General features: G+C 41.8%; 52 protein-coding genes and 5 pseudogenes (1 of these 57 running past the window's edge). 6 read left to right on the forward strand and 51 right to left on the reverse strand.

Annotated elements, in window-relative coordinates:
- Positions 1-19 precede the first annotated feature (19 nt).
- From ACIFQN_RS22120 to ACIFQN_RS22160, 9 genes and pseudogenes are all read right to left on the reverse strand, one after another.
- Positions 20-268: pseudogene (locus ACIFQN_RS22120) on the reverse strand (Rrf2 family transcriptional regulator); the annotation flags it as partial.
- Between the two features lie 118 nt (positions 269-386).
- Positions 387-524, reverse strand: a pseudogene (locus tag ACIFQN_RS22125) (ATP-dependent Clp protease proteolytic subunit); the annotation flags it as partial.
- Positions 525-790: 266 nt separating this feature from the next.
- A complete protein-coding gene (locus ACIFQN_RS22130; protein WP_429835211.1) occupies positions 791-2,047 on the reverse strand; it encodes an SDR family NAD(P)-dependent oxidoreductase in 1,257 nt (418 codons plus the stop codon).
- A gap of 49 nt (positions 2,048-2,096) precedes the next feature.
- On the reverse strand, positions 2,097-2,609 hold the full coding sequence (locus ACIFQN_RS22135; RefSeq protein ID WP_429835212.1) for a nuclear transport factor 2 family protein: 513 nt from the start codon (positions 2,607-2,609) through the stop codon (positions 2,097-2,099).
- Positions 2,610-2,633: 24 nt separating this feature from the next.
- A complete protein-coding gene (locus ACIFQN_RS22140; RefSeq protein WP_429835213.1) occupies positions 2,634-3,914 on the reverse strand; it encodes a sugar ABC transporter permease in 1,281 nt (426 codons plus the stop codon).
- Positions 3,911-4,732: an ATP-binding cassette domain-containing protein gene (locus tag ACIFQN_RS22145; protein WP_429835214.1), complete on the reverse strand. Its 822-nt coding sequence runs from the start codon at positions 4,730-4,732 to the stop codon at positions 3,911-3,913. Before ACIFQN_RS22145 ends, ACIFQN_RS22140 begins: the two co-directional genes overlap by 4 nt.
- 24 nt (positions 4,733-4,756) lie before the next feature.
- Positions 4,757-5,887 carry a substrate-binding domain-containing protein gene (locus tag ACIFQN_RS22150; protein ID WP_429835215.1) on the reverse strand — a complete coding sequence of 377 codons (1,131 nt, stop codon included), beginning with the start codon at positions 5,885-5,887 and terminating at the stop codon, positions 4,757-4,759.
- Positions 5,888-6,239: 352 nt separating this feature from the next.
- Positions 6,240-7,520 (reverse strand): amidohydrolase family protein, encoded by a 1,281-nt coding sequence (locus ACIFQN_RS22155; protein WP_429835216.1) that lies wholly within the window; start codon positions 7,518-7,520, stop codon positions 6,240-6,242.
- 42 nt (positions 7,521-7,562) lie between these two features.
- Positions 7,563-8,591 (reverse strand): proline racemase family protein, encoded by a 1,029-nt coding sequence (locus ACIFQN_RS22160; RefSeq protein ID WP_429835217.1) that lies wholly within the window; start codon positions 8,589-8,591, stop codon positions 7,563-7,565.
- A 248-nt stretch (positions 8,592-8,839) separates the two neighbouring features.
- On the opposite strand from ACIFQN_RS22160, the gene ACIFQN_RS22165 reads away from it, so the two are divergent.
- Positions 8,840-9,751, forward strand: a complete 912-nt coding sequence (locus ACIFQN_RS22165; protein ID WP_429835218.1) for a LysR family transcriptional regulator — start codon at positions 8,840-8,842, stop codon at positions 9,749-9,751.
- Positions 9,752-10,037: 286 nt separating this feature from the next.
- On the opposite strand, the gene ACIFQN_RS22170 is transcribed toward ACIFQN_RS22165, so the two are convergent.
- From ACIFQN_RS22170 to ACIFQN_RS22210, 9 genes are all read right to left on the reverse strand, one after another.
- A complete protein-coding gene (locus tag ACIFQN_RS22170) occupies positions 10,038-11,051 on the reverse strand; it encodes a sugar ABC transporter substrate-binding protein (protein WP_429835219.1) in 1,014 nt (337 codons plus the stop codon).
- Positions 11,052-11,114: 63 nt separating this feature from the next.
- Positions 11,115-12,248: a sugar ABC transporter permease gene (locus ACIFQN_RS22175; protein WP_429835220.1), complete on the reverse strand. Its 1,134-nt coding sequence runs from the start codon at positions 12,246-12,248 to the stop codon at positions 11,115-11,117.
- Entirely contained in the window at positions 12,238-13,773 is a 1,536-nt protein-coding gene (locus tag ACIFQN_RS22180; protein WP_429835221.1) for a sugar ABC transporter ATP-binding protein, read from the reverse strand. Before ACIFQN_RS22180 ends, ACIFQN_RS22175 begins: the two co-directional genes overlap by 11 nt.
- Positions 13,774-14,059: 286 nt before the next feature.
- On the reverse strand, positions 14,060-15,553 hold the full coding sequence (locus ACIFQN_RS22185; protein ID WP_429835222.1) for an aldehyde dehydrogenase family protein: 1,494 nt from the start codon (positions 15,551-15,553) through the stop codon (positions 14,060-14,062).
- Between the two features lie 46 nt (positions 15,554-15,599).
- Positions 15,600-16,748: an iron-containing alcohol dehydrogenase gene (locus ACIFQN_RS22190; RefSeq protein ID WP_429835223.1), complete on the reverse strand. Its 1,149-nt coding sequence runs from the start codon at positions 16,746-16,748 to the stop codon at positions 15,600-15,602.
- A gap of 46 nt (positions 16,749-16,794) precedes the next feature.
- Positions 16,795-17,862, reverse strand: a complete 1,068-nt coding sequence (locus ACIFQN_RS22195; RefSeq protein WP_429835224.1) for a proline racemase family protein — start codon at positions 17,860-17,862, stop codon at positions 16,795-16,797.
- A 293-nt stretch (positions 17,863-18,155) separates the two neighbouring features.
- Positions 18,156-19,160 carry a LacI family DNA-binding transcriptional regulator gene (locus tag ACIFQN_RS22200; protein WP_429835225.1) on the reverse strand — a complete coding sequence of 335 codons (1,005 nt, stop codon included), beginning with the start codon at positions 19,158-19,160 and terminating at the stop codon, positions 18,156-18,158.
- A 592-nt stretch (positions 19,161-19,752) separates the two neighbouring features.
- On the reverse strand, positions 19,753-21,108 hold the full coding sequence (locus ACIFQN_RS22205) for an IS4 family transposase (RefSeq protein WP_429835226.1): 1,356 nt from the start codon (positions 21,106-21,108) through the stop codon (positions 19,753-19,755).
- 88 nt (positions 21,109-21,196) lie between these two features.
- Entirely contained in the window at positions 21,197-21,796 is a 600-nt protein-coding gene (locus ACIFQN_RS22210; protein WP_429835227.1) for a TetR/AcrR family transcriptional regulator, read from the reverse strand.
- Positions 21,797-21,952: 156 nt separating this feature from the next.
- On the opposite strand from ACIFQN_RS22210, the pseudogene ACIFQN_RS22215 reads away from it, so the two are divergent.
- A pseudogene (locus ACIFQN_RS22215) lies at positions 21,953-23,378 on the forward strand (MDR family MFS transporter).
- 208 nt (positions 23,379-23,586) lie between these two features.
- Here ACIFQN_RS22215 and ACIFQN_RS22220 read toward each other — a convergent pair.
- The 7 genes and pseudogenes from ACIFQN_RS22220 to ACIFQN_RS22250 all read right to left on the reverse strand — a co-directional run bounded on the left by ACIFQN_RS22220 (position 23,587) and on the right by ACIFQN_RS22250 (position 29,577).
- Entirely contained in the window at positions 23,587-24,123 is a 537-nt protein-coding gene (locus ACIFQN_RS22220) for a dihydrofolate reductase family protein (protein ID WP_429835228.1), read from the reverse strand.
- A gap of 298 nt (positions 24,124-24,421) precedes the next feature.
- Positions 24,422-25,048 (reverse strand): FMN-dependent NADH-azoreductase, encoded by a 627-nt coding sequence (locus ACIFQN_RS22225; RefSeq protein WP_429835229.1) that lies wholly within the window; start codon positions 25,046-25,048, stop codon positions 24,422-24,424.
- 399 nt (positions 25,049-25,447) lie between these two features.
- Positions 25,448-26,403: pseudogene (locus tag ACIFQN_RS22230) on the reverse strand (nucleotide disphospho-sugar-binding domain-containing protein).
- A 2-nt stretch (positions 26,404-26,405) separates the two neighbouring features.
- Positions 26,406-26,975: a spore coat protein gene (locus tag ACIFQN_RS22235; RefSeq protein WP_429835231.1), complete on the reverse strand. Its 570-nt coding sequence runs from the start codon at positions 26,973-26,975 to the stop codon at positions 26,406-26,408.
- Positions 26,976-27,086: 111 nt separating this feature from the next.
- Positions 27,087-28,712 carry an MFS transporter gene (locus tag ACIFQN_RS22240; protein WP_429835233.1) on the reverse strand — a complete coding sequence of 542 codons (1,626 nt, stop codon included), beginning with the start codon at positions 28,710-28,712 and terminating at the stop codon, positions 27,087-27,089.
- A 51-nt stretch (positions 28,713-28,763) separates the two neighbouring features.
- Positions 28,764-29,339 carry a helix-turn-helix transcriptional regulator gene (locus ACIFQN_RS22245; RefSeq protein WP_429835234.1) on the reverse strand — a complete coding sequence of 192 codons (576 nt, stop codon included), beginning with the start codon at positions 29,337-29,339 and terminating at the stop codon, positions 28,764-28,766.
- Positions 29,323-29,577, reverse strand: coding sequence for a hypothetical protein (locus ACIFQN_RS22250; protein WP_429835235.1), 255 nt, complete (start codon positions 29,575-29,577; stop codon positions 29,323-29,325). The genes ACIFQN_RS22245 and ACIFQN_RS22250 overlap by 17 nt, the downstream gene beginning before the upstream one ends.
- 713 nt (positions 29,578-30,290) lie before the next feature.
- Here ACIFQN_RS22250 and ACIFQN_RS22255 point away from each other — a divergent pair.
- The 3 genes from ACIFQN_RS22255 (at position 30,291) to ACIFQN_RS22265 (ending at position 32,292) form a co-directional block, all read left to right on the forward strand.
- The gene (locus tag ACIFQN_RS22255) at positions 30,291-30,740 is read left to right on the forward strand and encodes a hypothetical protein (protein WP_429835236.1); all 450 of its coding nucleotides are present in this window, start codon (positions 30,291-30,293) and stop codon (positions 30,738-30,740) included.
- A gap of 63 nt (positions 30,741-30,803) precedes the next feature.
- Complete coding sequence (locus ACIFQN_RS22260) at positions 30,804-30,989, forward strand: hypothetical protein (protein ID WP_429835237.1); 186 nt, start codon at positions 30,804-30,806, stop codon at positions 30,987-30,989.
- A gap of 415 nt (positions 30,990-31,404) precedes the next feature.
- Entirely contained in the window at positions 31,405-32,292 is an 888-nt protein-coding gene (locus ACIFQN_RS22265; RefSeq protein ID WP_429835238.1) for a YitT family protein, read from the forward strand.
- Positions 32,293-32,627: 335 nt separating this feature from the next.
- On the opposite strand, the gene ACIFQN_RS22270 is transcribed toward ACIFQN_RS22265, so the two are convergent.
- The 11 genes and pseudogenes from ACIFQN_RS22270 to ACIFQN_RS22320 form a co-directional block, all read right to left on the reverse strand.
- A complete protein-coding gene (locus ACIFQN_RS22270; protein ID WP_429835239.1) occupies positions 32,628-33,590 on the reverse strand; it encodes a proline dehydrogenase family protein in 963 nt (320 codons plus the stop codon).
- A 338-nt stretch (positions 33,591-33,928) separates the two neighbouring features.
- Positions 33,929-34,324: a hypothetical protein gene (locus ACIFQN_RS22275; protein WP_429835348.1), complete on the reverse strand. Its 396-nt coding sequence runs from the start codon at positions 34,322-34,324 to the stop codon at positions 33,929-33,931.
- Positions 34,325-34,416: 92 nt separating this feature from the next.
- Entirely contained in the window at positions 34,417-34,794 is a 378-nt protein-coding gene (locus ACIFQN_RS22280) for a cytidine deaminase family protein (RefSeq protein ID WP_429835240.1), read from the reverse strand.
- 170 nt (positions 34,795-34,964) lie between these two features.
- Positions 34,965-35,855 carry a GNAT family N-acetyltransferase gene (locus ACIFQN_RS22285; protein ID WP_429835241.1) on the reverse strand — a complete coding sequence of 297 codons (891 nt, stop codon included), beginning with the start codon at positions 35,853-35,855 and terminating at the stop codon, positions 34,965-34,967.
- A 496-nt stretch (positions 35,856-36,351) separates the two neighbouring features.
- The gene (locus ACIFQN_RS22290; RefSeq protein ID WP_429835242.1) at positions 36,352-37,260 is read right to left on the reverse strand and encodes an aminoglycoside phosphotransferase family protein; all 909 of its coding nucleotides are present in this window, start codon (positions 37,258-37,260) and stop codon (positions 36,352-36,354) included.
- Between the two features lie 111 nt (positions 37,261-37,371).
- The gene (locus ACIFQN_RS22295) at positions 37,372-38,406 is read right to left on the reverse strand and encodes a threonine aldolase family protein (protein WP_429835243.1); all 1,035 of its coding nucleotides are present in this window, start codon (positions 38,404-38,406) and stop codon (positions 37,372-37,374) included.
- Positions 38,393-38,822 (reverse strand): annotated as a pseudogene (locus tag ACIFQN_RS22300) (MarR family winged helix-turn-helix transcriptional regulator). The gene ACIFQN_RS22295 and the pseudogene ACIFQN_RS22300 overlap by 14 nt, the downstream one beginning before the upstream one ends.
- Before the next feature lie 186 nt (positions 38,823-39,008).
- On the reverse strand, positions 39,009-39,251 hold the full coding sequence (locus tag ACIFQN_RS22305; protein ID WP_429835244.1) for a hypothetical protein: 243 nt from the start codon (positions 39,249-39,251) through the stop codon (positions 39,009-39,011).
- A 79-nt stretch (positions 39,252-39,330) separates the two neighbouring features.
- Positions 39,331-40,650, reverse strand: a complete 1,320-nt coding sequence (locus ACIFQN_RS22310) for a bifunctional 3-(3-hydroxy-phenyl)propionate/3-hydroxycinnamic acid hydroxylase (protein WP_429835245.1) — start codon at positions 40,648-40,650, stop codon at positions 39,331-39,333.
- A 30-nt stretch (positions 40,651-40,680) separates the two neighbouring features.
- Positions 40,681-41,376 (reverse strand): class II aldolase/adducin family protein, encoded by a 696-nt coding sequence (locus tag ACIFQN_RS22315; RefSeq protein WP_429835246.1) that lies wholly within the window; start codon positions 41,374-41,376, stop codon positions 40,681-40,683.
- Between the two features lie 24 nt (positions 41,377-41,400).
- Positions 41,401-42,132 carry an MBL fold metallo-hydrolase gene (locus tag ACIFQN_RS22320; RefSeq protein ID WP_429835247.1) on the reverse strand — a complete coding sequence of 244 codons (732 nt, stop codon included), beginning with the start codon at positions 42,130-42,132 and terminating at the stop codon, positions 41,401-41,403.
- 187 nt (positions 42,133-42,319) lie between these two features.
- Between ACIFQN_RS22320 and ACIFQN_RS22325 the strand changes: the two genes are divergently transcribed.
- Complete coding sequence (locus tag ACIFQN_RS22325; protein WP_429835248.1) at positions 42,320-42,973, forward strand: Crp/Fnr family transcriptional regulator; 654 nt, start codon at positions 42,320-42,322, stop codon at positions 42,971-42,973.
- Between the two features lie 5 nt (positions 42,974-42,978).
- Here the strand turns inward: ACIFQN_RS22325 and ACIFQN_RS22330 are convergent, their stop codons facing one another.
- From ACIFQN_RS22330 to ACIFQN_RS22400, 15 genes are all read right to left on the reverse strand, one after another.
- Positions 42,979-43,962, reverse strand: a complete 984-nt coding sequence (locus tag ACIFQN_RS22330) for a Rieske 2Fe-2S domain-containing protein (RefSeq protein ID WP_429835249.1) — start codon at positions 43,960-43,962, stop codon at positions 42,979-42,981.
- A gap of 41 nt (positions 43,963-44,003) precedes the next feature.
- The gene (locus ACIFQN_RS22335) at positions 44,004-44,948 is read right to left on the reverse strand and encodes a hypothetical protein (protein ID WP_429835250.1); all 945 of its coding nucleotides are present in this window, start codon (positions 44,946-44,948) and stop codon (positions 44,004-44,006) included.
- Positions 44,949-45,344: 396 nt separating this feature from the next.
- Positions 45,345-46,025: a DUF4166 domain-containing protein gene (locus tag ACIFQN_RS22340; RefSeq protein WP_429835349.1), complete on the reverse strand. Its 681-nt coding sequence runs from the start codon at positions 46,023-46,025 to the stop codon at positions 45,345-45,347.
- 42 nt (positions 46,026-46,067) lie between these two features.
- Positions 46,068-46,985: a DoxX-like family protein gene (locus tag ACIFQN_RS22345; protein ID WP_429835251.1), complete on the reverse strand. Its 918-nt coding sequence runs from the start codon at positions 46,983-46,985 to the stop codon at positions 46,068-46,070.
- Positions 46,986-47,300: 315 nt separating this feature from the next.
- Positions 47,301-47,510 (reverse strand): hypothetical protein, encoded by a 210-nt coding sequence (locus tag ACIFQN_RS22350; RefSeq protein ID WP_429835252.1) that lies wholly within the window; start codon positions 47,508-47,510, stop codon positions 47,301-47,303.
- The gene (locus tag ACIFQN_RS22355) at positions 47,437-47,913 is read right to left on the reverse strand and encodes a GntR family transcriptional regulator (RefSeq protein ID WP_429835350.1); all 477 of its coding nucleotides are present in this window, start codon (positions 47,911-47,913) and stop codon (positions 47,437-47,439) included. The genes ACIFQN_RS22350 and ACIFQN_RS22355 overlap by 74 nt, the downstream gene beginning before the upstream one ends.
- 174 nt (positions 47,914-48,087) lie before the next feature.
- Positions 48,088-49,428, reverse strand: coding sequence for an MFS transporter (locus ACIFQN_RS22360; RefSeq protein ID WP_429835253.1), 1,341 nt, complete (start codon positions 49,426-49,428; stop codon positions 48,088-48,090).
- Between the two features lie 266 nt (positions 49,429-49,694).
- A complete protein-coding gene (locus ACIFQN_RS22365; protein ID WP_429835254.1) occupies positions 49,695-50,729 on the reverse strand; it encodes an ornithine cyclodeaminase family protein in 1,035 nt (344 codons plus the stop codon).
- A 232-nt stretch (positions 50,730-50,961) separates the two neighbouring features.
- On the reverse strand, positions 50,962-51,594 hold the full coding sequence (locus ACIFQN_RS22370; RefSeq protein ID WP_429835255.1) for a response regulator: 633 nt from the start codon (positions 51,592-51,594) through the stop codon (positions 50,962-50,964).
- Between the two features lie 20 nt (positions 51,595-51,614).
- On the reverse strand, positions 51,615-53,264 hold the full coding sequence (locus tag ACIFQN_RS22375; protein ID WP_429835256.1) for a histidine kinase: 1,650 nt from the start codon (positions 53,262-53,264) through the stop codon (positions 51,615-51,617).
- Between the two features lie 221 nt (positions 53,265-53,485).
- Positions 53,486-54,565, reverse strand: a complete 1,080-nt coding sequence (locus ACIFQN_RS22380) for a M20/M25/M40 family metallo-hydrolase (protein ID WP_429835351.1) — start codon at positions 54,563-54,565, stop codon at positions 53,486-53,488.
- A gap of 491 nt (positions 54,566-55,056) precedes the next feature.
- Complete coding sequence (locus ACIFQN_RS22385; RefSeq protein WP_429835257.1) at positions 55,057-55,953, reverse strand: hypothetical protein; 897 nt, start codon at positions 55,951-55,953, stop codon at positions 55,057-55,059.
- 375 nt (positions 55,954-56,328) lie between these two features.
- Positions 56,329-56,601 carry a hypothetical protein gene (locus tag ACIFQN_RS22390; RefSeq protein WP_429835258.1) on the reverse strand — a complete coding sequence of 91 codons (273 nt, stop codon included), beginning with the start codon at positions 56,599-56,601 and terminating at the stop codon, positions 56,329-56,331.
- A gap of 46 nt (positions 56,602-56,647) precedes the next feature.
- Positions 56,648-57,052, reverse strand: coding sequence for a riboflavin kinase (locus tag ACIFQN_RS22395; protein WP_429835259.1), 405 nt, complete (start codon positions 57,050-57,052; stop codon positions 56,648-56,650).
- A protein-coding gene (locus tag ACIFQN_RS22400; protein ID WP_429835260.1) for an LLM class flavin-dependent oxidoreductase crosses the window boundary here: on the reverse strand, positions 57,033-57,671 show its 3' portion. The gene runs 507 nt beyond the window's last position; 639 of the gene's 1,146 nt are visible here — the last part of the coding sequence; its start codon lies beyond the right edge, outside the window — the gene reads right to left on this strand; it ends in the stop codon at positions 57,033-57,035. Before ACIFQN_RS22400 ends, ACIFQN_RS22395 begins: the two co-directional genes overlap by 20 nt.

Genomic DNA, 57,671 nt, shown 5'->3' on the forward strand with positions numbered 1-57,671 from the left:
GGGGCCTATTTGACGTTCACATAGTATGTATAATGTCCAAAAAAGAAATGTCTTCCCAATTCGGACTTAGCGAGTATCCTCCATTGACGCCTGGGGAGGAATGAATCATTCCTTCCTTCACCAACTTGGTCAATATTTTAGATAAGTACGTAGGAGATACATTTTGTTTTTCTGCTAACTCTTGTACACTAACAAGTTTATTTTGTTCAGCCTTTGTAAGAAAAAGCATAGTGTGAAGGGCATAATTTGTAGCTTTTGAATACTTCAATTTGTGAATTCACCTCCAATAAAGGACTTTACGTATCTATAATAACCTTAATATTTTTACAATGTCAAATCATTTCTTTTCATAAGGATACCCTTCTTAAACGAACTATTCACCTTATTTATGCCTTTGCTTTGTGGGCATCCATAAAGTTATCTCTTTCGGTATCTCTTTCCATTTTCTCAAGTTCTTGACTTGTTTCTTGAGATAATAACTTATTTATTTAATCTCGTAATCGAATAATGCGTTCGGAGCTAATTATTACGTAATAGTGGTCACCTCAAGAAACAGAAAAAATCGTACGTTAAGCAATTCGTTGCATGAAAAAAACCGGACCCTTATTATCTACAAAGGAATCCGGTATACGGAAAACAACTGGAATGTAGTTCAATTATAACCTCGTTAGTCTTCCTCCGAACAAACTCTGGACTTGCCATACCTATGGTCAGTAACCTTTTCCCAATCGCATGATCCGCCTCTATAGCTGCTTTCATCTCGAAAACAGTGAAATATCCTTTACATTCATTAAGTTAACGTATATCCGCCAGTTGGAGCAAGTACGACTCCCGTTGAATCAAGTTGAGCAAGGAAACGTAGGGCTTCACCCATTTCCTCAGGACGTGCAAAGCGTCCGACAGGTACTTCTTTAGCCCGACTGTTATAAATAGTGTTAAAGTCCACGCCCTGGAGGGTTGCCAAACGTTCGAAGTACGCTCGTAGGAATGTTGTGTCCGTATCACCCGGGCATAAGCAATTAAAACTGATCCCCTTCTTTCCGAGGTATGATGCAAGGCCCTGAATCAGGCCCAATAAAGCAAATTTCGGACCGGAATACGCTGCACAATTTTCAAAAGCCTTGATTCCAGCTTGTGAAGAGACAACAGATACTGCACTCCCCTCAGTAAGTAAAGGGGTCAGCTCTTCAATCATCCCCAAAACGGATGTAGCATTTATCGCTATACTGCGATCGATCTTCTCTTCTTCAAGATTGACTAGTTCACCGGCACCTTGATAGCCATGAACTAAAATCACCGCTGATAACGTATTGCCGAGAACGCCTTCCTTTACTTTTTCACGCAACCTTTTACGATCGGTAACATCAAGAACTAGGATTTCTGCACCGCCTAATTCTGCGGATCTTTGTTTAAGAATCTCCTCGTTCATGTCACTTAAAATCGGTTGATAACCGGCACGGGCAAAAGCTTGCGCAGTTGCAAAACCGATGTTTCCTCCCGCCCCTGTGATCAAAACCCGACCTTTGAATCGTTGCTGCTCAGGTTTGTCACTAACCGTTTGAGAATGAAAAATGGTGGTTAGCCGGAGAGTGGCCCCTGTGATGTACCCATTATATCGTTTGTCAAGGAGATGATTTACTGTCAGATGAACATCATGATCACAAGTTTGATCATTGATAATAACCAAATTGGATAGTACACCTTCTCTGGCACGCTCTAAAGCAACAGACCCTGACACACCACGAATCGACTCTACTGCCGCTAACTCCAAGCCCCGGCGAAAATCATCCGCATTACTAGAGATTTTCAAGATCGTGACGATCGGACCACTCCATCCAGCAATGGCATCTTCTTTCATACTTAAGATCATTTGTTTAGTAGCATTGACGACCCACGTATCCCATGCCTCAGTCTGTTCATCCCCAGAGCAATCTAAAACATAAACGCGACCTTCATTGTGCGATATCATCTTAGAGATCTTACTTTTAAGTTCAAGGGAACGTGGGGAAAGTGATACTACTATTAATGTTTCAACTGATTTATTCATGTGAGCTCATCCTCCATTTACTTGTCATATCTAACTGACTATCACTAAACTACAATGAAGACTCTTTTGTGCCAAATACACTCGCTTCCGCTTGCTTATAATCATCTGTTGTTGAATCAACAACTAGAGGGTTGCCGTCGCACCATTGAATTCGATGGCGAAGAGAGGAAATGACCCACCCTTTTTCTGAGTTTTTAAGTGTAGTCTCATACCATCCGTACTGAGTGTATTGATCACCACCTGTGGTATTGGGTCTACGGTGACGAGAGGTGTGATAATTACGAACAAACGCCACATCACCATTTAATTCGACCGAGAAATTTGTATACACATGAAACGTTTGGATGGGATCACAACAAGCACGCGCAAACGAAGTCCATACATCAGCGTTTACCTTTGTTGATGGCAGCCCGAGTGCATCGCTATAGTCAACTTCGACAGTGTCAGAAAAACAGGAGCGGTATAATTCCCAATTGTTCGTATCTAGAGCTGTGGCAAAACGAATGATAGTGTCTATAACAGCCTGATGGATGTGAGACGTTACTTCCGATTTCTGAATCATTACGATCTTCCTTTCATCATTTGATTAATGTCGAGCTTTCGAGTCCTTTGCAATCAAAGCGTCCACTGTGATCGCAATTACGAGAATCGCTCCCTGAATTTGTAGACGTACCGGCGTCGACGCTTCCATTAGGTACAAACCGTTGGAAATACTACCAATAACCAAAGCACCAAGGAGTGCAGCCCATACTGAACCGCGTCCACCGAAAAGGCTAGCTCCACCGATGACGGCAGCGGCGATTGCCTCCAACATGATTGTCGGATCAGCGGACTCTGGGGTAACCCCCAAGACACGGGCCGATGCTACGATTCCACCGACAGCAGACAGAGCTCCGGCAAGGGTAAAGGTAATTAACCTTATCCGATTAACAGGAATTCCGGCACGGCGAGTCGCTTCAGGATTACCACCAATACCGTACAAATACGTCCCAAAGGAGGTCTGAGTGGTAACGAAGTGGAACAACAATAACAGGCCTGTTAAGAGTGCTAGAGCGGTAGGGAACCCACGGTAACTGTTTAATACGAGCAAGATGATAATACCAAACGTAGATATGAATGCTGTCGGCAACACCACATGGCTCCCGAACACGCTTTTTAACCCCTCCCGCTTTGCGAGAACATGAGACTGCCAACGCATAAATCCCACAATTAAAATAATCACTGATAGGATCGTATAGCTGAAAATATCCGTCAGATATGTGTTGGCCACAAAAGACACAGGATGTCCTACGAGTGAAATTAAAGCATCTTGAGGCAGGATTTGGAGTAGGACCCCTTGGAGAGCCAACGATACCCCGAGAGTGACGATAAAAGAAGGAGCACCGAATTTTGTCACTACCCATCCTTGTACGAGACCGATACCTACACCTAGTCCAATCCCCGTAATTACAGCCAGTGGCAAATTGAGGTTATACATGACCGATAACTTTGCAACGACCGCACCACAGACTGCACTCGTTGCAGCAACAGAAAGGTCGATCTCCTTGATGATCAGGAGCAGGACTAGACCAAGTGCAATAATACTTGTGACCACTATTTGTATGGCGAGATTTGATAGATTACGGGCCCCAAGAAACGCAGGGTTCTGGGAAGCGAAGAATCCCCAGATAATGAGGAGTGCAACGAAAACAGGCAGCAGTCGCCATTTTCCCGCCAAAGCCTCTAAAATGCGAACTCTATAATGAACATTGACGTTAGAAGGCAACTCATTTTGAAAGTTTTCGGGTGGAGTTCGTACAACATCTTTCGCAATATGAGCGGCATTTTCTATTTTACTGCCACTGTCTTCTACGACAATCCTACTCATGCTTCCCCCTCCTCTCTATTTGTCTTTGTCTGGGAACTATCAGCCCCGGTTATGACCGCAACCATACGTTCATGTGTAATCTCATCTCGAGTCATCTCTGTCACCTTCCGACCAAGCCGAAACACGACCACTCGATCAGAGGTATCTTTGACTTCGACAAGATCGTGGGATACAACCACCACACACAAGCCTTGATCACGGAGCCGCTTGATGAGCTCCGAAACTCCTCGACGTTGCTCCACTCCTAATGCGGCCATCGGTTCATCGAGAAGCACGACACGAGGATCCCAAAGTACGGAGCGAGAAATGGCAACTGCCTGACGCTGTCCCCCAGACAAGGAGCCGACTGGTACAGATAGATCCCTAATCTTAGCACCCAGATCCCCGATCACTTGGCGGGCTCGGGATTCCATCTTCGCTCGAACGAGACGGCGTCCAAAGTACCAAGGCATCTTCATCTCTCGTCCTAGGAACAGATTCTGTACGGTGTCCAGATTTTCGCAGAGAGCCAGATCCTGATAAACCGTCTGGATCCCTATGTCGGCCGCATCCCGGGGACTACGGACCACCACCGGACGCCCGTCCAAGTAGATGGCCCCCTCATCTGGGATATTAATTCCGGAGATCACTTTGAGGAACGATGACTTTCCAGCACCATTGTCCCCTACGAGGGATACCACTTCCCCGGGAAAAAGTTTTAGTGAGACACGATCTAATGCCCGGATACCACCGAAATTCTTCGTAATGTCCCGTAGTTCTAAGAGAGGAACGGGACTGATAGCAGTCCCATGAACGACATCCAAAATAGATCCTGACATAGCAACAATACCTCCTCTCCTATCTTATTTGCAGTATGCGGTCCCAACTCCCAAACCTGTACAAAGCTCATCTTTTGTATACATCCCCGACTTTACCACCGTATCGTCCACATTATCCGCCGTAATGAATATGTTCGGAATATAGGCTGTAGGAATACCACCCTTGACGAATTTGTTGTCGAAGGTACCGTTCACAAGATTGGCAGGGGGATCTGTCTTATTCATAGTGGACATCAAGAGTTGTACGGCTGCATCAGCCATACCCTGGTATGGCGGAGTCAAGTCCAATTCCTGCCATCCTTTGAGTACACGCTGCACAGCATCAATCCTAGCATCATAACCACCGTACATCTTTATCTTCCCTTCAAGTCCCTGTGCAGCGAGTGCTGCCGCAACACCGCTTCCATTGTTATCATCCATGACTAGAACACCATCGACATCGTTTTGGGTCTTCGTGAGGCATTGTTCCATCACCTTCTGGGCATTGGCCGGAGCCCAGCCCATGGTATCAGCTTCGTAGACAATTTTGACCTTCCCCTCCGCGATCAGGGGGTCCAAATACTTGTCAAACCCTTTTTTAAGATCTCTATAAAATGCGAAATTTGGATCGCCGTAAATTAAGGCAAGCTTAAAAGGTGAGGGGGATTCTGGTAAATTGTTGGTCAAGTACTCACCATGTGCTTCGCCGATCTGAACAAACGGAACCGAAACATGGTAAGCGACCGGACCGCCATAGGCCTCTTGGGCATAAGTAACCACAGGAACTCCTGCTTGCTCGGCTTTGGCTAGCATGCCGCCAGCCTGCTGCGAGTCAGCAGTGATCAAGATGATCCCATCGGCATCATCAGCAAGTGCTGTCTCCATTTGTGCCAGTTGTTTGGATGCACTATTCTCTGCGTTCAGCACCTTGACTTGAACGTCAGGAGAGTGCTTGTTAAAGGCTGAAATGATGTTTGGTTGATCAAACTTCACATACCGTGCATTGTTTGAGTTGGGAACAAGTAAGTAGACTGTTTTACTATCTCCTGTTTCTTTCACTTGGGTAACCGATTGTTCTTGTACTCCAGAAGTAGTACAACCAGAGCCAACCAACACCATGGTAGCGAGGACAATAGAACGGAACATATGATATAAACCACGACCTGAACGTTTCATAAAAGGGATGCCTCCCCACAACAATTTAATTTCACAGGAACCTCCTAATTTCATCATCTTTGATTGGATCGAATCCAAATAAATCAAATCGTTTTGCCTTAATCTGCGGCACTCGTTTCTAACGACAAGAACTTGGGCCTATAAATAATAATGGAAGACTTTACTTGGTCCATGTTCTTGTCGCATCCTCCAGTTATGAAAGTTTTTTTAAATCTATGTCTAATTTTAAATATTGGTAATTATTAAAATATTTTCGATGCCTTTTTAATAACTCCGTGAACTGCTAACATACTGGATACACGGATTAGAGTATGGGTAGCACTTGCAACCTCAACTCCTCCAAAATCTCGATTTAGTCCAACTTTTCTTGTTCATTCATCCGGCATTCTGTAGGATAGACCTTTCCTTCTTTCATCACAAAAGCACAATCGCGTAATGCGTCTGGATCTTTTAAAAGGTCGCGTTTCCAGCCAGCGATGTCAGCCAGTTTACCCGGTTGGATGGTACCAACAATATCATCAATCTCGCAGATTTCTGCATTTACCCTGGTTGCGGCTTCCAGAGCACGGAACGGATCCATTCCATGAACCAGCCAAGTTCTGTATTCCAAACCGCATTCATAGTTTTGATACACAGAAACCACATCAGTACCGTAACCCAATTTAATATTACTATTAATAATAATCTCACGGCCTTCCCGAAGACGTTTCTGGTATTTATACATTTTCTTTACAAACTCAGGACTCTTCTTGGCAAGACTCACTTCATCTAGGACAATGATATCTTCCAGAGGTGTAAATGTCGGTACCAAATATGTACCCGTGTCCTCGAACATCTTTGCTGTCTCCTTATCCATCATGGATCCGTGCTCAATGCCAGTGATACCGTAACCTATCAGCTTTTGCATTAACGATGGACCATATGCATGAGCGGTAATAGAAATATCCAATTCCTTGGCTGTATCAATGATGGCTTTTAACTCAGCATCATTAAATTGAATATCCTCTGGTGTGTCGTAGGGAGTAGCAAAACCTCCTGTAGCCATTATTTTTATAAAATCGTAACCCATCTTTTTCTCTCGCCGTACCGCCCCAGAAAAAAAGTCTGGTCCATTGCCACAGGTTGGATATTGGCTCAATAAATAGTCGGAAAGATAAGGATTGCTGCGTACGACTTGGGTCATATCTCCGTGACTACCAGGGGTACATAGAAAATGGGAGGATACGATAAGACGGGAGCCCTCAACATACCCTTTGTCGATGGCATGTTTTACATCTAATTCATAAGCTTCTCGCCACCAGCCTAGAGAACGAATGGTGGTAAAGCCACCTTGCAGCGTCTTCTTAGCGCAGGTTGCTGTGGCCAAAGCACGGTAACCGTCCGAGTGGAATAATACATCGTCATAGATCTCTTTCCAATGGAAAAATTGGGGATGAACATGTGCATCAATCATACCCGGAGTAATGGTGGTGTCGGATAAATCAATGAGCTCCGTATCATCTGGGCAGGGAAGATTATGCCCAACAGCATTGATTTTCTTCCCTTCTATAAGCACTTCCATATTTTCCTGTAATACTGGGTTTATGCCATCATATAGTTTGCCACATTTAATCTTAATGAACTTTTTGTGCATATTTACTCACCTTTTTTATAATTAATAAAATAGTGCCGATTATCAAACTCCACCTGCACCCCAGGCATCGGATAGCGTAAAGCCTGCTTTAAATGAATCTGTCGGATCAATTCCTAATTGATGGAAACCTGTAATCCATGCTCGACCTGAAATACTAGGGACGATGGCTTTATACGGACCCACTGTAGTGGTTTCGAGAATGCGCCCAATAAAGTTTGTGTCTAAAATACTCTCGTGAACATAGTCTTTACCTGGTGCCAGCTGACCCCGCTCAGCCAGGATGGCCAATCGCGCGGAAGTAGCGGTTCCACATGCTGACCTGTCCACACGACCTGGGCTTACGATGGTCGTATTTCGTCCATCTCCACCCACACGTGGTGGTGCCACAAAGGTTGTAAAACTGATCGTATGAATATCCTTGTTCTCCGGATGAACCACAGGCAGTTGTTCGGCAGCTGCCCTCTTGATCAACTCGCCCAGACGAGATAGTTCTGCCGCTTCTTCGGGCACAATCTTGAACCCAAGCGCTTGCGCATCAACGAATACAAAGAAGGCACCACCATAGGCGACATCAACGATCATTTCGCCAATTTCCGGAACATGAATCTTCGCATCGAGGTGTGTCACAAAGGATGGAGTATTCGTAAAAGTGACTCGCTCACATTTTCCGTTTCGACAGTGAGCCTCTACCGGAAGTAACCCTGCAGGTGACTCCAACACAAGACTTGTCACAGGTTCTTGCATGGGAATCATGCCAGTCTCAAGAAGTACAGTCACCGTGCACATCGTATTGCTTCCCGACATCGCCGGATAATCCGTTGCCTCCATGATGATAAATCCTGCATCCGCCCTTGGGTCCGTAGGAGAAAGTACGAGGTCTGCATGCAGAACGACACTCCCACGCGGCTCATAAAGGAGGAAGCGACGGAATTCATCGTACTCTTTTTCCAAGTACATTTTTTTCTCAAACATCGTTCGCCCGGGGATATTAATCACACCACCCACCACTATGCGGGATGGTTCCCCTTCCGCATGCGCATCTACAGTATGAATCACATTCGTTAAACGCATCTACTTTCTATCCCCTTTCTTTCTACCTGATTAAGCCGCAAACATTCCAAACACTTTCTGTTCTACAGCCCCCTTTCACCAATCACTCATGAAGTTCTGTTTCATCAGCTTCAACTATGGAGTTTACTATGTTGTGAAATTTCAGAACCTTATGATAATATTGATGGTACACTGCCTTTATTGTTACGTCTAATACTAATAATCTTATCGATTGATACGTAAAAAATATCAATTAAGGAGATATCCTGATGGAACTTCGACAGTTGAAATATTTTATTACCGTAGCAAAGGAACTTCATTTCGGCAGAGCAGCCAAGCTTTTGCAAATATCACAACCGCCATTAAGCCAACAAATTAAACAGCTGGAAGAGGAAATGGGAGTACGACTTTTCCATCGAACACAGCGCCATGTCGAATTAACAGAAGCCGGAAAATTCTTTTTTGCGAGGGTAAATGATTTTCTAGAAAATCTAAACCTTGCCTGTGAACAAGCTCAAAAAATTCATAGAGGAAAGCTTGGAGAAATCATATTAGGTTTTACAGGAACAGCAACCTATAGTATCCTCCCAAAAATCCTTCATGCCTGTAAAATAAAGTATCCGGAGATAAAAATCGTTTTGAGGGAACTAACTACAGTAGAGCAAGTAAAAGCTCTGCAGGAGGGACAAATTCATGTAGGTCTATTGGTTCCTCCAATCGAAAGTGATTCGATTAAAGTAGAGGTTTTGCGAGAAGAGTCATTTATGGTTACGCTACCCAAAAATCATCCCTTGGCAAAACATATGTCACCGGTTGACTTAGCCAGTTTGGCCAATGAATCGTTTCTTATGCCCCGCAGAGACGATGGACCAGGTTATTATGACGCCATGGTTAGCCTTTGCTATCAGGCAGGCTTCAGTCCTAAGATCATATTGGAAGCAAAACAGTATCACACTTTCATTTCGCTTGTTTCTTCCGGAATCGGGATAGCACTTTTGCCCTCATCCATACAATTTATTGACAACGAAGAGATCGTTTTTTTACCTATAAAAGACATACGACCGACTTGGAACACCTCAGTCGCCTGGAACAAAGACAACAAATCTACGATATTACAGGTATTTATTTCATTGATCAAGGAATCAACAACTGAGCCATCATACTCAATAACTAGCCAATAACCGAGACAATGCTAAGGATGGATCTGTCCCCCAACCTCATCTCTTCACGGGTAGAAAGGTGGCAAGGGACAGGTCCTGACTTTTCTATATAATAGTTGATTGAGTTTGCGAAAGCATACCTGAAACCTACATTTCAAAGTATTTTTAGCCGTTCAAAAATGAAAGTGGGAAGCATGATTCTCCCCACATGGTGTTAAACTTAGCCGCATTTTCTACTCATTATTGAACTGAATTTTTGTCGCTACCTGCACGTTAAACTAGTACATTTGTGACGTAATAACAAGTGTTATTTAAATAATGCAGGATATTTTGTTTTCATTGGCTCTAAAGAATCTTTGTCAATCAATTGTATTGGAGTCCACCATATAGGGATTTCATTCTCTCCTGCCTTGAATGTTCCATCAGTAGTAACAGCTTCTCCCCTCGCAAGCTTTACGGCTGCTTCTACAATCCGTGTACCCTGAAGGTAAGGGTTCTTTTCAAACACTTTCAAGTTAGACATCCCCGTTTTCAACAGCTCAATCGAATCTTGATCGGCATCAGCACCGTAAAATAGAATCTTGTCCTTTACTCCAGCATTTTCAGCTGCCTTTATGGCACCGTGAGCCATTGTGTCATTGTTAGCGAATACCACTGTGATATCATTCTTGAATTTGGTCAAAGCATTTTCCATTGTATTCATTGCTAGCTGTCTATCCCAGTTCATATGAGCTTGTTGGACAATAATCTTGTATTGGGGAAACTTTTTCAGAGTATCTAAGACACCGTGAGTGGAAGAGTCTGCAAGCTCGTCCCCTTTCGTTCCTGATAGAATGACAACATTTGCTTGTTTATCACCCCAAACCTTGGCGAAGTCTTCCACTTGAGCTGCACCAACCTTATACATATCCTCAGTAATACGCAGCTCTGTTTTTTCCCCTCTTATCTGTGCTCCAAAATTTATGACCGGAATATCAGCGTCATGAGCTAATCTGACATGCGGCTGTGCTGCATCAGAGCGGGCCGGCTCAATCGCAATAACATCAGCACCTTGGGCCACAAAATCTTGTACTTGATTGAGCTGAATAGAAGGATCATTTTCCGAACTCTGCCAAATAAGGTCTACCCCTAACTCCTTCGCCTTGTCTTCAGCCCCTTTTTTCATAAAATAGTATACCGATTCCTTCATCGTCATATTTGTCACACCGATACGAATTTTGTTCTGATTTCCCGTGGAAGTCTGTTGCTCACTACATCCTACAGTAATTAGTAATACCAGGATCAACATAAACAATAACTTTCCCGACTTTGCCATTCTCATCAGCGTGCACCTCCATAATATTTGTATACTTGCGGTATTATGGACAATTCGTATATGGTTAGATTATTTTTTACTAAATTTACCATCCAATATGACTGCGCCTAAAATGATGGCCCCTTTAAATACCATCTGCATATCTGATGTAATATTCAATAACGAAAGTAGATTATTGAGAACTCCAATCAGGATCACACCGATCAACGTACCGCCTAATCTTCCTACTCCGCCCATCAAACTACTCCCGCCAATGACGACTGCTGCAATTGCATCTAATTCTGATAGGACACCCACTTGCGGTGTTCCCGAACCAAGTCTGGCTGCCACTAACGTTCCAGCTACGGCAGATAAGAAGCCTGCAATCGCATACACAAGCATTATTCCTCTGTTTACTCTTACCCCCGCCAAACGCGCCGCCTCAAAATTACCACCCATGGCATACACTTCTCGGCCAAAAACCGTCTTATTGAGGATAAACCAACCAATAATGAAAATCCCTATGAAGAAAAGCACCTGAATGGGGATTCCCTTCACTTTATAGATTAGATAACCAAAAATCGTTAATCCAAAGATTGAAAATAAAGCTGTCATTACTTTTTTGATTTTTTCCGTGTTTTCCATGCTCTTGGATGTCATGATCGTATTCACCAAAACGAAAACGGCAATGATAATGACTAGCGAGAGAGAGATTGTGGTATTTATTTTTCCTGAACCCAAGTAAGAAAAAGAATCCGAAGAAATGGGAATCGCAGCCGAATTGGTTGAAACAAGCGATATACCTCTAAAGGCTGTTAGACTTGCTAGCGTTACGATAAAAGGAGCGAGTTTTACTTTTGTGATTAGGTATCCATGGAAACAGCCAATCAAGATTCCGATTCCTATTGCTAGTAAAACGGCTAGAGGCCATCCGATAGTAGGAGCTGTAATAGCAATAAAAACTCCTGTTAACGCAAGTAGGCTACCGACAGATAAATCGATCCCAGCAGTTAAAATGACGTAGGTCATGCCAACCGCCAAAATACCCGGTGCTGCAATTTGTGTCGCGATATTCATGATATTGGCCGGCAACAAAAAGGTGGGACTCAAGAGTGCTGAGATAATGACTAATAATACTAAACCAGCAGAAGATGTGTAATTTTTCCAGTTAATAGATATCCCTTTATTCTCCGGAATGTTCTGAATATAGGCTTTACTTTGCATGAACCTCACCCCCCATTGCATAGCGTATTAATGTTTCTTCATTGGCTGCTTCCCTTTGAATCTCTCCGGTAATTTCTCCATTTTTCATGACAAGCACTCGGTCGCTGACACCTAGTATTTCTGGAAGTTCAGACGAAATCATGATGATAGCAATACCTCCATCGGCTAATTCTCGCATCATTTTATAAATTTCTGCTTTGGCCCCTACATCGATACCCCTGGTAGGTTCATCAAGAATCAGGATTTTGGGTTTCGTTAAAAGCCACTTTCCTAACACAACTTTTTGCTGGTTGCCGCCTGATAGCAGTTTTACCTGGCACTCTACGTTTGGTACTTTCACGCGTAGACGATTAACAATGGACTCAACTCTGTCATCATTTTTTTGTTTTTCAATTAATCCCCATTTATTGGATACCTTTTTTAATGAAGCAAGTGCAATATTGTGTTTTACACTTAATCCTAGGACTAATCCAGTCCTTTTTCTGTCTTCCGTAATGAGAGCAATCCCGTGTTCGATAGCATGTGCTGGATTTTTTATCACGATCTCTTTGCCAGCTATAAACATCTTTCCTGTAGAAAAAGCGTCTTCTCGTCCTTCAAATATTGACGTAACAAGCTCTGTTCTACCCGCTCCAACCAGTCCATATATTCCGAGTATCTCTCCACCTTTTACATCGAAAGAGAGATTATTGATTATCTTTTTTCCTGAACCCTTGGAATCCAACACATTCCAATTTTGAATTTGAAGTAATGACTTGCCTGACTGTTTATTTTCTGATCGGGAAGGAAACAAATCCCCCAATTCTCGTCCAACCATCCACCTGACAATATCATCCTTACTAATGTCCTTTACGCTCGCTGATCTAACATAAACACCGTCTTTGAGAACAGTGACGGAATCGCAAATTTCTAATATTTCAGTTAATTTGTGCGAAACATAAATCATAGTCGTTCCTTGCTCTTTTAAGGCTCTAATAATCGTAAATAGTTTATCTACCTCATAATCAGTCAAAGAGCTGGTTGCTTCATCAAAGACTAATACTTTTGGTTTTTTGGCAATAGCTTTAGCGATTTCTATCATTTGTCGTCTGCTAACAGTTAAATCCTTGACTTTGGTCCTGGGGTCAATCTGCAAATCAATCTGTTGCAAAAAATGTTCCGTTTGTTCATTCAGTACATCAAAATCAATAATTCCCCTTCTGTTTGGCATATTGTTAAGAAAAATGTTTTCTGCCACAGTCATTTCGTGAAACTGATTTAATTCCTGGTGTACAATGGCAATTCCCAACTTTTCAGCATTCAGAGTAGAGGATAATTTTAACTCTGTGCCTTCGTATAAGATTTTCCCTTCATAGAATCCGTAGGGATAAACACCGGCTATAAGTTTCCCCAAAGTAGATTTTCCTGCACCATTTTCTCCACAAAGAGCCAGCACTTTCCCTTTCTCGATTTCAAATGTGACCTGGTTCAATGCTTTCACACCAGGGAATTGAACAGATACCTCCTGAATCTTAATGATAGTCATATTATTCACCTTCTCCCTAAACCAAAAGTTACAAGCATTCAGCTCATTAGACGAAATCAAAAGAACAACAAGATATGATTCTAGCAATCTAATCGTTTAACTGAAGAAACTACTGGATCACCTTTGACAGTGGGGGATCAGCTTGGTAAACACTCTTGTTGGAAAGCGGGTTCCCCCATGGACTCCCCCACCTGTCAACGTAAAGTGATACAATATAACCTGAGAATTAATTCTAAAACAAGGTCCCGCAATGATCATTCAATAGATAAATTTGAACACAATGGTCTTACACATTGTAATATGGAGTTCGTTTTCCTGTATGAATGTTGATCGTTTTGACTTCCATAAACTCGTCTATCGAAAATGTACCCAATTCACGGCCAAAGCCACTTGCCTTGTAGCCACCAGCTGGCAGCTCTGGCACAATGTCGATTAATGTATTCACCCAGACTGAGCCACTTCGCAATGCGCGGGAGACAGTCATTGCTTTATCAATATCCTTGGTCCATACGGAGTTACCAAGTCCATAATCTACACTGTTGGCCAAGGAAATGGCTTCCTCCAGGTTTTGGAATCTTGTAACACTTAACACAGGACCAAAAATTTCTTCTTGAAAAACTTTCATATTTTGATCTACTTGGTCGAAAATCGTAGGTTCAACAAAGCAGCCATTTTGATGTTCTCCACCGATAAGACGGTTTCCTCCGGTCAGTAATCGTGCGCCTGCTTGTTTTGCTGATTCAATGTACGCTAACACTTTGTTTACATGATCCTCGTGAATCAAAGCTCCCATGTCCGTATCTTCGCTTAACGGGTTGCCAACCTTGATTTTTTTCACTTTTTCTACAAGCTTTTCCAAGAAATCATCAGCAATTTTCTCATGGATGAGTAGACGGCTGTTCGAGACACATTCTTCTCCTTGATTAAGCATGAAGCCCAACATCGCACCATCCAAGGCATCCTCTAGATCAGCATCCTCAAACACGATCATTGCGCTTTTTCCGCCCAGCTCCATCGTTACTTTTCGAATATATTGCGCGGAGCGAGCAAGCACTTTTTTTCCAGTTGCGGTGGAGCCAGTAAACGAAATACGATCAATCTCTGGACTGTCGATCATGCTCTGTCCGACAACATCCCCATATCCTGTCACAACATTGATCACACCATCTGGAACACCAGCCTCTTGTGCCAAGCGACTGATTTCCAAAGTAGTACCAGAAGTGAACTCAGAAGGTTTTACCACGGTAGTGCAACCTGTTGCCAACGCGAAAGGTAACTTCTGGCAAAGGACGACGGCTGGAAAATTCCAAGCAGTAATGATCCCTACTACCCCGACAGGTTCTTTAACTACCATTGCGGTGCGTTTTGCTCCTAAATTGGAGTAACTTTGGCCATAGATTTGTTGTGACATGCTGGCAGCATATTCGATCAAAGATATGCACATTTCCATTTCGCCTCGAGCTTCTTTGATCGGTTTTCCTACTTCTTGTGCTTCGATTAGGGCTAACCTCTCCAAATTTTCCCTGACCAACTGAGCGAGTCGATGTAAGATACGTCCTCTTTCAGCACCTGACATGCGAGGCCATGGACCATTTCCAAAAGCAGTTCTGGCCGCAGCGATTGCTTGTTGTGTATCTTCTATCGTCCCCAGGAAAAACTTTGCTACCACCTCTCCCGTGGCTGGGCTTCGACGTTCAATGGTTTCCCCCGATGATGAAGCTGTCCACTCACCGTTAATAAGTTGTTTATATTCTCGTACTGCTACTTCATGAGTCTTCATAAGTACACTCCTTCCCTTTTACGAAAATGAATGATATCAATGAATCTTAAGGTTGGTAATCAAAAGCTACGCGGTAAAGCGCTTCCAAATCCGCTAACGAATTGACACGTGGATTGGGTGGACGGTCTATCGCAGACAGCGAATCTTTCGCCATTTGCGGAATCATATCATCCGTAATTCCAACTTCCCTAAGATTGTTGGGAATCCCCACATCGAGAGACAACTTTTGCACGGCTTTTACAGCAAGCTCGGCAGCTTCTCTCTCAGATAAACCATCTACTTTTTCACCTAACGCTACTGCAATATCGGTAAATTTTTTCGGGTTCGCAATCAAATTGAATTTCATCACATGCGGAAGGAGAATGGCGTTAGCTACACCGTGATGAACAGGGAAATAACCTCCCATGGTGTTTGCCAATGCGTGTACTAATCCCAGTCCGGCAGCAACATCAACGATCCCCGCCATGCACGAAGCAACAAGCATTTGAAAGCGTGCTTCGCGGTCCCCTGCTACTGCAGGTCGTAAGTAACGCCCGATCATGCCAATGACATGGATGGCCATCGAATCGGTTATCGGGTTCGCCCCTCGTGAGATGTAGCTTTCCAAAGCATGGGTTAATGCATCCATTCCCGTTGCGCCGCAGAGTGGGGCCGGTAGATTTTCTACCATTCTCGGGTCTAAATAGGCCTGAGTTGGATACATCTTGTCCGAAAAGACAACAAATTTAAAGTTTCGAGTTGGGTCAGAAATCACAGTTGCGCATGTAACCTCGGCTCCCGTACCCACTGTGGAAGGAACAGTTAAAACCGGTAGTACAGGATTCTGAACGAGATTGGAACCTTCGTAATCAGCGATACTACCACCATTGGTTGCAACAACGGCTACTGATTTCGCAGTGTCTAGAGGACTTCCGCCGCCAACTCCAATGATAAAATCACATTGATGCTGCTGAAAAAACCGATATGATTCCTGAACATTCTGAATAGTTGGATTACTAACAACCTCATCAAAGATGAAATATTCGATCCCCGCATCTTGTAGAGATCGTTCAATTGGTTCTAACAACCCATGTTGCCGTACACCTTTATCGGTTACGATCAATGCCCGCTTCCCATACTGAAGAGCGTTCTTACCAATATTGTCTAACACATGATCTCCCGCAATGATTTCCGTGCCGAAGCTGAACTTGAACATATTTTTCCTGCCTCCTCTGGTATAGTATCAATAGCACCAATACGAATTATTTAATTTCCAAATCATGGTATTTCTGTAGTCCACTCGAAACTCCACCTGCTCCCCAGGCATCGGATAACGTAAAGCCTGATCTGAAGGGATCTGTAGGATCAAGCCCCAATTGATGGACACCCGTGATCCAGGCGCGACCAGAAATGCTTGGAACGATCGCTTGATACGGACCTACTGTGGTTGTTTCAACAATGCGTCCGACAAAATTCGTGTCGAGGATACTCTCATGAACATAGTCTTTTCCTGGCTTTAGAAGACCGCGCTTAGCAAGTACTGCCAATCGGGCGGAAGTAGCTGTTCCGCAGGCGGACCGATCGACGCGACCGGGACTCACGATGGTCGTATTACGTCCGTGCCCACCAACACGTGGCGGCGCCACAAATGTAGTAAAGCTGATCGTATGAATATCCTTGTTCTCAGGGTGAACCACTGGCAATTGCTTAGCTGCTGCCCGTTTGATTAATTCACCAAGGCGAGAAAGCTCGGCCGCTTCTTCAGCCACAATCTTGAACCCAAGCGCTTCCGCATCAACGAATACAAAGAATGCGCCACCGTAAGCCACGTCGACCGTAATCTCACCGATTTCGGGAACAGACACCTTTGCATCGAGATGTGTTGCAAAGGCGGGCGCGTTTGTAAAGGTAACACGCTCACACTTGCCACCCTTGCATTGTGCCTCGACAGGAATTAACCCGGCAGGTGACTCAAGCATGAGATGTGTCACAGGTTCCTGCAGGGGAAGCATGCCTGTCTCAAGAAGAACAGTCACGGTGCACATTGTATTGCTTCCCGACATCGGTGGATAATCGGTTGCCTCCATAATGATAAAACCAGCGTCAGCTCTTGGATCAGTCGGTGGGAGTACGAGGTCCGCATGTAGCGCAACACTTCCGCGCGGTTCAAATAACAGGAAACGCCGGAGCTCGTCGTAGTTCTGCTCTAAGTACATTTTTTTCTCGAACATTGTGCGCCCTGGAATTCCGATGACACCACCCACTACGATACGTGATGGTTCGCCTTCGGCATGGGCATCCACTGTATGAATCATATTAGTCAAACGCATCTTTTTTTCTCCCCCATTCCGTCTAAGGTCCCTCAAATCCTACTTGCAAAAAAGTGCTACCTATCCAGTTAGATTACGGAAACGGAAACCTTACACAAATCCAATTCATATGGTGTCACCCCCTTTCATTTAATCGATTAGATTATGAAAAAAACTACTACTTTCATTCTGATATACCCATAAGGCTACTACTATTTAATCGATTAAATCAGTAATGATCATGAAACATATCGTGCAATTCTAAAAAATTGCGCCCCATTATTTTTTGTCAAAACATGAGAAACACTCTCTATTTATTGACATGTTTTACGAACAATCAACCGGGTGGGCAGCACTAATTCTACTGGTTCAGTCACCTCAGGATGTGTTAATCGATTGATTAAGATTTGGACTGCATGTTGGCCAATTTCGTAATTGGGTACTCGTACACTTGTAAGTCCGATCCTTCGTGTTTCAGCAAAAAACTGGTCTTCAAAACCAATGACGGAAAAATCGGTAGGGACGTTAAATCCCATATCTTCCACAGCATCCATTACAGCCAGTGCAATAACATCACTTATACAAACGAATGCAGTTGGTCTCTTTTCCTCAGATAGCTTGATCATTTCCATCACAACATTGTATGCCAGGTGATAGTCGTCCTCGGTAGGTCGAATCCATTCTTCAAGATTTGTTATTCCTGAATTTTTCATCGCTTTAACAAATGTCTCTTTTCTATCGTTACTTACCGAACAGCCATTCATACCGGTCAACATAGAGATTTTTTTATGTCCAAGTGACTGAAGATATCTTACAGCAGAGGTCATTCCACCTACATTATCTTCAAAAACAGAATCAGCCTGGATACCGTAAACACGTCGGTGTGCAAAAATAATCGGATAACCTTCTTCAATCAGATCCTGAACAATATCACTATCACTTTGCAAGGTACTTGCAAAAATGAGTCCGTCTACTTTTCCTTCTCTGATATGAGATACGGCACTTAAAATTCGACTTCTTTGTACGTTCGTGTTGAAAATAATGATAGAATACCCGGCTGCTTGAGCCGCATCCTCGCATCCTTTTGCTAGCTTCGGGTAAAAGGGGTTGGTAATATCAGAAAGTACTAAACCCAGAGTCTTCGTTGATTTTGCTCTAAGGCCCCGAGCTACCGCATTCGGAACATAGTTAAGTTCTTTGATCGAACTCAGTACACGTTCCCGGCGCTCTGGGCTTACAAACCTTGTATTGTTTAATACATAAGAAACAGTAGCCACTGAAACCTTAGCGTGTTTAGCAATATCTTTTATTGTTATCATTGTCATTCACTCCTGCCAACAGAACACTCTTCCAAGGAGGTTTATAGATCTTATAATCAATCTTAACTAAAAACTCGGAAGGTCTCGTAGCTTCTTTTTCTCGTCATTTAAACGATTAGTTTTTCCCTCGAAAACATATTACTATCATTTTTTAGAAAATTCAATATAGTTTTTTAAATTTAATATCCACCTTCTATAACGAAGACGGGAGATTTATTGAACCTGGAAGTGGTTCTGAACCCCTATTCATACAACGGCCCCGAGCAAACTGGTGGAAAAGATGCTTCCTACCGAACAGAATGTACTTCTTTTTTTAGAGAGCTAGTCAGGATATGAGCTTTAAAGCATACAGATATCAATTTATCTGCAAAGCAAAAGTTTTCATGACAAAGGGCGAATCGTCTCTAACAGAAATTCGCCCTCTCCTTTCTTCTTGCCATCCATTCAGTTGTCGATCTGAATATACCTTGCATTGATTTAGCAGCAAAGGCAAAATGCCGAGCACCACAATTTTTCCGCCAGAACAAGCATGAGATTCAGGATCTATCTTTCTTCCTCCTCTTCAAAATCAAATATATTTTTATTTACTAACTCAACTTTCGCACATAGGCGCACCTAAACAAACCTTGATATAGCTAGGAAGTGTACGGAAAAACTGTTTGACTTGACATACGAGTGTTTCTGTTTTTTTAATCTGAGTTACCATTGATTCTACGAGTGACCATAATTGGAGAAAAGCACTCTTAAAATCCATGTCTTTTACTTCATCGCATAGCAAATAAAACAGTCCGCCAATGGTTTTACCGTCTGCTTCTTTGCGAGATTCCCAAGCAAGAAAGATATATCGGGCAAAAACAATGGTGGTGTGGCTAATCAATAAATCATAACAGCGACCTTGGAACTCCTTCGCTAGCTGTAAGGACGATTTCACCACTTTGAAGAACGTCTCGATTTTCCAACGCATTCCATAGATCCGTACGATTTCTCCTGCTTCAAGCGTGCAGTCTGTGCTGAGGATGGTGAGCCATTCTCTTTTCTTGTTCCGATTCTTGACGAACACAATCTTTGCTGGTAGTCCGTTGCCAATCGTGACAAGAATAGAACCTAGAAGCTCACCATTTGTACGCTGCTTAGAGCTTCGCTGAAATAACTCCGACAACGTCAACTGCTGATTTTGGTAAAGATAACGTTGCTTCAATTGCTTCACCATGCCAATGACATGAATTCCATTCTTGCAAATCTCTTGGATGAGAGGATGATGGGTAAACCACGTGTCCATAAGAACGTAGTCAGCTTCAAATCCAGCTTGCAGGGCATGTTGAATCATGGCAGAGACCGCATCTGGTTTGCTTTGCAGGGCTTCTTTTCGTCTCTTGTAACCATTGGTTCGCTTGTCGATATCTCCACGAATTCCTTGCAGACGATTCTCTTCTTTTCTTGAACTGAGCAAGGAAAAATCAATAGGCAAAAAGGTAAAACCGTCTGACCATCCAAGCGTCAACATCTGAAATCCTTTCACGAACTTCCCTGTTGTATGGTCATGAACACGAGCAAGCAACTCCAGTGACTTGCTTCTCGAACGGGAGAAGACAGAATCATCCACGATAAACACACAGACGCGGTTTTCAGAGGTGAGAGGACGAATGGAGCGAATCAAGGAGGCACTGAAGGAATACAGAAACGCTCGCCAGTTGTAGCGAGGATGGTTTAAAAATCGATACACAGCGTCTTTTCCAGGCAAGTCACTTCGCTTTTCGCTTTCGAGTAAACGAAACCAGTTTTTATGTTGAAACACGAGTAGAAAGATGATGCGAAAAAGCTCCAAACAAGAGTAGCCAAGTCCTTTTGTGATACCGCCTTTTCGTAAGTGTGTTCCGATTTTTAGCAGAGAAAATGACTGTAGCAAACTATTTTGTAGTTGCTCATGGGATGGTTTTTTCGTTATCATAGAAAAAGACACCTTTCTGTGAGTAGATTATTGGTCGTACTTTAATTCTACCAAAACAGAAGGTGTTTTTCTTTTGTCTGAAAACGAGTCAAGCCGTCTTTATAAACGAGGGTACAGCCTTACTCCTAAGAGCTTGATCCGTATTTTGGACCTGCGAAAGTTGAGTTACTAATCTATGAAAATATTGATCCAGCTGCGCTAAGCTCACCCGGTTCGGATCTTTACGCCACCATGCACTTAAAGCAACCATTGCGGACACATGAAATTCTGCTAACAAGTCTTGTGGGATATCAACCGTTTTGGAATGTTGGATGAATGTTAATGAGTCTTTCTTCAATAGCCGCATGGAGTAAGTCATCATGCAGCCAAAGAAAAGCTCATCACCTTGCTGCGCACGAACCAACTTATGGGACTCCGAGCCTTCAAAAAATTGGTTGGACCAAAAAAACGGCTTTAAAATCCTTTTTTCTAATGGAAGATCCCAGTATTGCTCCATCAATTGATTCAGCCCATACTCCAGCAACCTGAATTTGTCATCGAAATGCTTATACAATGTAGAGCGATGAACCATTGCCTTTTCGCAAATTTGATCTACCGTAATTTTTGAAAAAAATATCTTTTCTTCCGTCATGAGATCAAACAAGGCTTTCCATAACATTTGCATGGAGCGACGTTTTCTCAAATCCACTCGATTGCCCCTCCGTTCCTCTCCATTTCTCAGACATTTATCTGATTCTGTTTCCTAACTACCCAAAATAGAGGTATTGAATATTATTTACCAAGAAAATTTTCACTAAAATGAGAACGAATCAACATACATTAGTACGAAAGGAAGAACACTCACATGAACTTGCATTTACAGAACGTGAAGCGATTGCCGATTACGGTCGCCCTTATGGTGGGAGCGTTTGTGGCAACATTAAACGAAACCTTGCTAGGCAATACCTTGCCAGTGCTGATGGGAGAGCTTCAGGTCGACGCCACCACCATACAATGGCTCACTGCAGCATACTTACTCGTTGTCGGAACACTCATTCCCGTAACAGCTTTCATTCAACAATGGCTTACGACCAGACAACTTTATTTCACTGCGATGCTTACTTTTTTAATAGGAACGATCATTGCCGCAATTGCACCTAATTTTTCTTTCTTATTAGTCGGTCGAGTGATTCAAGCCCTTGGTACGGGACTTATCATCCCGCTGCTAATGAACACCTTGTTAATTATTTATCCTGCTGAAAAACGAGGTTCGATTATGGGAGTGCTCTTTTTGATATTTACATTCGCTCCTGCTATTGGTCCTACACTTTCAGGAATGATTATCAGTGCTTTGGATTGGCGCTGGCTGTTTTATACGATTATTCCAATTACTTTGATTTCCATTATTGTTGGGTATTATTATCTTGTAAATGTGTCGGTGATCACCAAGCCCAAAGTTGACATACTGTCAATTGTTTTATCGACATTAGGTTTTGGTGGTGTTGTATATGGTTTTAGTACGACAGGAAATGAAAGCTGGTCAAATCCACAAGTTTATTTGTCAATCATAATTGGCAGCTTTTCCTTGATTCTATTTGCGATTCGTCAACTGCGCATTTCGAATCCGATTTTGGAATTGCGCACGTTCAAATTTCCGATGTTCTCTCTCTATTTTGCTGATGATTATCGTGATGATGTCAATGTTCGCAACAACAACATTATTACCGATGTTTTTGCAAAGCGTTTTACTTGTGAGCGCTTTTCATTCGGGACTCATCATGCTGCCTGGAAGTGTCGTCAATGGAATGATGTCACTAATTGCAGGGAATTTGTTCGATAAATTTGGTGCCAGAGTCATTATTATTCCTGGCCTGTTGATTGTCAGCATTGCATTGTATTTCTTTACTTGGTTCACACTTGAGTCGACAGCCATGCAAATCATTATTACGCACTGCCTATTAATGTTAGGGGTAGCGCTAGTCTTAGTACCAGTCCAAACCTATGGACTGAATCAAATTACGCCTGAGTATTACACACATGGATCTGCTATTTTCAGTACGCTGCAGCAGGTTGCCGGAGCCATTGGCACATCATTATTTATCGCTACCATGTCTGCCCGCTCCCAAAGTCATTTGGCGCAGTCCATCGATCAAAATGATGTAACCGTACAATTGACTGCATCAGTTGCTGGTTATAGCGACACGTTCATGCTTGGTTTCGTCATTTCTATCATTGCGGTTGTGGTGTCTCTATTTCTGAGAAAAAAAGCGAAAGAAAAACAAGCACATTAATCTCTTCCTCTATTTTCAGGACTGCTCTGCGTAACAAGCAGAGCAGTCTTTCAAAAAATGAAAAGCGTGAGACTTAGTATTCTCACCATGAAAAATCCCCTCCAAGATCAACAGTAAATGTCATTCTTTTACTGTCACTCGGATGGGATAATATCATCATATCGAAGTCCCTTGTCGAAGTGAATCGAACATCGGGATTTATTTCATTCTATGATTTCGTCTCATTATTCACTACGTAATGAAGTTGAACAATTTGACCGAAGCGTTTTGTCTCTGTCAGGGAAAGCTTCAATTCCGGATTATCCCCTTTAAACAGAGGGATCCCTTTACCTAACATCGTTGGCATGATAGAGATGATAAACTCATCAACCAGTTTTCCTTTTAAGAGAACATCAAGAATCTCGGCTCCACCAACGATCCAAATTTTGGAGCCTTCTTGTTCTTTCAATTTCTCGATGAACCCTACCACATCTTCGGTTACAAAAGTAACGTCTGGACTCGGCTCATGTTCGGAGCGTGAGAACACATAGCACTTCTTACCTGGGTAGGGAAATTGATCAGCTAATTCAAAAGTATGCTCATATGTTTTGTTTCCCATCAAAACTGTGTCAATCGTATCATAAAATTCGCTGTAACCGTTATCTCTCTCTCCCTCTGCTTCATAAAGCCAATGAATATCTCCGTTTTCTCGCGCAATATACCCGTCAAGTGTTGCTGCAATGAATAATACGACAGGACGTTTCAATTCGATCTACTCCTTTATTCATGTTGAAATTGTTATTTGGCAAACATCAATTCCTTGCTGCCTATTTAATCATAGCATTTAAATATGTCATCATATGTCATATTAAAAAAGTAAGTAAAGTTTACCCAGCGGTACGGTACAGTATGTATCTCATTGTTATTACAAAACATTTCTCAACCATAAGAGGAGAATAAACTCATAGAAAATAAATAGGGCTTAGACTAGGTATAATAAGTCTACGCCCTATTTTTACATGTATTTCGGCTTAATCCCCTTTTAAATAAAGAGGGAATATTCTTCAGAAGGTTTCTGCCGCTTTAGCCGCTCTTTCCATTCCATCTTGAATAAGATCTGCTGCTTTATCCGGGAATTGATTGTGGCCTTCCACGATAACTGTTGTAAGGTCTTTTATACCAAAGAAATTCATCATGTTTTTTACATAATTTACAGATATTTCTAAATGGGCTGTAGGTCCTTCGGAATAGACACCACCTCTTGCATTTAAAAGAGCAACTTTTTTGTCAGAGAGTAAACCAATTGAACCTTCTGAAGTATATCGGAAAGTTTTACCCGCTTGACATAAATAATCGAAATACGTATGTAACACAGCAGGTACGCTAAAGTTCCATAGAGGAAACGCAAATACAACTTTATCAGCTTCGAGAAATTGGTTTAGATACTTATTCACATTATCGGTGGCTTCTTTTTCTTCTGAATTCAATTCCATCTCTTTCGCCAATTTAAAAATACCGTTAAGTGTATTTGCATGATAATAAGGTAAATTTTCTGAAAACAGATCGAGCTCGATAATCTTATCTTCAGGATGGGACTTTTTATAACTATCAAGAAAAGCCTTATAAAGTTTTACACTAACAGCCTGTTCGATTGGACGGAAATTTGCTTTTACAAATAAAACGGTAGACATCAGAATCCTCCTCAAATAATTCAACCATTATTACATACGATTCACTCGAATCTGATTTATAGGGATACTATCGTTAATCTAAAATTTCATTTATATCACATCTCCACTTTTAAGATACCAATAGTATAATGATTTAATTATGACATCCTTTGTCATATAAATAATATTTTTTGAATAATTCCATTAAAACGGTAAATATGATAGAAAGGTTTCTGTTTTACGAATCTTACAAAACTATGAGAATTGACAACCAAAGAATTATTACATGAGCAAAAAATTCCCATGACAAAGGGCGAATCGTCTCTAACAGACTTTCGCCCTCCCATATCTTTTGCCAACAGCGTTTTAGATCTTCGACCAGTTCAATCTTCGTAGGAGTATAAAAAGAAATATTCAGAGTTAGATATGATATCGACTTTTAAATTCGAAAATCTCATCAACAGCTTGGTGATACCCACCTGATCGTTGAAAGGATTCCCTTATATTTGTAACAGCTTTCTGGAAAGATGTATGGTTTAACACATGATCTACGGTTTCACGTAAATGATTTGCAGTCAAGCTTTGCATTTGTAATGTAATGCCTGCTCCGATATTGGCAACTTGCCCGGCAATAATTGGCTGATCCGCGCTTTGTGGGATTACAATGAGCGGAACCCCGTAATAGAGACCTTCGCTGGTACTGTTCATTCCACCATGTGTAATAAATAATTTCGTATATTTTAGTATATCAGTTTGTGGAACATAATTTTTTACAATGAAGTTTTTCGGAATTTCTCCCAAATCAGAAATTTGAACTTTATTCCCAATAGACATGACAAAGGTATGATCAGTGTGCCCAAATGCCTCAAAACAAAGCTTATAGAAATAAATCGATTGGTTAACGACAGTACCCAGTGAAATGTAAATGGGGTTTTTTCCCTTGATTGCAGTAAGGTCGAAGTTTTCCTGCGTGAATCGGGGGGAGATGGATGGACCTACAAATTTGTATGTTTGGTCGAATGCTTCTCCAAAATGTAATCAAAATGCTCTCCTTTGATCTGCTCAAGAACGCTAGGTATGACGATATCTGCCGTATGTAAAAGACCGATGATTCTTTCGAGTAAATAATTTCTCCCACCTGAGATAAACGCTTCTATAAATTTTTGACCGTCAAATGTACGTACAATAGCTCCCGTCTTCTCCATACGCTCTCGAAAAGCTTCTATCGTAAAGTACACTACCTCCTCTCCACGCGAGACAAGCTCTTGCACCACTCCAATTGTTGGATTGATATGTCCTTCTGATCCACCATTAATAAATTTCTGTTTGAAAAACGATAAAAGGCCCTCTTTAACGAAGAGGGCAACGGGAACCACTTTTATTGTACGGGTACGGCAGCTTGTCCTTGAACCACCTGATACATTCCGCCAAGCGTTTTGAGCGTTGTTTGTGAAGCAGGCTCCAATGGGTAGAATCCCTTTTTGACCATCCATTGCCATACGTCATAAGCATGGCGCGAACTCATTCGAAACGCATCCTCTAAAAAGCTTCTGACCTCCGGATTGCTCATCTCCATTGCTGCCCATGCATATTCTCTTCCCGCTCGTTTCAATGTGAGCAAATAAGCTGTAGCGATTTCCCGATCATTAAATTGTTGAACACTGGTTCTGGGCGTAACCGGAGAAGGGGTGACTGGTGCTATCGTAAATGACTGCAGCACAGGCTGAAGATCTGGAACAGGCAGTTTTGACGTGGCCCCCTCTGCCTTGCCCAAGTATTCCGCTTTCATGTTGTAATCCTGGATATGAAATGGAAAATGTTTTTGAATGATCGATTTCAATTCTGTATCTTGAACTTGATTCAGAAAGCAAGCCATGTTTGTGATTGAATTTACACAGCTTAACGCCAGTTCATGCAGATCCTGAACCTCATGGGCTGCCAGTTGCATAACCGTCAATTCCCCCTATCAGTATGATTTCCAAACAACCATTAGCATGTACGAAAAACCACTCTGTATGCACCTTTTGGTGAGATTTCGCAATACTTGAGTGGTATTGCCTCACTGTCTTTCGGTCAGTTTTTCTTGTCGATCACGCAGGAAACATAGGCAAACAAATGCGGCAAGAGCAAGTCCTCCACTTGCGGTTAAAGAGGCGGAAAACGCCCTTACATAGTCTGACAGGACAGCACTGGCCAAAGACTGTCGCAGTGAAGCCGAAAACAAAATACTGATCAACGCTACTCCTAACGAATTGGCCAAATACATACACGTATTAAACAAGCCTGAACCTGTCCCTGCATCCTTAATCGGTACTGTACCCAGTATGACTCGGGTGAGAGGCGTTGTGACCAGTCCGAGTCCCAGACCATAGACAAGTAAAAGCACAATGTATCGAATATGCAGCAGATGTATCGCATCAATATGCAGCAACACAACGAATAAAAAGCAGCAGATCCCCGTTACCAAAGCGCCTATTTTCAGCACAACCACCCCCCATCTACTGACAATTCGTGATGATAGCAGGGAAGTCAGGAAAAAACCGCTGCCCAAAGGCAGAAAAGCGAGACTAGTGGCTTGTGCATCGTAATGCAGGCCGAACTGCAAATAATAAGTTAGGATAAAAAAGAAGGAGAACATGCTGAGATAGATTAAAACAACTGAAGTCATCCCCACCCTGAATAAACGTTGTTTGAAAATAGTCAAATCAACAAGCGGGGCCCCACCCCGTTTTTGTTTTCGAATTTCGACTACGATAAAAGCAAGTAGCAGCAGAAGCGATAGGATTAGACAACCCCATATCCAAAGCGGCCATCCCTGCTTTTGCCCTTCTGACAAAGGATAAACCAACAGAAATAACCCACTCACGATTAAGACGGTACCGATCCACTCGATACTTTGCGTCCGCCTGCCGCGCGACTCCGGTAGAATCGGCAAACACAGAAGAACAAGAATGCCAAAGGGAACATTGAAAAAAAATACCGTTCGCCAACCAAGATCAAACCCGTTCCAATGGACAAGAATTCCTCCCAGGATGAGGCCGAATGCGAACCCGAATCCGAGCAATGCGCCGTAAACACTGAAAACGAGACCTTTTTCCTGCGGTAGAAAATTGACCTGCATCATGGACAACACCTGAGGCTGAATGAGTGCCGCAGCCAGCCCTTGCACAATCCGAATGGCAATCAGAAGAGTTGGATTCGAAGTTAATCCGCCTAGCATTGCCATGAGCGTAAACCCGCTCACCCCGATAAGCAGCAGCCGCTTTCTGCCGTATATATCACCAAGTTTTCCGCTGACAATGAGTGCTACAGCCAGACTGAGGGAAAAGCCGGTGACAATAAGCTGTGCATCTGAAAAACTGGCGTTCAGACTGTTCTGTATAGATGGAAGCGCGACCTGAATCATATAGGTGTTCAATGAATTAAGCAATATTGGGAGTAGAATAACCGCAAGCGCATACCAACGTCGCGGATCAACCTGCTGCTCCAGTTTTTCGTCTGCTAGTAATGAAGTCGATGGATAATTAGGCATTTTCATTTCCGCCTCGTCGTCTATTTGCCTCTCTCGCTCATCCGATTTGCTTTCGTCAAACAATCTATGATAATTTTCATTCACATTGATTTTTTTCTCTACCTGTTGAGGGAGATTCTCGCCTTGTTCAGGGAATAAAAAAACTTCAAGCATTTAGGATCAATCGTTCGTTCCGAATGATAGCCTGCGTGCTTGAAGCCTCAGCTAGTTCAAACCATTCTGCTGTCTGTTTCGCTCCAAATCCAGTTGGTTGATACGTTTAACATATTCGCTTGGATTGCAGCCATAATGCTTGCGAAAGGCTGTCGTGAAATTGCTGGCGTTGCTATAACCGACTGAAGCAGCGGTTTCCCCGACGTTCAAACCCGCTACTTCCATATACCAAAGTGCTTTCTCCATCCGTAATTGACGCACAAGCTCAAAGATCGTCGCGCCAAATAATTCGCGGAATCCCTTTTTCAGCTTGAATTCATTCATTCCAACCTGCTTGGCTAACTCACGGATAGATAACGGATGTTCGAAATGATGTTGCACCAGCTCGCGGGCTTGCTGCAATTTGGCAATATCATCACGGCGAAGCAGCATGCTTCCGCCAACAGAACCGTAACCATCTGATTGACCAAACAATGCGATATATTCAAGTGCTTTACTTTCTAAATATAGCCGTTTCATCGTTCCTAGATGTGTGCAATGAATCATATCGGAAACGCATTTTTGGATGGCCGGAGTGTCTGGGTAACGATCAATATTTCCACGATGATGTCTAAGCCATGTTTCCATTTGCTGTTTCTCCGTCAAATCTCCGGCATAATGCAGCAGTTCGTCCGGAGTGAGCCTTATTTCCAGCCTCTAGGAAAGTAACATTGCCTGTTTGTATACTCGTATGGCTTTTCTTGCCGTTCCATTCGCAATAGATTTCGCCGCTTACGCAATAACTCAATTCGAACAATTGGCAGGATTCCTGGATCTGAAGCTTCATATCTTGTTCGAATGTAATATCCGTCATCATGATCTCCATACCAGGACGAATCCGCGTCCTTGTTATGCTTCATTTACCTATATGCGAAGGAATGGTAAGCCTTTGTTCCCATGTGCTTTGCAGAACGTGTCCCTCTACCATTCTCGTAAATTGATCAAATAGATCATGAATTTTGGTAATATTTAAAGTCATCATACTAATCACCTTCTTGACATTTTACCTGATTGCATTGTACTCTTCCCCAAGATTTATTTTCAACAACATCATCGGCTATTTTGCAAACTCATTCGATATCGTACTCACGAGAACAGGTACATTCGTCCTATACCATGCGAATTTTCCATTTTCTTTTGCTAGACTTGAAACCCCTACTCCAATTCCACCGTCTACCTTCATCTTGTAAATGATAGGCGACTCTCCATCTCTTTCTTTGATTGAAAGAATATCACTTTCGATTAATCCTTCTTTTTGAATACCCTGTTTTATTGCTTCAGTTGGCGTATCAAACCACGAAAGATATAAATAGAACCACGGGATTTCGCTCTTTCTATTAAAAATAGTTATTATCCCAAACCTAAATTAGACAACTTTTTTAATCAAATACATATGCTGTTTTCAGGAGGTGGTCACAGTGGCACGTAGATGTTTTTGTCGGGGGCGATGCTCTAGTGATTGTAAATGTGGGTGTAACAGACGTAAGAGTTAGAAAATGTATATGGAAATAGAAATATTCCCTTTCCAAGGAGGGGTATATGCTCTTACTAAACATGCTTTTTCTCTGCTTGTTAACGTTTGCTGGCATCTTCTATATCCACAAGAATCGGACCGAGCTATCCTGTATGGACGGAATGATTATGGCCATGTCGATTGGAGCAATGTCGAGTGTTTCCCTGGGAATGAATATTGAGGCTTATCTCGTTGGGAATCTGACTCTTTCGACAATTGTCTCTATCACTATTGGTATGATTGCTGGATATATAACGGGTCATTTTGTCTCACTGATGGCGTCCATCGAAGGCGTGATGGCGGGAATCATGGGCGGGTTAATGTCACCCATGTTGGCTGCTATGCTCAGTAATCCAATCGCTATGATATGGTTTCTGGATATTGCTTACCTTCTCGTTATGATCATGATCATTGCACTGGTAAAGGAAGCCAGACAAGCATTTCTTGAAGAACGCAGCAAAGAGAAAGGTACCTAAAGCCCTCTTCAGCCCACAAAAAGAGTTAACTTTCGTTAGCAGACTTACAAATGAGTTTGGCGTATGTTGGATATGCCCGTTGTAAAGATCTTCTTATCCGTTGATGGAACGCCGTGTGCGATGAAAGTCGCCCGCACGCCAACTCCGTATCCTCCGGGCTATCAGATGCAGGTTACGTTTGTGCCTGGTGCGGTAAAAGATCGAAGCGAAAATGTTAAGGAAGGAACCCCAATTACCACAATGAAGTAATGCCATCAACGGCCCTCGGGAAAACCCGGGGGTATTTTTACTGAAGAATTCGCTTCCTTATTTCCAGCAAGTATAACCTTCCGTAATAAGGCGGTCGCTCTTCTGTAAAGAGGCTGCGATAGATGTTTCCTAATCATCCGGCACCGATTGCCACAACTGATACGCTCAGGTTCGACTGTGACGCCACAGCTGCTTTCGACAGTAACGGTGGAAATCAAGCAATCTCTATTTTCTCTTTTACTTGATAAAAAAAGTACAGAAATAAAGTATTAGACCGTGAAAATCATGTAGTAGAATGAGAAAATAACGTAGTAAACTCTCGCGAAGACCAAAACGAATACGCAGGTAAAATTTCTCCATCTGATTGATATGCTAATATAGATAGGGACAAAACAAAAATGGAAGGAAGAAACGTATGAATGCATCTGAAGAAAAAAAGAAAATCAATCATAAAAAATTATCAATAAGAAATATTGTCAAAAGGGGCTTATTTATTACGATTGGTGCCATTATTATGGCTTACGGGTTAGAAGCTGTATTAATTCCAAACAATATAATTGACGGTGGAGTAACGGGCTTATCCATGATATTAAGTCATGTAACGGCTATCAACCTTAGTTTATTTTTAGTAATTTTAAACTTACCTTTCTTTTTCTTAGGATATAAGCAAATAGGTAAAACCTTTGCAATTAGTATGTTATATGGAATTATAGCTCTTTCTGTGGCGACTTCTTTCATGCATGATATAAAACCGATCGTAGACAATGAACTGCTGGCAATTGCTTTCGGTGGCTTAATATTAGGATTAGGAGTCGGCTTAACCATTAGAAATGGTGGAGTTTTAGATGGAACGGAAACTTTAGCGATATTAGTTGAGAAGAGGTTGCCATTTTCTGTCGGTGAAATCATCATGTTTGTTAATGTGATTATTTTCGCAATAGCAGCTTTTGTGTTCTCTTTAGAAAATGCTTTATTTTCGATGCTTACTTATTATGTTGCCTTTAGAACAATTGACGTTGTAGTAAAAGGTTTGGATGATATGAAATCCGTTTATATCATAAGTGATAATACCACTGAGATTGCGGATGCAATTACTGAGCGGTTAGGTCGAGGGGTAACCTTTTTACACGGAGAGGGTTCGTATAGTGGTGAAGATAAGCGTGTTATTTTATGCGTCTTTACAAGGTTAGAGGAAACAAAGTTAAAAGATATTATTCGAGAATTAGATCCACAAGCATTTATTATTGCTACGGATGTATCGTCAGTTCATGGTGGTCGATTTAAGAAAAAAGACATTCATTAATAAAAATCGAATTGGAAGACGTTTTGAAAACTACACGTAGCTTCTTCAATTGTAGGGATCGATCATCAATAAAACAGCGGCAGTCATGAAAAAACTCATTTCCTACATTATCAAACGTCGAATAAGGACCCCTTTCGTTTGAGGTCCTTATCCAAGGAAGTGTATATCATTTTGTTATCAAGATTACGAGTTACTCTGTGCCTAGAAAAGCATATTTGTATAGGATGTTATACAAAGCTAGAGCCGGCATCGATTGCTGCTAACAAATAGGTTGCAGAGATTTTCTCGACAGCCTAAAACTGTCAATGACGGTCCCATTTTAGACGATTTAGGTTTTAGTAAAGTTCGGAAGAATCCCTCTCTCCGCGAATCATATCCGTAATGGCTACATAAATGTTTGGAGGGTACTCGGCAATTCTATGACAAAGGTATAAGTACCACTCTACACCGTAAGTAAGATAAACCCGAACAGGCAACCCCTCATCTTTTAGTTTTTTGCAAAGGTCGGGACGAATGCCGTATAGCATTTCAGCTTCCACATTGGGGTTTTGCAAATAACCACGCTCAATGATTTGTTCATGTATAGCATTATCATGGGAAGCAATTGAAACCTGGTGACTGGCTTTCACACATAAGTCCAGCAATTCGAGGTAACGTTGATCCAGCTTTGCTGAACGAGGAATACAAATATCTGACGGCTCTTGGTACGCCCCTTTCACGATCCTAATTGCTCCAGGGTAATTTAGTAATTCATTAAGATCTTCAAGTGTTCGATGCAATTGAGCTTGAAGCGTAACCCCTACGTTGGAATAATCCACAACGACTCTTTTGTAAATCGCAAGGATTTGATCTGTTTTAGCTGATTCCTCCATACTAATCATGAGAGAAAGACCCTGGGATTGTGCTTCTTTTGCCATTTCCAGCAGGTTTTGATAGGCAAGTTCAGGCTCAACCGCTAAACCGATATGAGATAAATCAAGCGAAATCCGAGCACGTAGTTTTCGATCTCCACATTCTTTCATCAATGCTACAAACTCATTTTTGACCCGGACGCACTCTTCTTTGTTTATCGTGTTTTCACCGATGAATTCCAGAGAAATGCGGTATCCCTTATGAATAAGTTGATTACCAACAGATATCCCGTCTACTCTTAAATCACCTGTTACAAATCGTTTAGCTGCACTTTGAAATAACGGATACAGTTCAGGAGATTGTTGAATGTATTCTTTTATTTCTAAATCTCGAGCAATGGATTTCAATGAATCTGCAAATTGCTTTTCAATTGATGGAAGAACCAAGAGTACCCCTCATTTCGTTATCATTTTTATTTTTATCATAGCTAGCGTCAGGTAGGTTCCTACATAAGTTGCCAGATGAATGTTTCATGCAGAATTAGAGCGGTAGCCGTAATGGTAATCACAGGTTCAAGATACCTTCTCCTAGAACCATGTGTATTATAGCATTAGATAATAAGGAGATTCTTGTATGATGTTGCTCAGAGTGGCCAGAGACGAAACGCTTTTCTCAGTGGTAGAATGCTAGTTGAAACGAAAAACCTTCCGCTTCCGAAACAATAAGTTTAAGAAGTCCTAGACTGCCGCTGTTTGTCTGTATCTATTCATAAATATAAATCCTGTTATTCATTAATTAATTCAAACAACTCGACAATTAAAATGGTATCATCAGTTAATTCTACGCCAATATCTTTCCAAGCGAATATATGGTCCTCTTGAAATTGAGTGACATCGTCCCCGTTTCCTTCTCCTTGCACAAGCCTTATATCAGGGTTTCCAAATGTAGTTTCAAAAACTTCCTTCAGTCTCACATTACATCTAGGATTATCATTCTTATCATAGACAGTTAAAATTTCACCAACTGGCTCGTATGTTTGCTTTAATTCTTCTGCGGAATATTGTTCTTTAGGAGCACAAGTAGCTGTTTTTTCCCCTTTAAGAATCTGCTGAATTAACATTTCACCAATGCCATTATCTTCTTCCCAACCAAAAATCATTTTGTACTTATGTATTGTAATTTCAGACATTTAATTTCCTCCAAAAGTTGTTAATTTGTTCTGTATCAAAATCCCATCATTCGATATTTATTACGAGAAAAAGTAGAGGCTTACTAACGCCAATCATGTGGCAATAGTTCTTTCAGCGTAACAATGATCCCATGATCCACCATTACTTCTGTGTTTACGTTATCACTATGTATTTGGCTGATAAATTCACGACATCGTCCACATGGTGGCATAATTTTCCCCTGGCTCCCGACTGCAATCATTTTTAACACTCGATTTTCACCTTGCGTTATCATTGTTGCAGCCGCAGCGTGTTCTGCACAAAACCCCATAGAACAAGCAGTATCGATACAAACTCCTGTATATATATTGCCGTTTTCAGATAGAAGCGCTGCTCCAACTCCTCCAGCACTCGCATATTCCGAAAGCTTCCGTGCATTTTTCACAGCGTTTGCCTTCCTGTATAGTTCATCAAATGTCATCTTTATTCACTTCTCTCTCCCGTATTGTCTACATCATAGCTTAGGGTTTCCCTAACTTCAGTCGCTGTGCAATTTCCAATATCGAGATGTCTGAAGAAAGAGCAAACTTCCTTAGACATCTCCTGCAATCCAATTAAAAAGGAATAGCGTTCGCTATTTCATTAAGTCATTTACGCATGTGATGTAAGTGGCATTAATAAATGTTTCACTTCTTCTTTTAACACTGGGCGAACAAACAACGTATCATCCGTCTCTGTGATCAAAGCAGACTGGATGTTCTCATTGTCACTGTCAGGCATAAAGTAAAAATGTACCACCTCCGTCGCATCAGATACCAGATGATTGACAACGATCTCTAAATCGATCGGCTTTTTACTCACGATATCAAAAACGTGCAACTGATTGTCTTCTTGCTCAAATAAGACAATCGCCTCCTCCTCCTCGATGTAATAAATCGCATCACGAAAAACTAGAATTAAGAAAAACATCAATAGACCCTCGCTATCCTTCACACCTAATCTCGACGATACAGGAATTCTTTCAACCGCAAACTCTTTCATCAACTCAAAATCAGACTCGTCGTCGACATCCAACTTGCGCAGAGTGGATTTTTGAACGACTTGCTTTTTCAAATCTGCAACTTTCAAGCTGAAACTGCTTTCCTGAACCTTCTCAAAGCCGAACTTCGGATAAAAATCTAGCACCGTATTATTCGCAAACAAATAGATATAATCATAATCCTTTTCATATTTATTGATGATATGGTTCATCAGTTTAGCTGACAATCCTTGTTGACGATAATCCGGATGCGTCATCACCGTACCCACCTGAATTACCTTATATTCCTTGCCGTAGGACGTCACGACCATCTTCGTGATAGAAGCATTAGCAATGATCTGATCCCCGTCCACATATGAATAACAAATGTAATTGTCATTCCAGCAACTCTTGTTATTCCATTCTTTAAAATCTAGCTCAAATATCTGCGTTGCGAGTTCTAAAAAGCTCTCCTTATACTTTTCGATCTGCTTGTAATCACTAATGAATTGATAGTTACTCATGATAAATCCTCCATTTCTTTACTTTCATTGATTCATTTTTTGAAGTAATCGGTTACTATTTTTTCAGCAATCACCTCCTTTAAGTTGGTCGAGAGCTATATTCAAGCGTCACTTCCTATAAAAACGAAAAATAAGACAAAAAAAGACCACAAGAAGATTACTCTTCTCATGGTCAAATTTCCGATTGTTATAAATAGACCTATTCCGAAAGAATAGATATCATGAAATAACATGAAATTTGATTTGATAGATATAATGTCTTCTAACCGCAGTTTGCAAAAGGGTATAGGGAAAAAAACTAAGGCTATGGCCTTAATTTGACCTTTTACAATATAAAATTCATTTGAATTTTATTTAGCGATTAATAAGCTTCATCATACCCAATCAAAACCTCTTTTCAAATGATTTATGTACAACTATATATTAATTTCAAAACATTGTAAACCAATAACTTTTTGTGCTCCATTTCAATCGTCACCGCGTCAGTGAAACAGACTCATTTTGTAAAGCATGAATACCAATTTGGTATTGTTTTTGAGAAATAATTGTAATCCGATAAGGTTCTTTTGCATCTATGCTGCATTTTGATAACTTCGCTTTGAGAGTATTTTTCCGCCCAATTTATCATGCATAGTGCAGAGTGTGCAACATACACCGCTAAAGTATCCCAAAAGTCTTTTGGAGGATTGTCATCAAAATATCCATTTATTTGACCAACCGCAAAAGGAACGCTGATTTCTACATCAAAGCTCTGTACTTTATAGAAATCTTCATACTTATCGCCGCATCCCCATCTATTGAAATCAATTATACCAATTGTTCTGTCATCAGTTAAAAGTAAATTACCTACATGATAATCACCATGTTTATAAACTGGTGGCAATTGGCCGATTCTATGAATATTGTCATATACATACGCTATGATTTGTTTATCATTATCTATACGGACTGTGCTGTTTTCATATATTTTCAATCTCCCCAGCTTATATTCTTTTCGGTCTGGTTCTATATCTGACTCATCAATCGCTACGGTATGTAACGTTTTTAAGGCTTTTCCTGCTAACACTCCAATATCATACTGTCCCTCATTCGTAAGTGTTGGCAGAACTTTATCAAGTACCGTTCCATCTACCCAAGTCAAAAGCATATAAACACTCAATCCATTATTACAATATCCAAAAGAAACTGCTTTCGACATCGTGATGTTAGCAGCATTGAATTTCTTAATTACTTCAAATTCTTTTCTTTTTGCTTCAAATAACGAACGATCACTGACGCGCAGCAAAAATCGCTGCCCACACTTATTTTCAATATAGTATTTTTTATCTTTAGACCATCCCTCTTGTATTAACTCTATCTTAGTCCAAGTATCACATTCCATAATGTCAACTATCTCTTTATTCAATGGCTTCCTCCTTTTTCTGAAGATTTTTCATATTGGAACCCCTCTTTAAGGCCATCGATTCAGAAATCCTGCCTATATGAGTAAGGGGATGATTAGAGTACTAGTCCCCTATTATAATGCCTTAATATCCTCAATTAGCAATTCAACATTTTCTTTACGCGTAGCCCAGCTAGTACAAAATCTCACAGCGCTGTGTGTAGCATCGACTTTTTCCCATAATGAAAAAGAATATTTTTTGCCCAATTCTATTAATAAATCATTTGGCAAAATGGGAAACTGCTGATTTGTTGTAGATTCATATCGGAATGAGACCCCTTTATCAGCAAATGCTTCTCGAATCATCATCGCCATATCTACGGCGTGATTAGAAATTTCGTAGTATAAGCCATCTTCAAACAAGGTTTCGAACTGGATCCCTAATAATCTACCCTTTGCCAGTAAACCTCCATTTTGCTTAATCATATACCGGAAATCTTTTTTCACGGCATCATTCATGATGACTACTGCTTCCCCCAGCAAAGCTCCGATTTTCGTTCCCCCTATATAAAATACATCACATAGCCTTGCAATGTCGGCTAAAGATAAATCGCTGTCTTTTGAAGCAAGACCATATCCTAATCTAGCTCCATCCAATACCAAGGGCAAACCACATTCCCGACAAACCTTGCTTAAGGCTTCCAATTCGGATTTGCTATAAGTCGTTCCATTCTCGGTCGGGTGAGAAATATAGACCAAGCCTGGCTGTACCATATGCTCATGAGTGACATCATTCCAATGAGCATCATATAATTCTTTTACCTGTTCTGCCTGAATTTTTCCATCATCACTTGGTAAAGTAAGTACTTTATGACCAGTGGCTTCAATCGCTCCAGTTTCATGTACTGCGATATGACCAGAAACTGCAGAAACGGCGCCTTGATGCGGGCGTAAAATGGAAGCGATAATCGTCGTATTCGTCTGTGTTCCACCGACTAAAAAGTGAATATCTGCATTCTCTGCGTCACATGCTTTTCGAATATAAGCTCTGGCTTTCTCACAATGTTCATCCATACCATATCCAGGAGTCTGTTCTTCATTGGTTTCAAATAATCGTTCGAGAATTCGTTTATGAGCACCTTCTGTATAATCACATTCAAATCGTATCATCCAATATCCTCTCCAACCTATCCAGTTTCTTCTGAATGAACAGCATCGATGCATGGATTTCTTTCTTTTTCTTTTTGTGATAAACCTTGCAGTAACCTCACTATTTGTTCATCCGATTTTTCATTCAGCTGATTAAATAGAACAGTCCCTTTAGGGGTTAACTGAATTAGACTCGTTCTATTATCCAAGCTCGAATTTTCCTTAATAAGCAGTCCATCCTTACTAAGCTTGGCAATGATTCTACTCATGTAGCTGCGATCAATTTCCAATTTATCGACCAAATGGTTTGCTATACACGGCTGCAACAAACCGATTTCTATTAGTACCCGTGCCTCTGTTAAAGAATATCCTGTATCCAATACATGCCTATCTAAGACACCAAGTATTTTGGTATAAAATCGATTGAAATGCCGTATATCCGCTATGATAGTATCATTTGGGTTCACTAGAGCCCTCCTTTTTTAGTGGACTATGTCAACAAATACTCTAGTGTAGTTAGTGGACAATGTCAACGTTTTATAAGGCAAAAAAACAGCCGGACACAAGAGGAGAGCCGACTGTTAATCATGTTTTCGGTTATATGAATGGAAACCGTCGTGTGATTATCCTTTCGCCGATGAAAAATTCTCGACCAGGTATTCTTCAAACTTGCTTAAACACTCAGGGAATTTCTTCCTTCCATACCCCATCCTTATATAGTTTTCCTGATAATCATAAATAGTTGCCGGCAATAAAAGGACGCCTTTTTTTGCAATCAAATCTTCGCAAAAGCGTTCGACAGGTTGCTCCATTTTGATTTTATGAAAAGCAATCGGCCCTGCTGTCGGCTGATTATTTGTAAACAAGTGCGCATACGTTGCAAAAAAACGGTCGGCAATCGCTACATTTTCCTCAATGATATGAAGATTGCGATGAAGGATTTTGTCACAGCTGCGAAAGGGCAACCATCGACAAAAACTCGCTTGGAGCACTGCTGCAGATGGACGTATAATTTTTAAAACCAATCATCTTGTCATAAATCTCTTTATTTTGTGTACCAATCCAACCAATTCGTAAGCCAGACAATCCATACGCTTTGGACATGACGCCTAAGGAAACCGCATTCTCATAGACATCAGCGAACCAGGGCAAACGATTGCCATCAAATTCAAGACCTTTGTATACCTCATCACAAAATACATGGATATGATTTTCTCTGGCAATTTCAGCAATGGCTGTCATTTCATCCAGACTGAGCGTATATCCGGTGGGATTGTTGGGAGTATTGATGGCCAATTTCCAGGAAAGATTGGCCACATCCCTTATCCCGGCGCACATACCTTGTCCCAGAAATGGTGGCATTTGATGGGCGGCATCTCCAGCCAAAAAGAGTCGGTTGTTTCTCCATCTCTCCGTGATCGTGGAATGAAACATATAGACTGCAGCTCTCTCTAGTTCTGCATCTTCAGGAGTCAACCATCTGCTCAAAAGCTCCCATACTCTCTCTGGCTCCTCGAGCTCTTCTTTTGTTTCACCTGGCAACACTTTCATTTCCCAGCGAAAGCGATCCCTCGCACCTACGTAGGGAATAAACGTAGTGGGGCGCGCTGGTTCACAATATTGAATCCCTGTGTTAGGAAGATTTACCTGTCGTTTCAGCTTAATATCCACGACCAGCCATGGCTCGTGCAATCCAACGTCTCTTTTCACGGTGCCCATCCATTTGGCAACGGTGGATCGTGCACCATCACATCCTATGGTGTACAGGGCTTTCGTTTCACGAGTCGTGCCATCCTTTCTGTTTTTTGCAAGAATCGCAGAGTGGTGTTCGTTTTGTTCGATTCGAGTCACTTCATGACAAAGATGAACGTGAACGTTTCCGAAGCGCTCCGCGCCTTTCCGAAGCAGCCCTTCAAGCACAGGCTGATGAAATCGATAGTGATGGTTCCATCCATGAGGACCTTTTCCATCCCGACGTACAAGCTCTGTCAGGAGTCTTCCCTCTGCATTTAAAAAGTGATACCCCTTTGCTCCAATCGTGACTTTTTCTATCTTTTCGGCGAGTCCTATAGACTGATAGATACGCATCACTTCACCATCCAGGTGGCTAGCCCTGGGAGCATGGTAGACGGATTCTTCTTTCTCAAATACGATGACTTTTTTCCCCGCTTGACCAAGCAAATTGGCCAATGTTTCTCCAGCAGGCCCATAACCGACAATGGCAACATCGTAGAGATCCGTTTTCAGATATGGATCTGTTGTCAACGAACTCCCCTCCTTCTTTCTTTCATCCATTCATGGATTGCAGCGAGCACTCCAGTATTCCCAGGCCCGCTCCAGGGCTAGTGGACTGAACGTCCGCTCTGTAGCTGCCTTACCTTCCTCAAAAGACAAATACTTCGGGGTGCCGATCTGCAACGATTTGTATAAAGCCTCCGCATTGTAGGTGATGAAGATCGAGCTCATGACCACCTCTTCAATCGATGACCCGACTACAATGACACCATGCCCTCTCATGAGCAATGCTCTTTTGTTGCCCAACGTTCGGGCCACTCTCTCCCCTTCTTTGGGGCCCGTGATCAGCATTCCGTCGGAAACGTCGTAATCATCGTAAAGCGGGACTCCTTCGTAGAACATATATCCCATATGAACAACCGGTTTTAGCTCTATCCCCGTGGTGGTAAAGGGGAGCAATTGGGGTGCGTGGTGGTGGCAAATCGCTTGTACATCGGGTCTCGCTTCAAAGATTTTGGCATGAAGCATCCTTTCCCCGTAAGGCCTGTGTGTTTTATCCAGTACCTTCCCGTCAAAATCATGTCTCATAATATCATCAGCAGTCACAAGCTGCGGTGCACGCGAACGAGACAGAAGAAACTCTTGTTCGTTTTCCGGATTGCGTACGCTAATATGTCCGAATGCTTCGATAATATTTTCGTTGCTCAAGATTTTATTGGCTAACACCAATTTATTGATTGCTTCCAGTTTGTTCATCCTATCCTCCATCGGACTTGCGACTTACAGTTCCTGGATCAATTCGGCCAAAGCCTGATTCGCATGATCTACGATTGCTCCGCCATGGTAGCAAATGATCGTTTGGATGTCGTAATGTGCAAGTTTTCGAATCGACCTGGCTGCTGTATCCATATCCGGTGTGAACTGAGCGGGAGGCTTCTGCAGCTTTCCGCCCTGTACGACCATCGCGTCACCAGTAATAAGGATCTTGCTCTGTTTTAGATACAAGCTGATGTGCCCAGGAGTATGACCTGGAGTATGGATTACAGTCATTCCACCAAGAAAAGGCAGGACCTCACCGTCTTCCACGACAACATCAACTATTGTCTTAGGAGGGTTGGCCAGCAATGATTCTACTTCTTTTCGCTTTGGATCATCTGATAGAAGTCTGTCTTTTATGGCTTTGACTTTCAGGAGTGGTTGAGTGCCTTCAATCGAAGGGCGATCTGCTTCATGCGCTAAAATCTCTATCTTCTGGGAAGTGTCGTTCTTGATATCCGGCACTCCTCCGATATGGTCGATATCTTGATGTGTCAGGATGATCCGATTCAAGCCGCGTGGCTCGACGCCTACCTGTTTCATTTCGTCCATGATTTGCTGCCGGTGCCCAGGTTCTCCGGCATCGACTAAAATGACGTCATGTTCGTTCCATAACAATGTGGGATGTATGATGCCCTGACTCCCCATGAACCCCCTCGCAAGCGATAACATTTCTACTCCACTCGCTATCCGCATACCATTCCCCATGCTCATCTACTGAGCACGAGACACCTCCTTTATCTATTTGCTATATTAAATTCACTTCATTGTTCCTGGTAAGACCATGAAAATATGGTTGCTTTTCCCTATTCTTTTTCATTTATAATAAAATCACTAACTAATGAAACTATTCTTTATAATCTCGCCAGAGGAGGAGACATGTATGCTTCATTTGAATAAAGACACCTCTGTGATACAATCCCTTGATCTCTTTGGAGAACGTCGAACGTATCCAGCGCATAAGATCATCATTGATCAAGAGAGAGAAGGACATAAAGGAATCCTCTTGCTATCAGGCAGTGCTCGCGCATTTTTGTTGACTTTTACCGGCGAAGAGCGGCTTCTTTTCTACCCAAGCAAAGGCTCATTTCTGGGGGAAACGGCTATGTTTTACAATCAGACCTTTAAACATTGGAATCTATTCGTAGAAACCGTTACCCCCTGTGAAGTCCTAGAGATGACCAAAAAAGACATCATGTACAACGTGGCGAATTACCCCGAATTTTTTACCTTGCTGATGGAAGCTGCCTCCGTAAAATACATAAACTTCCTGGTACGGCTGCAGAGCTCTTCTCATCCTTCGATATCTCTGTTGGAACAAATCATCTATGTGTTGTTCTCCACGGTGACGGAAAAACAATTGAGTCCCTTCAGTGTCCGGATTACCCATGAAGAAATATCTCAGATCATCGACCGTTCTCGTGTAGCTGTGACAAATACGCTCGGAAAATTGCAGAAACAAGGTCTCATCGAATTAGGACGAGGGCACATCCGGATTATCAATCCGAAAGAACTTTGGGCGATGATTGGCGAATAAATGGTTTACCACGTCGTCCGAGCAGCCTCTTCCTCGGGAGTGTTCCATTTCTTCATGATACTGTAGCCGAGAGGATGTACCTCTCCGCAGTTTTTGCAAGTACGCAACGTTATATCTGAATTGAATTCTTTTAAATACTTTCGCTCTGATGCCCATATGCCTGGAACACCCGTTTTTGCTATTTCATGCGATCTCTCAAAAAGAAGCGTGCCGCATTTCAAGCAGAAGTGAGCCCAAGTATCCTTCTCTTCTTCACGCGGTTTATTCATGACAATGATCAGATAGGGATCCTCTCCTTCCTCCTGACCCGGAACTGAAATGTACATTTCATCCACGTCATTGATATGCCAAAAACCAAAATAGCCTGGTGAATGATGCGGTGTCCCTGCATACGTAATGTTGACGCTGAACGATTTAAATTGCCTTCTCTTTATTTCTCCGTTAATGATTTCCATCAAAGGAATACTTGTCTGCGGCCGTACGATCATGGAGACTTGATCTCCCAACTCTACGAAGCCCTGGTACTTCTTTAACAATTGGGTATCAAATAAATCCAGTTCAAGATTGAATTTCCCTGCTGATTTCATTTTCCGTTTGATATAGTCGTTAAATTCCAACCCAATGGAAGTGTTCAACTGATCTTCCGGTGCATTTTGATCATTCATGAAAGGGTTAGCCAAATCTGCCAAAATGAAACCGTTTTCGATTTTTGTCGGAAACATGGTAGCACAGCGGCCTGGGTTCGTTGGGGAAACACCCGTACACGTATCGAAGCGGAAATTATGCCACGGGCAGACGACCTCACCGTTCACTATTTTTCCACCGTGTAGTGGTGCACCCTTGTGAGGGCAACGGTTTACCATAACGGTTGCCTGGTCTTTTTGCTTGAAGATAACCAGTGGGGTATCGCCATGCTTTACGGCCTTACCTTGATCTTCACTCAGTTCATCCCATCTCGCCAACACTTCCCATTTAGCTTGAACCTCCATATATACTCCTCCTCGATTGCTTTGTATATTTTTCTTCAAAGTCAGTTGAAAAGTCCGTATTGCTCATAAACGGTACGTGCTGCAAAATGAAGCGGAACATCTCCTGTCTTGACGAAATCACTAGGCAGGATCGGATAACGAAGCGCTGAACGGCTAGGCGGTATATGCGCATATTCGGCCACAAAATCAAGATGCTTCGTCACAATGATCTCGCTGATGGATTCAGCCACATGATCTGGGAGATCGGAGCGGCTCAGCAGCACCCACCCGCTCCAATCCAAAGTGACGATTGGCTGATCAAATCCCTTTTTTCCGTCAGGGTGCAGTGTGACGACTCTCGCTCCCCATTCTTGCAAACCAATTTTGCATTTTTCCGGAAGAGACAAAAACGTAAGGTCGACTTTCTCGGTCAGATTCCACCAGAGCGGCACCATAAACGCTTCAAAGAAAAGGGCATCCGCCTTACCTTTTGCCATCTCGGTCAAGGCTAGGAACGGGGAATCAAAGCAAATAAATTGGCCACCATCCTTTTGCCATGTCTCAAAGTCTGAACCGAATAACGCTAACAATTGGTCAAACGCTGCACCCATCAAATTATCTTCATCTCTGGTGGCAGTAATGATGGAGATTGGCCTGGCCGGCTTGAAGACATCCTCATAAGAATGGAATCCCGAATTTTTTCTAACCGCCAATACATGTTGATCGAAATGAGGGAACACGGCCAGTGCCCGAAGCTCGTCATGAGCCTTGTCGAACATCCCTTTTCCTTTTACCGCCATCTCCGCCAATGCCAATGGTGTGATGAACGCTAAATCTACCTGCCGGTTTACAACCGCATCTACGCTTTTCTTTCCCGCATTCCCGGTATAAAACGTAAATTGGGAATCCATACCGTACTTCCAATACAACTCGGTTGTGATCCAACCGGCTGCTTTAGACAGATTGGTAAATCCTAAATCTGTCTTAAAGGAAAGCTCTAAAGCCATACTCAATCCTCCTACTCCATTTTGTCTCACCAGTTGATGTAAACGACCCGCCTCAAGTAAGTCAAACTCACTCAGGTTATGTTTTTTTTTCAGAACAAGACGTTTACATCTGAATTATATGGAATGCCTCATGAATTCTTTTGTAAAAGAGATTACATTACTTGCTTTTTTGAAAACAAACTTATTAAGAAATTATCCTAAAACAATTACGAAATTGATAATAATAATGGAACTGGCTTCCTTAGCGGAATTATTTTGATCGTCCGTGCTATTTTTTGTCTGATGCTGCTTGTTTCCAGAAGCAAAACAAATACCCCGATTGGTTAAACATCGGGATTACTTGAGCAAAGCTATTTAATGAAGATCCATGTCAATGATATCTGCCTACGAATGCCCTCATTCCCTTTTTTCTTCACGCACCGGCTTCACATATTTTGGTATATGCTCCGGCTCTACACGTAGATATTCAACATCAAATGCTCCCGAATAGCCAAACAGGTCTCCGAAAATCGGATTTGAGACCTTGACATCGATCCGATACTTTTCGCTTTGTTTATCGTACCATTCAAATACATCTGCGTAACCGGAAAACAGCATCGGGAACTTGAAACTGCACCATCCCTCGTAAAAGTACTGATTTCCCGATCGCAAATGCATTCCCCCATTTTCCCCTACTGACATCTCTATTTCCACAGCAAGATGCTGATGAGTTCCAAGGTAATCGATGATTTTTTGTCTTTCCTCACTGTAAATCATCGTTGCATCAAAGCGGCGCAGACGATTAGAAAACTCGTATGTTCGTACCCACGTAATCGTCTCACGGCCAAAGCTGTCAATATATGCATAATTTTCGATGGTAAACGGTACGTTTTGCCCTTGTTGAGGAAACATGATGTTTCTCCAGGTCCCAATATAAAGGAAAGGAAGTGTAAAAGCTTTCCCGTACCACACTTTCTCCATGATTCCACGACCTACCGACGCTCGCTTGTCTACGCTGGAAAACCCGAAGCGCTCCTGAATCTTCGGATGAAGCTTTTCGAAGTCTGCCCCAAGTAACCTCTGGTAAATAGAGCTCAATTTTACTGACATCTCCTCTTCATTTCTATATAATAGTGATCCTTACTTCTCCGTCGCAGGTTTTCTCAAGCAGGCATTTGCATTAGGCAAATCAGTCAGGTTGATAATTCCGCTCAGGGATAATGCCATCATGCTAAGATTTAATGTAACTGGATTAAATGGCTCGACAAACACGTTGGGTTGACTTAACGCCCCAAGTCCAAGGAAAACAAGTAAACATAGATTCCATAGGTATAATGCTTTTCGCCGTTTTCTTCCTACTAAAAAGAAAAGTAGCCCAAACCCAATCTCTCCAGCACCAACAAAAAACAGTGCCAGTTGTTCATAACCATGGAATAGATGAGTGGCTTGTAATAATTGTAGTTCCCCGGTCTGAGGGTAGAGTAGTTTCGGAAACAACCCTTGATATATCCAAATGAAACCAAGAACGCTCCAACTAATCAACTCCGTTAGCGATCGCAAAAGCGATAACTTGGGATGAATGCCTTTCTCTACCCACAGACGCAAGGCGTCAAAACTCCATGCTGTTGCCCAGCCCATCATAGGCCGAAACAACATCCGATCAAACCATCTGCCTATCGTTCCAAACCTTGTTTGATAATCATAGCGCGTAAAAAAACGTATCCCATCTTCACCAGGTACGTATCTCCAGAATCCCGAGCCTTCGCGAATTAGTGAAATGGCGTTATCAGACCAGAATTTCAGGACTGACGTCTTCGTCTCGTCTCTCTCGGTAGTACCGACACTCTCCCCTTCACCGGAAATGGATATGCCAAAGCCGATATTCGTTTGATAGAGAAAGCGTTGAGGTTCAGCTTCAGCTTTTTTTGGAAGATATGAAATTTTGGTAAACCGCAAATCCCACTGCTCGTGCAGTTCAGGAGTTTGCGTGTACTTCCACAACGTTTCGATATCTGTATGTATCGTACTCTCAACGTAAATCGGCTTGTTTTTTGCCAAGATGAACCCACCTACAATCTATGTTGAAGAAAAGGAATCGCCGCATTCTTCTCCATCTTTTCATACTTGTATTATATCATTTGAACATTAAAGCGAGATTGTATATTTTTAATTCTTTCCATTAAAACATATTTAATCCTATTAATTTACACCTATGCAAGTCAACTTACGAGAAGCTTATAAGGAAACCCACGGCCGAAGCCTCGGGCTTATTGCGTTAGAGAATATCCTACATTCCAACAAAAAAACTTCTATCCAAACATCCCGGCAAAGACTGCACGTAATGTGGAAGAAGCTTTTATCTATCACAACAATTTAATCCTCATGATAGCCTTCAAGGATGATTGTTTTAGAATTTGAATAATGATACTCCATCATACTTATTACTTTATTAAGATCTAATTCCTTTACAGCTTCGTATATCAGATTATGTTCAGAAATCCCTACTTCTTTAGATCCCATTACTCCGTGATATTTTGCAGTCACAATGTCTAGCTGCCCTTGATAATCTGCTATTATCCGCATATTTGTAAAATACTCTATGAAATTGGTCTATGTGGAAAAAATATTCTTCCTGTTTCTTCTCCAAAAAACAGTTAATATGCCCATCCAAATGCGTTTTTAAGTCAGCAATGAGTTGGTCGGTATTACCTCTCTCCATTGCCCATTTTACCGCTTTGCAATCAAGTGTCGAGCATAAATCGATAATATCGGCTATATCTTTCTTCCCGATTTTTATCACCTGATATCCATAATTAGGAAAGTACTCAACTAATCCTTCTTGCATGAGCCTTTTGAATGCTTCACGGAGTGGCGTGTGACTAACGCCAAATCTTTCTTTCAATTTAATAAAGTTTATTTTCTCGCCGCACTTTATGTTTTGTCGAATGATATCGGATCTAATTTTTTGGTAGATTTGCTCAGTTATTCCGACCTAGACACCGTTTTGGTGGGAAACCAGAGTACAGCTGATATTTCATCATCCCCTCTACAACCAATGACCGGATTAGTACCATGATACTATATCTTTTTGGAGAGCGGATGTAAACTCATCCCCTATCTTTTACCCCCATTTCCCTAACACAAACCATTCCCACTAGTTCTAACTTTTAAAAATAAACTCACTTGTTTTACGCTTAGAATTACTCGCTTCACTTAGTGAAAGCTCTTTTGTTTCTGGTGCCCATGCAATTGATACAAGGGTCCCGATAAACAGCACTGCCGTTAAAGCAAGCATGGAGGTGCCTACACCAAGATGAATTATACTTATCGGTAAAAGGAAGGTCCCAGCGGCAGAGCCAAGCCGACTGACGGCTGTGGCGAAACCAACTCCCGAAGTACGGACTTCTGTTGGAAAGATTTCAGGAGGATATACGATTGCAAGATTGTTGACCGCTGACATAATTAATGTAAATACCCCAAAAAATAATACAAGCAAGAATTTGGCTCCGCTGGGCAAAATGCTAAGCATAAGCAAGCAAATAGTGAGTATTGCAAAAGAACTAATCAAAAAACCTCTTCGTGAAAACTTTACACTAAACCAGATACCAAAAACGGAACCTACGATTAGTAAACCGTTCAGCAGCAAATCTGTCGTGAAGTTTTCTTCGAAGCCCATTTGACTTAATATAGATGGAAGAAATGTATAAATGGCAAAGTAAGGGATAACCATACAGACGAAAAAAAGCCCACTGAATGCTGTTCGGATCCGTAGTTTTTTGTGAAAAAGGGCAGAAAAGCTAGCCCTGGTTTCCACGGAAGTTTCATCAAGCTCTGCATGGAGACCAACGTATTTTTTTACAATTTTCCGCGCCTCTTCAACCTTTCCCATACTGATAAGCCATCTGGGCGACTCAGGTGTTCCAATTCGCAACAAGAGCACAATGACTGCAAAAACACTAGTACTAGCCAGCATCCAGCGCCATGTTTCCGGACCAGCACTATGTAAATAATATCCAATGAGCGTTGCTGCTACGTATCCCATCGTCCATACAACGTTGAGTGCACCAAGAAAAGGGCCACGATACTTCCTAGGCGTAAACTCCGCAAGCAACGTAGTGCCAACCGCGTAATCCCCACCCAAACCAAAACCGACTAGAACACGTAGAATAAACAGTTCAACTTCATTCTGAACAAAGAATTGTAGAAAGGAAGCCACAGTAATCAATAAAAAGTTAAATAGAAATATTTTCTGCCTGCCTATACGGTCGGATAACCATCCTAGAAACAGGCTACCAAAGAAGAGTCCAATTAATGCTGAGCTCCCAAGTAATCCTACCCATAATGGACTAAGCTGCATTTGAGGAGCAAGCAAGGTCAGAACAATGCCAATAATTCCGAGCGCGTAACCGTCAGTAAAATGCGCACCAAAAGTAAGTGCAGTTATTTTGTAGTGGAACTTATTTAATGGAGCATCATCCAGATAAAATTTTTGTTCAGTCATATATTTTAACCTCTTTTCCATGTGATGAATAGAAAGCGTTATAAAGTATGAATAAAATAGTTACACGAAAATATATACTGAACAGAAAATCACCTTTCCTAGGGGAAAATAGAAGTGAGTTGGCAACCTTGCCTAACAGAAAGGTGATCATTTACATATACAGAAATATCAGAAAATAATTCACGAGTTCAAACAACGCAGCAGAGTGCTCGCTTCCGAATTGGAAGGACGAATTCTGTGCGTTGATTTGAAGCTTTGTATTTGGTTTATTTAGATCGTTTCCACAATGGCAATTTCAATCCAATTTCCAGCTCCAAAGCTTTATCAAATACTCTTCTTGCAATGATAATATCTTCAACAGCCATGCCGACATTATTGGATACGATCAACTGGTCTTTGCTGGTTCTACCAGGTTTATGTCCACCCGCTACTGCTCCGGTTTCCGCGTAAATGAGAGGAAGCCCCCACGGATAATACCCGTACGTTTCCAAAAGGCGATGTTGTTCTTCACTGTCCACTGTGTAGATATCGGCCTTTTTGTAGACTTCATCCTCATATACGGAGTGACAGTCGCATGTAATCAGTGTTTGCCCCTTGGAGATCCACTCGCTTTTTACGATCGGGTGTGGAGTATGATGAATGGGAATAGCCGATGCAATGACTTCGGATGATTTTGCAACTTCTTCACAGGAAGATGCCTTTACAATTTTTGCACGGACATGGGGCTGACATTGTTCAATTAATTGATCCATCGCTGATTCAAATAAATCGTAAACATAGATCTTTTCGAGTTTAGGTAACACGTGCTCAATCATTTTGACATGAGCCCTACCCTGAATCCCGCATCCGAACATTCCGAACGTGGTTGCGTCAGGATTCGCTAAGTATTTTGTGGCGACAAGAGATACTGCAGGCGTTCTTACTTCCGTAATCCATGTGGCATCGAGGAACGCTAAGGGAAGTCCCGTTTCATAATCATTATAAATAATTTGGCAATTTGTCGAAGGAAGCTCAGGATATCGCTCACGGTTCGTAGGGAAATTACTTCCCCATTTAATCCCACATGCCATCTCCTCAGGTAAATAGGCAGGCATTGCATGCATTAATGAATCTGGCTGTGGATGCAATCCGATTTTTGCCGGCATCTCTGCATTCTTTGAGCTGTACGCTATCATTGCTTTTTCTGTCAGTTCGAGAACTTCATTAACTGTGATTCCTGTATCGAGCACGTCCTGCATGCTCAGGTACAAAAGTTCTTGACCAATATTCAATTTTGCTTTGATCAAATCACGGTAACTCATTCGAAAAACCTCCTAATGTAATCGCTTCCAATATGATTTAGCACTTGTCCTGAGGCAATAGGTTAACACATCTAACCATTTTTATTACCCCACTCTCCATTGAATGGATTACCTTTACTTTACGAAAAATACAAGTTTATTTCTTCCCCCTAAAGCGGTTCTCTAGTGCCCCGTGTAGGGATTTTTCAGAAATAAAAGAACCGCCAGACTATTACTGGCGGTCCCACATAGCTTACAAAATGATTTGATTACGGATAGCTTTTGCTACTGCATCGGTTCTGTTTTTGCTATCTAATTTTTTCATGATGGTTGTTACATATTCTTTTACTGTTTCTGAACCAATGTATAAATCAGTTGAAATTTCTTTGTTCGTTTTCCCTCTGGCCATTAGTTTCAGAACGTCCAATTCTCGCTCTGTCAAAAAGAGATCTTTCTTCTGTTCTCCCTTAATGACTTGAAAGAAGGCACGCTGCATGAGATTTGCATCTACATACTTTTGACCTGTGGTTACCTGTTCGATCCCATGAAAGAGCTCGGACTTGTTAATTGTCTTCAATACATAACCATCCGCACCAGCTTGCAAGGATTCAACCAAAAACTTTTCCTCCGTATATATGGTGAGAATGATTACCTTAATGGAAGAGTCTTTTTCCTTGATACGTTTCGTTACCTCGATTCCGTCCATTTCAGGCATATTCAGGTCTATGATTGCAACATCCGGACGATCCGCTAGTATTTTACGGAGGGCAGTTTCACCATCAGACGCTTCACCAATCACTTGGAATTTAGATGTACTAAACAACAATTGCAACCCTTCGCGAACAATATTGTGGTCATCTGCGATAAAAACTCTTATTTCATTCAAGTCATCTTCCCCCATGATCGTTATTTTTTACACAGGATGACTTCAACTTTTGTCCCCTTTCCAATTTGGCTGGAGATGGACATTTCTCCCCCAATGTCCCGAATCCTCGTTTCCATTCCCATAATTCCATATGCGTGATTCCCTCTCAACTTTTGGTCCGCTTCAAACCCCACACCATCATCCTCAATGATGATCCGCAGCTCTGTATGTTCAAATTGCATGGTGATAAGTGCCTCTTCTGCTTCAGAATGCTTGATGATATTGTTCATACACTCCTGAATGACACGGTATAAATGAATTTCCACCTCAGGCTCGTACCGAAACGGTTGTCCCGTGACGTTGAGTTGGATATCAATGATCTCTTCTAGGGTACATGTTTTAACAAGTTGATCTACAGCTCCAACAAAGCCAAACTTTTGGATGGCTAGGGGATGCAGGTCATGAATCACTTGTCTAAGTTCATTAATGTTCTCCTTTGTGATGGACAGAAGCTTATCGAGAATTGCTTTTACTTTCTCAGGCGAGTGCTCGATTTCATCACGACAGTACTGTAAATGAAAGTAAATTCCAGACAAGGATTGGTTGATTGAGTCATGAATCTCCCCAGCAATGCGTTGGCGCTCTTTTTCCTGAGCAGCTATCTGAAGAGCACGAAGATTCGAGTTACGCTCTCTGCTTTTCTCTACCTCTAGAAAAAGATAACTATTTGTCAATGCCAAAGAAATGGTTTTGCTTATTCCTTCCATGACTTCACGTTCAGCTGTCGACCATTGGTAGTCATAACTATTTCCGATGATGAGGCAATGATTGTTTTCTCCATAAATAAAATTCACATATTCGGCTCGCTTCATGTTGAGTTTCTCAAAAAAATGATCCAGCTCAATGTTACCCTGATTGCTTTGATAGCTATGAACTGTGTTTGGTTCACCTTGCAAGATACTTTTCATGATAGGGTCATAGGCTAAGGTTATTCCGTTGTAATGATAGGAGGTATTCACCTGTATATCTTGATCGTTGCCAAGACTCAAGAATAATACCTTTGCTTTGAAAACCTTACTCAGTTCCATTGTAAGCAGATGAACGAGTGAATCCAAGTTTAAACAGGAGGAAAGCCTTTGATTGAGCGTTACAAGTTCTCTTAATTTTGTGGTTACGTTATCAATGGATTCAAATAGTTTGGCATTTTCACTTGCGACGCCAATCTGTAGGCCAATGGATTCGATCAATGAAATGTCTTCCGGGTTGAAGTCTCTGTGCTCCTTTGTAAAAACGTCCAACACACCTATAGCTTCCCTTCTTGCCTTAATTGGAACAGAGATCAGGGATTTAAAGCCCTCTAGTTGTGGGCGTTGCTGATGGAATCGTACAAAGTCTTCCGTAATGACTGTTTTACCGTTTTTAATGACAAGTCCGCCGATAAAATCGGTCGGTAATTTTCTTAATCGTTTACTAGAATCGTATTGAATGCCATAAAAATGCTTGGCTACAAAATATTTTCCGGAAGGTTCGAGAAAATAAATGACAGCAGCATCAAAATTTAATATTTCAATGCATTGGGCCACGGCCTTGTACAATAACTTATCCAAACTAAGTGTCTCACTTAACGCGATTGAAACTTTACTCAATGCGTGAATTCTGGACACATTTGAACTTGATTGATCGCTGCTCACATAAACCTCCAACTCTACGTTTATAAAGAAGCTGTGTAGATGATTACAACACTTTCTATTTGGTCTAATCGGTTCCCTGCCGTCAACAGCTTAGATCAATAGATTTTTCACTTAGCAGCTACTCACGATCATTCATCAAGAAATGAAAAAGCAGGATTGAACATATCAATCCTGCTGCAAACAATGTGGTTCCCCTTGCTAGAATGATTCCTTACCTAAAGTTAGATCGCGTCCATCTTCCCAAAAGTAAGAAATAATTCCACCATGTAATGAATGGCTTGTTTAAAATCGGCAATGCGAATGGATTCGTTCGGTGCGTGAATCCGGTCATCCCACCAGCTGCAGCCAATGGACACGATCGGTTTCTCGTTACCCAAGTATTGTCCAAATAAACTCATGGGTCCCGACCCGCCAAAATTCGGTAATAGAGCGATGTTGTTTTCTCCGTACACTCGCTTCGCCGTTTTGATCACCTTTTTTGTGAATGGATGGTTGATATTTGAGCGAAATGGCATCAGGGTACTTAACATTCGGACGTGAATATCATCGAATCCATGCCTATCCAAATGCTTACGGATTTTGTTAAAAATGTCTTCCGGATCTTGTCCGGGAACCAGCCTGCAATCCAGCTTTGCCTGGGAACGTTTTGGCAAAATGGTTTTCGCCCCTTCGCCGATGTAACCGCTCTCAAATCCGCAAACGGTCATAGTTGGTTCAAACAGAAAGGCGTCCCTTGCTTCCTTTTCGTTTACGATGAGAGGTCGCTTTAATCCGAATATCTCCTTGGCAGCTTTTGCATCGAAAGGATAATCCCTGGACCATTGCATCAACTCTTCGGAAGGTTGAACGATATTGTCATAAAATCCTTCCACAACAATCTGGTTGTCTACTGTGCGCATAGTTGAAAGCGCCTGAATCAAGCGCCACGCCGGATTGTCCAATACCGATCCATATTGGGAATGAATGTCAAGATCTGATCCTTCACATTCTAGTTGCATGTAACACATGCCTTTCACACCCATGATGATTTCTATCTTTTCCTCTTTGTTTTTTTGGCTCCATTCCCAGATAGAAGCATCGGCATGAAAAAGATGTGCATATTTTTGGAGTACTTTCTCTAATGTCGGAGAACCTATTTCCTCTTCTCCCTCAATCAGAAATTTGACCCTGCATGGTAACCCGCCATTTTTTTGCAGGATGGATATCGCTTGCAAGCGAGCGATGAGATCCCCTTTGTTATCAGAAACACCACGAGCATATATGTTTTCATCATGGATCTCTGCTTCGAACGGCGGATACAGTCATTCCTCTAATGGCTCAGGTGGTTGTACGTCTTAATGGTTATAAAATAAAATCGTTTTGTTTGGATTGCCATTGGATGCTAGTTCAAACACTGCATATATAATTGGATTTCCTCCACACTCATCTAGCAATTGGTACTCGCCGTTTGCTTGTTGAATGAGGTCTGTTAAAAAGCTGACAATCTCTGCTATTGCGATCCCTTGCGCACTAATGCTGGGTTACCTGTAATATCTTTGTAATTGCGTTAGTGCTTCTGGTAGTTGCTCTTTGACGAGCTGATCCCACTTCCTCATGCAATCACCTTCTCTTCATTTGTATTCTCTTTTCCCTCTACATACTCACCAGTACCTATGAGTTGGGATAAATCCGTTTTTATTATGAACGCGTTATCAGATTTCAGCGTATCTATCTATTTATTAATTGTCAATAAATTTAGGCATCTCTCTGTAACGTGATTGGAAGCCCTTCAATAGGCCAAATACTCGAATTGTCATTTTCTATGCGCTACATCAAAAAAGTAATCTACATCCCTTTTACAACTATATGATCTTGTAGAGCCAGAGAATGTTGCGTCCGTTTTAGACATTCTACACATCGAGATGTAATATCCTTTTATTGGGAGTTGGTCGTTTGTAATCTCTTTTATTTCCATTCCTTGGATCAGATATCTTCGCCGATCTTTTATAGCATAAGAGGTCATTTCTCCATCACTACTGAGAACGATATTCCCTTCAGACAAGTGTTCCAGAGACAAGTTACGAACCTGGACTTGATCTAAAACTTCAAAAAATCTTGTAGCATCGATGGAACGATCATATTGCAGCCATTGGTCACCAACTTTGTGACGCTGTATCGCATATTCTTTCGTTTCGGATGAAAAGCGAATGTCATAATAAATGAACCCGTCTTTCGATTGGCCGACTACGTTATATGACAACCTGCTTATTTGGCCATCTGGTCGATACTCTACCCTGAATTTTTCCAGACGGGCATTTGGATCGATTTTCATATGTTCCTGAATGGTAAACCAGTCCTTTATAAAATCAACTTGAAAAATATTCGTAGTAACCCCTGCTACTTCTCGTGGACGTTCATACACATACTCATCGACTGCTGGAATAATCAGCTGTAAGATGAAACAGGCTAATCCGAGAAAAACCGCATTATGTTTTGTTTTTACATTTGTCGTAGGCCGGACAAACAAGACAAACATTAAAAAGCCCAAAGGTATGGGAAAATCGTTCATTACAAAAGTAAATCCACCTAACAGGCAATATCCAACGATTTTGAATCCAAGATTTGATTCATTTTCTTCACGTCTTTTGTAAATGAAGACTAACAGTACAATCGAAACTAAGGTTAAGTAGAATAATATACTATTACTCATTCACATCACCTTCCAATGGCTTTAACACATGATTATAGATTTCTAGTAGTAACATAATATTGGATGACTGAGAAGAGAGATAGTAATCCACTCACAAAATAATACCATAACTATAAAATTCTGTATGTCACGTAAATGTACCCTTAAGCTTCTCCGGACCTCTACATTCGACCATTTTTACATGTATCGATATTTACGTACCAGACTTTTTTGCCAGCCCTCTACTATATTGAGCAATCGAGCCGGTCAGCCGTATTTTGCCTATCATCTCCTTTGTTCTAAATGAAAAAGGACAGACCTTGGCCTTTAAAACCTAAAAAAACCGTTTTAATAAGCCATGGTCTACCCTTTTGTTGATTTAGCAAGATAAGAAGGTTACGTGATTATCGGCAAGAATTCATTGATTCTCTGGGTTAAGCCGCCATGACCAAATTTTATGGGTGAGTCTTTTGGCGTTTTGCATGTAATCGTAAATTCAAGAAAATCTACTATCATCCGTCGACGCTCTAAAATATCTGTTATCCCTTTGGAATAAAAGAAGGAATCGATTGTATTGTATACCCCGCGATTGATTCCATAGGCGTTCTCACAGTTTTTGCAAAAGGAAAGGTCAGGTAAATGGATTTTTTCGTCAATGGTTCCTTGCATTGTCTGCTCTCCTATTTTCCCTAATCAGTCAAACAAAAACGTCTTTTTACGCACTCAATATCTTTTTGAACTGCAAGAGTAGCTGCTCCACGGTTGAAAATGCCCTCTCTTCTCTGACAAAAAAACTTACGTCAACCTCCACATGTTTCCCGTATAATTTTCCGTCAAAGCCAAAAATGTGAACTTCAACATGCACGCTTTTGTCTTGTAAGTTTATGGTAGGTTTTACGCCAATGTTTAAAACCCCATAGTACTTCTGTTTGTCGAGAAACACCGTTACGTCGTATACCCCATAGTTCAAACAAAGCTTGCTCGGCTCTACAGACAGATTCGCTGTTGGAAATCCTATTTTCCGACCTATCTGATTGCCAGGTATGACTTGTCCTGCAAAAGAGCACATCAAATCAGTCTGTTTCTTCTCCTCTGATTTCTCACACCGACTGAGGTTCATTCTTTTTCACCGGCTTGCGCAGCCCAGCCTGTTCCAGCAGTGGCATTACCTTTTCGTTCCAATGCGGTAGTTCAACATTATAATCTACCATGTTAAGTAACGTGCCATCCACTCCAGTGGCCGATAATTCAATTAGTTTTTCCGTGATTTGTTCAGGCGTTCCAATCAAGGGATAGCCCACACCTGCAACGAATCTCTCCTGGAATTTTTGTAAAAACTCCATACTAAAGCTTTTGGATTCGCCCATCATGGTTTTTATGGCATTGCCTGCTGCTTCCCAGTCTCCTTTTTCATGCACGTAATAATCGTAGTATTCTTTGGCTTCTTTTTCCGTATCACGGCAAACCACCATACACGCCGTAAAAGTTCCTATTTCCCGACGATAATTTTCCCAGGCGAAACCCTTTATTTCTCTCGTCCAATTGGTTAGCTTCTCCATGCTCTCAGACGGACCGAAATTAATGTCGCAGTTTTTAGTGGCAAATTCGCGTCCCTTTGGGGATGTACCTGCGCTAATCAGCACTGGTCTGGGGTTTTGGTAGGGTTTTGGCATGAGAAAACCGTCATTGATTGTAAAAAACTCTCCCGCATGATCGAAATATTGTTCGGTCCAAAACTT

Source organism: Brevibacillus sp. NRS-1366, from assembly GCF_050467985.1.

Excerpts from the sequence above, each read along its gene's own strand:
- ACIFQN_RS22320 (WP_429835247.1), bottom strand. The coding sequence starts at position 42,132 with ATGCGGATAGCGAGTGGAGTAGAAATGTTATCGCTTGCGAGGGGGTTC.
- ACIFQN_RS22155 (WP_429835216.1), bottom strand. The coding sequence starts at position 7,520 with ATGCACAAAAAGTTCATTAAGATTAAATGTGGCAAACTATATGATGGC.
- ACIFQN_RS22245 (WP_429835234.1), bottom strand. The coding sequence starts at position 29,339 with ATGGAAACATGGCTTAGACATCATCGTGGAAATATTGATCGTTACCCA.
- ACIFQN_RS22140 (WP_429835213.1), bottom strand. The coding sequence starts at position 3,914 with ATGAGTAGGATTGTCGTAGAAGACAGTGGCAGTAAAATAGAAAATGCC.
- ACIFQN_RS22350 (WP_429835252.1), bottom strand. The coding sequence starts at position 47,510 with ATGCGGATAATAGCAGATTATCAAGGGCAGCTAGACATTGTGACTGCA.
- ACIFQN_RS22180 (WP_429835221.1), bottom strand. The coding sequence starts at position 13,773 with ATGACTATCATTAAGATTCAGGAGGTATCTGTTCAATTCCCTGGTGTG.
- ACIFQN_RS22135 (WP_429835212.1), bottom strand. The coding sequence starts at position 2,609 with ATGATTCAGAAATCGGAAGTAACGTCTCACATCCATCAGGCTGTTATA.
- ACIFQN_RS22195 (WP_429835224.1), bottom strand. The coding sequence starts at position 17,862 with ATGCGTTTGACTAATATGATTCATACAGTGGATGCCCATGCCGAAGGC.
- ACIFQN_RS22315 (WP_429835246.1), bottom strand. The coding sequence starts at position 41,376 with ATGAACAAACTGGAAGCAATCAATAAATTGGTGTTAGCCAATAAAATC.
- ACIFQN_RS22235 (WP_429835231.1), bottom strand. The coding sequence starts at position 26,975 with ATGCAACTGGCAGCCCATGAGGTTCAGGATCTGCATGAACTGGCGTTA.
- ACIFQN_RS22280 (WP_429835240.1), bottom strand. The coding sequence starts at position 34,794 with ATGACATTTGATGAACTATACAGGAAGGCAAACGCTGTGAAAAATGCA.
- ACIFQN_RS22325 (WP_429835248.1), top strand. The coding sequence starts at position 42,320 with ATGCTTCATTTGAATAAAGACACCTCTGTGATACAATCCCTTGATCTC.
- ACIFQN_RS22365 (WP_429835254.1), bottom strand. The coding sequence starts at position 50,729 with ATGAGTTACCGTGATTTGATCAAAGCAAAATTGAATATTGGTCAAGAA.
- ACIFQN_RS22360 (WP_429835253.1), bottom strand. The coding sequence starts at position 49,428 with ATGACTGAACAAAAATTTTATCTGGATGATGCTCCATTAAATAAGTTC.
- ACIFQN_RS22295 (WP_429835243.1), bottom strand. The coding sequence starts at position 38,406 with ATGATACGATTTGAATGTGATTATACAGAAGGTGCTCATAAACGAATT.
- ACIFQN_RS22170 (WP_429835219.1), bottom strand. The coding sequence starts at position 11,051 with ATGAGAATGGCAAAGTCGGGAAAGTTATTGTTTATGTTGATCCTGGTA.
- ACIFQN_RS22335 (WP_429835250.1), bottom strand. The coding sequence starts at position 44,948 with ATGGCTTTAGAGCTTTCCTTTAAGACAGATTTAGGATTTACCAATCTG.
- ACIFQN_RS22330 (WP_429835249.1), bottom strand. The coding sequence starts at position 43,962 with ATGGAGGTTCAAGCTAAATGGGAAGTGTTGGCGAGATGGGATGAACTG.
- ACIFQN_RS22205 (WP_429835226.1), bottom strand. The coding sequence starts at position 21,108 with ATGATAACGAAAAAACCATCCCATGAGCAACTACAAAATAGTTTGCTA.
- ACIFQN_RS22390 (WP_429835258.1), bottom strand. The coding sequence starts at position 56,601 with ATGCAAGGAACCATTGACGAAAAAATCCATTTACCTGACCTTTCCTTT.
- ACIFQN_RS22160 (WP_429835217.1), bottom strand. The coding sequence starts at position 8,591 with ATGCGTTTAACGAATGTGATTCATACTGTAGATGCGCATGCGGAAGGG.
- ACIFQN_RS22145 (WP_429835214.1), bottom strand. The coding sequence starts at position 4,732 with ATGTCAGGATCTATTTTGGATGTCGTTCATGGGACTGCTATCAGTCCC.
- ACIFQN_RS22260 (WP_429835237.1), top strand. The coding sequence starts at position 30,804 with ATGTTGGATATGCCCGTTGTAAAGATCTTCTTATCCGTTGATGGAACG.
- ACIFQN_RS22225 (WP_429835229.1), bottom strand. The coding sequence starts at position 25,048 with ATGTCTACCGTTTTATTTGTAAAAGCAAATTTCCGTCCAATCGAACAG.
- ACIFQN_RS22240 (WP_429835233.1), bottom strand. The coding sequence starts at position 28,712 with ATGCTTGAAGTTTTTTTATTCCCTGAACAAGGCGAGAATCTCCCTCAA.
- ACIFQN_RS22185 (WP_429835222.1), bottom strand. The coding sequence starts at position 15,553 with ATGAAGACTCATGAAGTAGCAGTACGAGAATATAAACAACTTATTAAC.
- ACIFQN_RS22255 (WP_429835236.1), top strand. The coding sequence starts at position 30,291 with ATGCTCTTACTAAACATGCTTTTTCTCTGCTTGTTAACGTTTGCTGGC.
- ACIFQN_RS22175 (WP_429835220.1), bottom strand. The coding sequence starts at position 12,248 with ATGCAAAGTAAAGCCTATATTCAGAACATTCCGGAGAATAAAGGGATA.
- ACIFQN_RS22190 (WP_429835223.1), bottom strand. The coding sequence starts at position 16,748 with ATGTTCAAGTTCAGCTTCGGCACGGAAATCATTGCGGGAGATCATGTG.
- ACIFQN_RS22150 (WP_429835215.1), bottom strand. The coding sequence starts at position 5,887 with ATGAAACGTTCAGGTCGTGGTTTATATCATATGTTCCGTTCTATTGTC.
- ACIFQN_RS22130 (WP_429835211.1), bottom strand. The coding sequence starts at position 2,047 with ATGAATAAATCAGTTGAAACATTAATAGTAGTATCACTTTCCCCACGT.
- ACIFQN_RS22285 (WP_429835241.1), bottom strand. The coding sequence starts at position 35,855 with ATGAGTAACTATCAATTCATTAGTGATTACAAGCAGATCGAAAAGTAT.
- ACIFQN_RS22165 (WP_429835218.1), top strand. The coding sequence starts at position 8,840 with ATGGAACTTCGACAGTTGAAATATTTTATTACCGTAGCAAAGGAACTT.
- ACIFQN_RS22395 (WP_429835259.1), bottom strand. The coding sequence starts at position 57,052 with ATGAACCTCAGTCGGTGTGAGAAATCAGAGGAGAAGAAACAGACTGAT.
- ACIFQN_RS22200 (WP_429835225.1), bottom strand. The coding sequence starts at position 19,160 with ATGATAACAATAAAAGATATTGCTAAACACGCTAAGGTTTCAGTGGCT.
- ACIFQN_RS22385 (WP_429835257.1), bottom strand. The coding sequence starts at position 55,953 with ATGAGTAATAGTATATTATTCTACTTAACCTTAGTTTCGATTGTACTG.
- ACIFQN_RS22265 (WP_429835238.1), top strand. The coding sequence starts at position 31,405 with ATGAATGCATCTGAAGAAAAAAAGAAAATCAATCATAAAAAATTATCA.
- ACIFQN_RS22250 (WP_429835235.1), bottom strand. The coding sequence starts at position 29,577 with ATGGAGATCATGATGACGGATATTACATTCGAACAAGATATGAAGCTT.